This window comes from Variovorax sp. GW821-FHT09B05, assembly GCF_059418265.1.
Window position 1 is genome coordinate 1 of sequence record NZ_JBWKPN010000022.1, and the last position, 56,187, is coordinate 56,187.

The window sequence follows — 56,187 nt, forward strand, 5'->3', positions numbered from 1 at the left end:
CTTTTCTTTGGTTACTTTCTTTTGGCGAAGCAAAAGAAAGTGACTCGCCCGCCGGGGCGAGTCCCGGCCAACAGCCTCAGCAAGAGAAAGCCTCAACCATCGTGCTGAACCCAGGAACGCCGTACCCCCTAGGCGCCACAGCAACCCAAGCAGGCGTCAACTTCGCCCTGGCAGCACCAGTAGCCGAAAAGGTGGAACTCTGCCTCTTCGACCCCACAGGCACCCACGAACAGCAAAGACTCTCGCTCCCCGAGTTCACAGACGGCATCTGGCACGGCCAACTCCCCAGCGCCCGCCCCGACCTCGTCTACGCCTACCGCGTCCACGGCCCCTGGTCCCCAAGCCAAGGCCACCGCTTCAACCCCTCGAAGCTGCTGCTAGACCCCTACGCCCGCGAGATCGTCGGAAGCTACGACGGCAGCGACCTCTTCCACGGCCACACCGCCGCCGACCCGACGCAGCGCGACACACGGGACAACGCCAGCATCGCCCTCAAGGCCCGCGTGGTGCCCGCACCAACCCATCCGAACCCAGGCCACGCCCGCATCCCCCCCACAGACCGAGTGATCTGCGAACTCCACGTCCGCGGCCACACGAAGCTGCACCCCGCCGTCCCCGCCCCCCTGCGCGGCAGCTACGCCGCCCTCGCCGAGCCGGCCGTGCTCGACCACCTGCAGCGCCTGGGCGTCACCACGCTGAGCCTGATGCCGGTGCAGCACCGCGCCGACGAGGAGCGGCTGCTCGCGATGGGCCTCACGAACTACTGGGGCTACAACACCATCGGCTGGTTTGCGCCCGAGGCGCGCTACTGGAGCGGCCGCCCCGGCACCACGCCGGCCGGCGAGTTCCGCGCGCTGGCCGACGCGGTGCATGCGCGCGGCATGGAGCTGGTGATCGACGTGGTCTACAACCACAGCGCCGAGAGCGACGAGCTCGGCCCCACGCTGTCGCTGCGCGGCATCGACAACGCCCTCTACTACCACCTGCGCGCCGACGACCGCGCGCGCTACGAGAACTGGGCCGGCACGGGCAACTGCCTGAACCTCGGCGAACCGCGCGTGCTGCAACTCGTGATGGACAGCCTGCGCTTCTGGGCCGGCGAGATGGGCGTGGACGGCTTCCGCTTCGACCTCGCGCCGGTGCTGGGCCGCGCCACGGCCACGGGCTTCGATCCGCGCGCGCCCTTCTTCGCGGCCATCGCGCAGGACCCGCTGCTGTCGCGCACGCTGCTGATCGCCGAGCCCTGGGACATCGGGCCGGGCGGCTACCGGCTCGGCGAATTCCCGCCGGGATGGCTCGAATGGAACGACCGCTTTCGCGACACGCAGCGCGGCTTCTGGCTGCGCCAGGACCGCGAGGGGCGCGCGGGCCTCGGCGACTTCGCGCACCGCTTCACGGCCTCGAGCGCGCAGTTCGCGCACGAGGGTCGCTCGCCCGCCGCGAGCGTGAACTTCGTGACCGCGCACGACGGCTTCACCCTGCGCGACCTGCTGAGCTACGACACGCGCCACAACGAGGCCAACGGCGAGAACAACCGCGACGGCCATGGCCACAACCTGAGCCGCAACTGCGGCGTGGAAGGCCCGAGCGACGATCCCGCGGTACGGGCCGAACGGCTGCGGCTCTCGCGCGCGCTGCTGGCCGCGCTGATGCTGTCGCAGGGCACGCCGATGCTTCTGGCCGGCGACGAGATTGGCCACACGCAGCAGGGCAACAACAACGCCTACTGCCAGGACAACGAGACCACCTGGCTGCACTGGGTCGGCAGCACCGACCCGGCCGGCGAGCCGGCGCGGCTGAGCGCCTTCGTGGCGCGGCTGGCCGCGCTGCGACGCGCGGCACCGGTGCTGCGCAGCACGCGCTGGTGGCCGGCCGATCCCGCGCCGGGCACGGCCGGCATCCGCTGGCTGCGGCCCGACGGCACGCCGATGCAGCCGCCGGACTGGGAAGGCGGCACGGCCCTTGCAATCCTGTTCGGCAGCCTGGAGGCAGGCACCGCCAAGGAGACACCGACATCGACCACCACCCCAGCTACACCGAAGGCAGCGCCGGTCTGGTTGCTGCTCGTGAACGCGGGCGCGCAGGCGCAGCCGTTCCGCCTGCCGCCCGGCGCCTGGCATGGCGTCCTCGCCAGCGACCCCGCCATCGACCCGGGCCCCGAGCCCTCGGCCGTGACCGTTGCCGAGGTCGCGATACCGCCCTCGAGCCTCTGGATTGCAAGAACGTAGGAGCCTGCGCCGCGCAGCGGTGCTAGTGTGCAAGGGCCCGAGCGGGCACAGGCACACACAGAAACTCTGACGACACACGAACGAACGGAGACACAGGATGGATCACAAGACACCCGCGGCCGCCCCCGGCACGCCGCTGCAATCGCACCAGCTCGTGCGCCGCACCATCGCGCTGGTACTGGCCGGCGGACGCGGCTCCCGGCTCAAGCAGCTGACCGACCGGCGCGCCAAGCCGGCCGTGTATTTCGGCGGCAAGTTCCGCATCATCGATTTCGCGCTCTCCAACTGCCTCAACTCGGGCATCCGCCGCATGGCGGTGGTCACGCAGTACAAGTCGCATTCGCTGATGCGCCACCTGCAGCGCGGCTGGAGCTTCCTGCGCGCCGAGCTCAACGAGATGGTCGACGTGCTGCCCGCGCAGCAGCGCATGGGCGACGAGCACTGGTACCGCGGCACGGCCGACGCGGTCTACCAGAACCTCGACATCATCCAGACCCGCTCCACGCCGCACGACTACGTGGTGGTGCTCGCGGGCGACCACATCTACAAGATGGACTACTCGATCATGGTCAAGGACCATGCCGAGAGCGGCGCCGGCTGCACCGTGGGCTGCATCGAGGTGCCGCGCATGGAGGCCACGGCCTTCGGCGTGATGGCGATCGACGACAACCGCCGCATCACCAACTTCCTCGAGAAGCCGGCCGACCCGCCCGCGATGCCGGGCCACCCCGACGTGGCGCTGGCCAGCATGGGCATCTACGTGTTCGATTCGGCCTACCTCTACAAGCTGCTCGAGGAAGACAGCCGCGACCCGAACTCCAGCCACGACTTCGGCAAGGACATCATCCCGCGCGCGGTGGCCGAGGGCCGGGCGCTCGCGCATCCCTTCGGCATGTCCTGCGTCACGCGGGCCTCGCGCGGGCCGGGCGCCAAGGCCTACTGGCGCGACGTGGGCACGATTGATGCATTCTGGGCAGCGAACCTCGACCTCGCGTCGATCACCCCGGAGCTGGACATCTATGACACCGACTGGCCCATCTGGACCTACCAGCGGCAGCTGCCTCCGGCCAAGTTCGTGCTCGACCGCGATGGCCGCCACGGCATGACGGTCAACACCATCGTCTCGGGCGGCTGCATCGTCTCGGGCTCGCAGGTCAGCAGCTCGGTGCTGTTCTCGGGTGTGCGCATCCACTCGTTCTGCACCGTCCACGAAGCGGTGCTGCTGCCCGACGTGGAGGTCGGGCGCGGCTGCCGGCTCAGCCGCGTGGTGATCGACCGCGCCTGCGTGATCCCCGACGAGATGGTGATCGGCGAGGACGCCGAGGCCGATGCCGCGCGCTTCGAGCGCACGGAAACGGGCGTGGTGCTGGTCACGCGCGAAATGCTCAAGCGGCTGGCGGAGCGCTCCGCGGCGCCCGCCGCCTGATGCCGCCGATGAGAGTCCTCCAGGTCAGCGCCGAACTCTTTCCCCTGCTCAAGACCGGCGGCCTGGCCGACGTCGCCGGCGCGCTGCCGCTCGCGCTGATGGCCGCGGGCCAGGACGCGCGCGTGCTGCTGCCGGGCTTCCCGGCCATCGTGGCGGGCGTGCGCGGGCTCGCGCCGGTCGCCGCTTTTTCGGCGCCCTGGGGCGAGCGCTTCGGGCTGCTGCAGGGGCGCATCGAGATCGACGGCGCGCCGCCGATCCCGGCCTACGTGGTCGATGCGCCCGCGCTGTTCGACCGGCCCGGCAATCCCTATGAAGACGCCAACCGCCAGCCCTACGGCGACAACCACCGGCGCTTCGCGCTGCTGGGCTGGGCCGCGGCGCAGCTCGCGCAGGGGCTCGATCCGACCTGGCAGCCCGAGGTGGTCCATGCGCACGACTGGCACGCGGGGCTCGCGCCGGCCTACATGGCCTTCGCGCGCGGTGCCGACGGGCCGCGCGTGGGCAGCGTCTTCACGGTCCACAACCTCGCCTACCAGGGCCTGTTCGCGCCCTGGCACTTCCCCGAGCTCGGCCTGCCGGCACCGGCCTTCCAGATGAACGGGCTCGAATACCACGGCCAGCTCTCGTTCATGAAGGGCGGGCTCGCCTATGCCGACCGGCTCACCACCGTGAGCCCGACCTACGCGCGCGAGATCCAGACGCCCGACCAGGGCTGCGGCCTCGACGGCCTGCTGCGCCAGCGCGGCGGCGTGCTCGACGGCATCCTCAACGCGGTCGACGACCAGGTCTGGAACCCGGCCGCCGACCCGGCGCTGGTGCAGGGCTACCAGACGCCCGAGGGCCGCCACATGGCGGGCAAGGCGCGCTGCAAGTCCGTGCTGCAGCACCAGCTCGGGCTGGCCGCGCGGCCCGACGCGCCGCTGTTCATCCTCGTGAGCCGGCTCACCGAGCAGAAGGGGCTGCGCCTGGTGCTGCAGGGCCTCGACGCGCTGCTCGCGCAGGGCGGCCAGCTCGCGCTGCTGGGCAGCGGCGAGGCCTGGCTGGAAGACGCCTTCCGCCAGCGCGCGGCCGCCACGCCCGACGCGGTCAGCGTCACCATCGGCTACAACGAGACGCTCGCGCACCAGCTCTTCGGCGCGGGCGACGTGACCCTGGTGCCCTCGCTGTTCGAGCCCTGCGGCCTGACGCAGATGTACGGCCTCAAGTACGGCAGCCTGCCGCTGGTGCGCCGCGTCGGCGGGCTGGCCGACACGGTGGTCGACTGCTCGCTCGAGGACATGGCCAGCGGCGAGGCCACCGGCTTCGTGTTCGACCGTTTCGACTCGGCGGACTACGATCGCGCGGTGCGCCGCGCCTTCGCGCTCTACCAGCGCGCCCCCGACTGGCGGCGCGTGCGCGGCCATGCGATGCGGCGCCCCGCCGACTGGGCCACCGCGGCCGCGCAGTACGTGGCCGTGTACCGGCAGGCGCTGGCCGCGGCCCAGGCACCGACGCCCCTGCCTCACTGAAGAAGGCCCGGGGCATCCGTTCAACCCGCACACAAGACACACCCACCATGACGATCGAAGACTTCGCCTACGACCATCCCGACCGCGATGTCGCGGCCTTCAAGCGCGCCGTGGCCAACAAGCTGATCTACGCGGTCGGCAAGGACCCCGTGGCCGCGAGCCAGGACGACTGGCTCTACGCCACCGCGCTCGCGGTGCGCGACCAGCTGGTGGAGCGCTGGATGGCGACCACGCGCGCCAACTACGCGCAGGACCTCAAGCGCGTGTACTACCTGTCGATGGAGTTCCTGATCGGGCGCACCTTCACCAACGCGCTGCTCGCGGTCGACCTCCACGCCACCGTGCGCGACGCGCTGGCCGATTTCGGCGTCGACATGGAGGCGCTGTCCGAGCGCGAGCCCGACGCAGCGCTGGGCAACGGCGGCCTCGGCCGGCTCGCAGCCTGCTTCCTCGACTCGATGGCCACGCTCGGCGTGCCGGGCATGGGCTACGGCATCCGCTACGAATACGGCATGTTCCGCCAGCGCATCGTCGACGGCCAGCAGGTGGAGACGCCCGACTACTGGCTCACGCGCGGCAACCCCTGGGAATTCAAGCGGCCCGAGGTCAACTACCGCGTGCGCTTCGGCGGCCGCGTGCAGAAGCGCGAAGGCACCAACGCGCCCTACGGCGCGGCCGACTGGGTCGACACCCACGACGTGCGCGCCGTGGCCTACGACACCATCATCCCGGGCTACGGCACGCAAGCCACCAACACGCTGCGGCTGTGGTCGGCGCGCGCCACCGAGGAGATCGACCTCTCGGCCTTCAACCGTGGCAACTACATGGCGGCGGTGGAGAGCAAGAACCACTCGGAGAACGTCTCGCGCGTGCTCTATCCCGACGACTCCACGCCCTCGGGCCGCGAGCTGCGGCTGCACCAGGAGTACTTCTTCTGCAGCGCCAGCGTGCAGGACCTGCTGCGGCGCTACCTGCGCAACCACACCAGCTTCGACCGGCTCTCGGAGAAGGTCAGCATCCACCTCAACGACACCCACCCGGTGCTCGCGGTGCCCGAGCTGATGCGCCTGCTGCTCGACGAGCACGGCCTGCCCTGGGACACGGCCTGGGCCCACACGCAGAAGGTGTTCAGCTACACCAACCACACGCTGATGCACGAGGCGCTCGAGACCTGGCCGGTCGAGATGCTCGGGCGCATCCTGCCGCGCCACCTGCAGATCATCTACGACATCAACGCGCGCTTCCTCGCCACCGTGACGCAGACGCACGGCAACGACGTCGAGCTGATGCGCCGCCTCTCGCTGGTCGACGAGGCCGGCGAGCGCCGCGTGCGCATGGCCTACGTGGCGGTGCTCGCGAGCCACTCGATCAACGGCGTGTCGGGGCTGCACTCGGAGCTGATGAAGCAGTCGATCTTCGCGGACTTCGCGAAGATCTTTCCCGAGCGCTTCAACAACAAGACCAACGGCGTCACGCCGCGGCGCTGGCTCGCGCAGGCCAACCCGCCGCTGGCCGCGCTGCTCGACCAGCGGCTGGGCAAGGGCTGGCGGCGCGACCTCTCGCAGCTCGAGGCGCTGCGGCCGATGGCGGCGCAGCCGCCCTTCGTGCGCGCCTTCCGCCACGCCAAGCGCGAGAACAAGCTGCGGCTGGCCAACTGGATCGAGCAGCACATGAACATCGTGGTCGACACCGACGCGATGTTCGACGTGCAGGTCAAGCGCATCCACGAGTACAAGCGCCAGCTGCTCAACGTGCTGCACGTGATCGCGCGCTACCACCGCATCCTCGACGCCCAGGCCGCGGGCGGCAGCGTCGACATCGTGCCGCGCGTGGTCGTGTTCGCGGGCAAGGCGGCCTCGGCCTACGTGATGGCCAAGCAGGTGATCCGGCTGATCAACGACGTGGCCGCGACCATCAACGCCGACGCGCGCGTGGGCAAGCTGCTGAAGGTGGTGTTCCTGCCGAACTACAGCGTGAGCCTGGCCGAGATCATCATGCCGGCGGCCGACCTGTCGGAGCAGATCTCCACCGCCGGCACCGAAGCCTCGGGCACCGGCAACATGAAGTTCGCGCTCAACGGCGCGCTGACCATCGGCACGCTCGACGGCGCCAACGTCGAGATGCGCGAGAACGTCGGGCCCGAGAACATCTTCATCTTCGGCAACACCACGCCCGAGGTGGCCGAGATCCGCGCGCGCGGCTACCAGCCGCGCGACATCTACGACGGGAACGAGGAGCTGCGGCGCGTGCTCGACGCGATCCGCGACGGCGCCTTCTCCGCGGCCGAACCCGCGCGCTACCAGGGCATCTACGACGCGCTCGTGAACTGGGGCGACCACTACCTGCTCTTGGCCGACTACGCGAGCTACGTCGCGAAGCAGGCCGAGGTCGATGCTCTCTACCGCGACGCCGACGCCTGGACGCGCACCGCGATCCTCAACGTGGCGGGCATGGGTGCCTTCTCGTCGGACCGCACGATCGCCCAGTACGCGCACGACATCTGGCAGACCAAGCCGGTGGTGCTGGGCTGAGCCCGGCGCCAGCCGGCGTCAGCGCGGCGGCGTCGGCGGCGGCGCCTCGGTGACGAAGCCGATCCGGCTCAGGCCCGCCTTGTTGGCGATGCCCATCAGCGCCACCACGCGGCCGTAGGGCACGGTCTGGTCGGCGCGCAGCTGGACCTCGGTGTCCTTGCTGTCGGCGGCGGCCTTCTCGAGGCGGGCCGCGAGTTCCTCGTCGGTCACGGGCTGGTCGTTGAGGAAGGCCTTGCCCGCCGGGTCGACCGACAGGCTCACGAACTTCGGCGTGTCGTTGGGCTGGCCGGCATCGGTCTGCGGCAGGTCGAGCTTGATCGAGCTGGCCATCAGCGGCGCCGTGATGATGAAGATCACCAGCAGCACCAGCATCACGTCGACCAGCGGCGTGACGTTGATGTCGGACAGCGGCCGCTGGCCGCCGGCACCGGTGGCACGGCCGCCGCCGGCGGAGCTGCTGCCGAGCGAGGTGCGTCCGAAGGCCATGGGGGCGAAGCGGTTCAGACCGGCATCGGCCGCGCGGGCGGCGGCGGGGCCGGCACCGCCGCGGGCGCTTCGCCGAAGCTGCCGAGCAGGTCGTGGGCGAAGCCTTCGAGCTCGGCCTCGACGCGGCCGATGACGCGGCCGAAGACGTTGTAGGCCAGCACGGCCGGGATCGCCACCGCGAGGCCGAAGGCGGTCATCACGAGTGCCTCGCCGACGGGTCCGGCCACCTTGTCGATGGTGAAGCCGCCGGCCTGGCCCGCGATGCCCACGAGCGCGCCGTAGATGCCCCAGACCGTGCCGAGCAGGCCGACGAAGGGCGCCGTGGCGCCGACCGTGGCGAGCAGGATCTGCCCGGCCTGCAGCCGGCGCAGCGCGCCGTGCAGCGCCTCGCGCAGCACGCGCGTGAGGCGCTGGTTGCGGTCGCCCGCGGCGCCGAGGGTGGCGACGTCGCGGTCTTGCGTGGCCGCGGCCTGGCGCAGCGCCGCGACCGTGGGCAGCACCAGCGCCGAACGGTCGAAGGCCTGCAGCCGCTGTTCGGCTTCAGCGAGGCTGGTCGACTGCCAGAAGGCCGCGATGCTGCGAAGCACGTCGCGCGTGCCGCCGCGCAGCAGCCAGCCCTTCCAGAGGATCACGACCCAGCTCGAAATCGACATCGCGAGCAGCAGCGCGGCCACCGAGCGGCTGACGCCGTCGCCGTGGGTCAGCAGTTCGAGGACGCTCATCGTCGGGGATGGCGGAGGAAGGCCGGGCTCAGCGCAGGCCGAGCACGTCGAACATGTCGAACAGGCCGGCGCGCTGGTCGGCCAGGAAGCGCACCGCGCGCAGGCTGCCCTGCGCGTAGTTGGCGCGGCTCGAGGACTTGTGGGCGATCTCGATGCGCTCGCCGGTGCCGGCGAACAGCACCGTGTGGTCGCCGACGATGTCGCCGCCGCGCACGGTGGCGAAGCCGATGGTCGATGGGTCGCGCTCGCCGGTCACGCCTTCGCGGCCGTAGACCGCGCATTCCTTGAGGTCGCGGCCCAGCGCATCGGCGATCACCTCGCCCATCTTGAGCGCGGTGCCCGAAGGGGCGTCGATCTTGTGGCGGTGGTGGGCTTCGACGATCTCGATGTCGTAGCCGGTGGACAGCGCCTTGGCCGCCATTTCGAGCAGCTTGAAGGTGACGTTGACGCCCACGCTCATGTTGGGCGCCATGACGATCGCGATGTCCTTGGCGATCTCGGCGATCTCGGCCTTCTGCGCATCGCTGAAGCCGGTGGTGCCGATCACGGCCTGCACGCCGAGTTCGCGGCAGACGGCGAGATGCGCCATCGTGCCCTCGGGGCGAGTGAAGTCGATCAGCACCTGGGCGTCCTGCAGGCCCGCGCGCAGGTCGGCGGCGATGGCCACGCCGCTGGCGAAGCCGAGGAAGGCGCCCGCGTCGCTGCCGATGGCGGGGCTGGCGGCCACGTCGAGCGCGCCGGCCAGGCGGCAGTCGGGGGTGTTGCGAACCGCCTCGATCAGCATGCGGCCCATGCGGCCCGACGCGCCGGCGACGGCAACCCGGCGCGCGGCCGGCGTGGAGGAGGTGGTGGTGTTGGAGTCGGTCACGCGGATTCGGGCTTGCTTGCCGTCGGAGGACGGTAGGGACGATGGGTGGGGAAACCGCGCCGCCCCGCCAAGCCAGGTTCGGCGCGCCGGCCGGGCGCCGCTTTTAGCGCGCGGCCTCGAGCGGCGGGTAGGCGGCCGGCAGCGGGGGCAGCGTGGCGGGCGCCTTGCTCTCGGTGTCGGTGGCTTTCCGGTCGCCCTTGGGGTCGAACTTCTTGAGTTCTTCTTCCGTGGCCTCGAGCGGCGGCACCTTGCCGGTCTTCTTGCGGGTGTCGAGCGTGGCGACGAATTCTTCCTCGCTCGGCATCTCGCCGCCTTCCCAGCGCTCGAGCTGCTCGCCGTTGAAGAAGACGGTGAAGCGGCGTTCCTGCGGCTCCACGCCCTGGCGCCGGATCGTGAAGACGTAGTCCCAGCGGTTCGAATGGAAGATGTCGGTGAGCAGCGAGGTGCCGAGGATCTCGCGCACCTGCTGGCGCGACATGCCCGTCTTGAGCGCCGCGACCTGTTCCTTGGACACGAAGTTGCCCTGGACCACCTCGACCTTGTAGGGGGTGACGGCCGACAGCGCGCCACGCGAGCGCTCGCTGAAACCGCTGCAGGCACCGAGGCCCAGGGTGACGGCAACGGCCGCAGCCAGCAGCCAGGGACGGCGTTGGAAAATGGCAGGCATTGGGGGAAAAGGGGGTAGCGATATGATCGGCCATTGTAGCGGCTGGCCCCTCCGGGGCCTTTGGCTGCCCAGGGCGCAGGAACCATCATGGCCAACATCGACGAACTCAAGAACACCGGCCTCAAGGCCACCCTGCCGCGGCTGAAGATTCTGGAAATCTTCCAGACCGGCGGCCAACGCCACATGACCGCCGAGGACGTGTTCCGGGTGCTGCTCAACGAGCATTCCGACATCGGCCTGGCCACCGTCTACCGGGTGCTCACCCAGTTCGAGCAGGCCGGCATCCTCGAGCGCAGCCATTTCGAGAGCGGCAAGGCCGTCTACGAACTCAACGAAGGCACGCACCACGACCACCTGATCTGCACCGCCTGCGGCAAGGTCGAGGAGTTCTACGACGCCGAGATCGAGCGCCGCCAGCAGCTGGTGGCCAAGGACAAGGGCTGGATCCTGCAGGACCACGCCATGTCGCTCTACGGCCTGTGCGGCGACTGCGTCAAGAAGCGCTGAGCTAGTCCGCGTCGCGCGCGCTTTCCATCGCCTTGTGGTGGCGCGCCACGAAATCGGCATAGGTGTCGATGCCGCGCAGCTGCAGGATCGAATTGCGCACCGCGGCCTCGACCAGCACGGCGATGTTGCGACCCGCCACCACCTGGATGATGACCTTGCGCACCGGAATGCCCAGCACGTCCTGCGTGAGCGGCGTCGAGGGCATGCGCTCGTAGTCGCGCTCGAAGCTGTCGCGCCGCACCAGGTGCACGATGAGCTTGAGCCGCATCTTCCGCCGTACCGCCGTCTCGCCGAAGATCGCGCGGATGTCGAGCAGGCCGATGCCGCGCACCTCGAGCAGGTTCAGCAGCAGGTCGGGGCAGCGGCCCTCGATGGTGTTCTGGTTGATGCGGTAGAGGTCGACCGCATCGTCGGCCACCAGGCCGTTGCCGCGCGAGATCAGCTCGAGGCCGAGTTCGCTCTTCCCGAGGCCCGACTCGCCCGTGATCATCACGCCCATGCCCAGGATGTCCATGAACACGCCGTGCATCGAGGTGCGCTCGGCGAAGTGCTTGGACAGGTAGGCGCGCAGCAGGTCGATCACGAAGGCCGAGGATTCGCGCGTGGCGAACAGCGGCAGCTGCGCGCGCTCGCAGATCGACAGCAGCTCGTCGGGCGCGGCCTGGCCGTCGGCCAGCACCAGCATCGGCGGCTCGAGCGTGACGATGCGGGCGATGCGCCGCGCGGTGTCCTCGGGGCTGCCGCGCGTCAGGTAGGCGACCTCGCGCGCGCCGAGGATCTGCACGCGGTACGGATGGATGTAGTTGAGGTAGCCGACCAGGTCGGCGGCCGACTGGGCGCGGCTGATGACCTCGGGATCGAACTGGCGTTCGGACGCGCCGAGTCCCGCGAGCCATTCCCAGCGCAGCGAGCCGCGGAACTCCTCGAACATGGCATCGGCGCTGATGACGGTCGGCTTCATGCGTTCAGGGCGCGGCGCGCGGCACCGCTTCGGAAGTGAGGGGGACGGGAAGAAGGGCAGCGCAGCTTAGCAGCAGCCACGCCCCGCGAGCCATGGGCTCAGGCGACTTGCGTGGAGTGCCAGCCGGCGATCAGGCCGTGCAGCGCGGCCGCGTCGGTGCTCGACTTGATCTGCTCGCGCAGGCCGGCATCGCTCAGCAGCTCGGCGATCTCGGACAGGATTTCGAGGTGCTTCTGCGTCGCGGCTTCGGGCACCAGCAGGAAGATCAGCAGGCCGACCGGCTGCTCGTCGGGGGCATCGAAGCCGATCGGGTTCGCGAGCTGGAACACCGCGGCCATCGGGGCCTTGAGGCCCTTGATGCGGCCGTGCGGAATGGCGACGCCATGACCGAGGCCGGTGGAGCCGAGGCGCTCGCGCGCGAAGAGGCTGTCGGTGATCAGGGCGCGGCCCAGCCCGTGAAGGCTTTCGAACAGCAAGCCGGCTTCCTCGAAAGCACGCTTCTTGCTGGTGGCGTCAACGCTCACAAGCACTTGAGCGGGCGGCAGGATGGACGCGAGACGATTCATGGTGGGTCAGAGCGGGGGCGATTATGCACCTGCTTGGTAAAAACCCCCACTCCGCTTATCTACTTTCTGGTTACATGTTGCCCGCAGGCCTCGCTTCCCTCGACAGAGGCCCGTCAAACCCTTGATGGGCAGTCGGAAAAGCCCATGAAAAAGCCGCCCGGAGGCGGCTTCGAGAGTCTCCGGCGCGACAGCCGGAAATCCGCGGGGTCTTACATCAGGCGCTTGGGCGCGCTGTGGTGATGGTCCTGCAGGCGGTCCTTGTGGCGCACCACCTGGCGGTCGAGCTTGTCGACCAGTTCATCGACCGCGGCATAGAGATCAGCGTGGCTCGACTCCGCGAACATGTCATTGCCCTTGACGTGGATGTTGCACTCGGCCCGTTGCCGGCGTTCCTTTTCCTTCTGCTTTTCCACCGTGAGGATCACCTTCACATCGACCACCTGGTCGAAATGTCGGGTGATCCGGTCCAGCTTGCTCGTGACGTAGGTGCGCAAGGCAGGGGTGACGTCGAGGTGATGACCGCTGATCGTCAAATTCATGAATGACCTCCTGGAATTGACGGTTGGGGAAATGACCATCGCTGCGGATACAGCGCGGCCGGCGAAAACGGTTGTGGGGCTGGGAGAAGAAAGGGGGAGAGGGGGAAGAGAGAGGGGGTGCAGGAGAGGAGAAGGTCGATTCACTATGCCCAAGCTGTCACGGTATTGCAATACCGGGAGATGCCCGGATGACGCACCGGCGGACCGCGTCGCATGCTCAGCTATTTCTTCCATAGCAGGCCCCAGCGGCCCCGCAAGCTGCGGGCCGCGTTGCGAAGCCTCGCTGCCGCGCCCATCTTTCGCGGCCACCCGCGCATGACCCTGCTGAAGAAAGGGCCGGGCTTGCTCAGCGCCAGGCGGCGCGCATCCGGTTGCGCAGGTCGATCACCGCGGCCGGCGGCGGCACTGCCGGCGCGCGCGGCGGCGGGGGCGGCCAGGTCTGGGCCTCGAAGCGCGCGAGGTCGGCATCGGGAATGAAGCGGCTGCGGTTGGCATAGAGATGCCGGTCGCCGCGCGCGGCCTGCTGCGGGATGTAGAAGCGCTGCGGCACCAGCAGGTGCAGGTGGTCGCGGGCCCGGGTCATGGCCACGTAGAGCAGGCGCCGCTCCTCCTCGAGCTCCTGCGCGCTCTGCGCCACGTCGGCCGGCATGCAGCCGTCGACCACGTTGAGCACGTGGACCGAATTCCACTCCTGACCCTTGGCCGAATGGATGGTCGAGAGGATCAGGTAGTCCTCGTCGAGCAGCGGCGGCCCCGGCCGGTCGCTGGTGGCCTCGGGCGGATCGAGCGTGAGCTCGGTGAGGAAGCGTTCGCGCGAGGCGTAGCCCGAGGCCATGTGCACCAGCTGCTCGACGTCGCCACGGCGCGTGCCCGCGGTGTCGTCGTAGAGCCGCTCGAGGTGCGGCAGGTACCAGTCCATCGCGATGCCCACGTCGGCCGGCCAGGCCAGCGACGGCGCGCACAGCGCGGCATAGGCCTCGGCGAAGGCTGCCCATTCGACGCGCGCGGCGCTCGGCGGCACGAAGTCGCGCAGGGCGATGGCCGGATCGGCCGCCTGGTCCATCGCGTCGAGCAGCTTCGCGCTGGTGGCCGGACCGATGCCCGGGATCAGCTGCGTGACGCGAAAACCCGCCATGCGCCCGCGCGGGTTCTGCGCGAAACGCAGCACCGCGAGCAGGTCCTTCACGTGCGAGGCCTCGAGGAACTTGAGCCCGCCGTACTTCACGAACGGGATGTTGCGGCGCGCCAGCTCGAGTTCGAGCGGCGCGCTGTGGCTCGAGGTGCGGAACAGCACCGCCTGCGACTTGAGCGCGAGCCCGCCCTCGCGGTGCGCGAGCACCTTGTCGGCCACCCAGCAGGCCTGCTGCGATTCGTCGGGCACGCGCACGATCTGCGGCCGCCCGGCCGAGGGCTTGTCGGTCCACAGCGTCTTGGCATGGCGCTCGGCCGCATGCGCGATGCATGCGTTCGACACGTCGAGGATCGGCTGGGTGGAGCGGTAGTTGCGCTCCAGCGTGACCACGCGCGCCGGCCGCGAGAACTGCGTGGGGAAGTCGAGGATGTTGCGCACCGTCGCGCCGCGGAACGAGTAGATCGACTGCGCGTCGTCGCCCACCACCGTCACGCCCCGGCCGTCGGGCTTGAGCGCGAGCAGGATCGCGGCCTGCAGCAGGTTGGTGTCCTGGTACTCGTCGACCAGCACGTGGTCGAAGCGCGCGCCCAGGTGCTGCGCCAGCGTGGGCTCCTCCATCATGCCGGCCCAGTAGAGCAGCAGGTCGTCGTAGTCGAGCACGTTCTGCTGCTGCTTGGCCTCGACGTAGGCGCCGAACAGCTGCTGCAGCTCGACGCCCCATTCGGCGCACCACGGGAAGGACTGCCTGAGCACCGACTCGAGCGGCGCGCGCGTGTTCACGCAGCGCGAATAGATCGACAGGCAGGTGCCCTTGTGCGGAAAGCGGCGCGCGCTCGACGAGAAACCGAGCTCGTGCCGCGCCAGCCCCATCAGGTCCTCGGCATCGCCGCGGTCGTGGATGGTGAAGTTGTCGTCCAGCCCGATCTGCGCGGCGTACTCGCGCAGCAGCCGCGCGCCGATGCCGTGGAAGGTGCCGGCCCAGGGCAGCGCGGGCGCGGTGTGGGCCTGCAGCCCCAGCACGCGCGCGAGCACCTGGCCGGCGCGCTGCGCCATTTCCTGCGCGGCACGGCGCGAGAAGGTCAAAAGCAGCAGCCGTTGCGGATCGACCCCGCGCGCGATCAGGTGTGCCACCCGGTGCGCCAGCGTGCTGGTCTTGCCCGAGCCGGCGCCGGCGATGACGAGCAAGGGCCCTGCATCGGCCGCGTCCGGCGCGCCACCAGCCAGCGCCTCCACCCCGTGCTCGACCGCCGCGCGCTGCTCGTCGTTGAGGCTGGCGAGGGCGGCCGCGAGGCGCTCGGCCTGGGTCGCCGGCGGGCTGGAAAAAACGGGGGACACGGCGCTCGGCATGGGCGCCACTCTACTGGATGTTCGTCCAGTCCAGCCAACTCTGCGCTCATTCGCCGATGACATAATCGCGCCTCGCTGCAACTGGAGACCGCATCGTGGAAACCGCCCCGTCTCGGCAGCTTTCAACTCCCGGCTGAGTCCGGCCGACCGGGTCCGGGATTTGAAAGCGCCCCCCTTTCTCGCCCCCCGCCCGTCCGCCCCATCGCCCCAGCCATTTCACGGGAGTGAGCCATGCTCAATATCTTCACGCTCGCCAACGGCCGCCTCGTCCAGGAAGAGATCGAGGCCCTCGAGGAGCTCTCCCGCTTCCAGCCGATCTGGGTCGACCTCGAATCGCCCACGCTCGAGGAGAAGCGCTGGATCAAGCAGTACTACGGCCTCTCGATCCCCGAAGACGCGATGGACGAGGACATCGAGGAATCGGCACGCTTCTATGAAGAGGACAACGGCGAGCTCCACATCCGCAGCGACTTCCTGATCGACGACGACGAAGCCCCGCGCGCGGTGCGCGTCGCCTTCATCCTCAACCAGCACAACACCGACCTGCGCAGCCGCGGCGTGCTGTTCTCGATCCACGACGAGGACGTGCCCGTGTTCCGCCTGTTGCGCATGCGCGCGCGCCGCGCACCGGGGCTGATCGAGGACGCGAAGGAAGTGATGCTCAAGCTCTTCGACGCCGACGCCGAGTACTCGGCCGACTCGCTCGAGAACATCTACGACGAGCTCGAGGCCGCCAGCAAGAAGGTGCTCTCGGGCAACGTCAGCGACGAACTCGCGGGCGAGGTGCTGGGCGCCATCGCGCGCCAGGAAGACCTGAACGGGCGCATCCGCCGCAACGTGATGGACACGCGCCGCGCGGTCAGCTTCATGATGCGCAGCAAGATGCTCAATGCCGAGCAGTTCGAGGAAGCGCGGCAGATCCTGCGCGACATCGAGTCGCTCGACAACCACACGGCCTTCCTGTTCGACAAGATCAACTTCCTGATGGATGCGACCGTCGGTTTCATCAACATCAACCAGAACAAGACGATCAAGATCTTCTCGGTGGCCAGCGTCGCGCTGCTGCCGCCGACCCTGATCGCGAGCATCTACGGCATGAACTTCAAGTTCATGCCCGAGCTCGACTGGGCCATGGGCTATCCCTACGCCATCGTGCTGATGGCCGCGAGCGCGCTGGTGCCGATGTGGTACTTCCGCCGGCGCGGCTGGCTCAAGTAGAAGGCTGGGCGGCGAGCCAGGCGCCGACCAGCGCCAGGCTGTAGCGGCTCGCGACCTCGGCGACGAAGCGCGCGAAGTCGCCATGGGCTTCGTCGTCGGCACGGTCCGAGATCGTGCGCATCGCGGCGAAGGGCACGCCGTAGTCGTGGCACACCTGCGCCACCGCGGCGCCTTCCATCTCCACCGCCAACGCATCGGGCAGCGCGCGGCGCAGCGCCTCGCTTTCGGCCGCGGTCGCGACGAAGCGGTCGCCGCTGATCAGCAGGCCGCGATGCACGGTCGGCGAACGAAGGCCGAACTCGTCGACGGCGCCCTGCCCCACCAAGGCCACGGGATCGCGCAGGGTCTGCTCGGCCACGGCCGCCAGCGCATCGCCGATCGCCGCATCGGCCTTGAAACGCGCCAGGCCCATCAAGGGCACTTCGTATTTCGGAAAGAGCGGCGAGGCGTCCATGTCGTGCTGCAGCAACTCGGTCGCCACGACCACGTCGCCGACTTCGACGCCCGGCGCGAGCCCGCCCGCCACACCGCTGAAGACGATGGCGCGCACGCCGAAGCGCTCGAGCAGCAGCGTGGCCGTCACCGCCGCCGCGACCTTGCCGATGCGCGACAGCACCGCGACCACGGGCTGGCCCTGCAGGTGGCCGACCCAGAAGTCGCGGCCCGCGACGCGCACGCGCTGCTCGTCGGGCATCAGCGCGAGGAGCGCCTTGAGCTCCTCGTGCATCGCCGCGACGATCGCGATGGGTGCGGTGGCCCCCACCGCCTACTTGATGTCCACGCCGTAGAAGGTGTGGCGGCCGAAGGGGCTGAGCTTGAAGTCGATCACTTCCTTGCGCACCGGCTTGAGCTGCACCGCGTGCGCGATGGTGAACCACGGCGCCTGCTCCTTGAAGATGACTTGCGCCTTCTTGTAGAGCGCGTCGCGGTCGGCCTGCTTGGTCGCGCTCTTGGCCTTGACCACGATGTCCTCGTAGGGCTGGTAGCAGAACTTCGAGATGTTGCTGCCGCTCGCCGACTTGGCCGAGGCGCAGCCCAGCAGCGTGTAGAGGAAGTTGTCGGGGTCGCCGTTGTCGCCGGTCCAGCCCAGCATGCCCATCTGGTGCTCGCCGGCCTGCAGCCGCTTGCGGTACTCGCCCCATTCGAAGCTCTTGATCTCGGCCTTGACGTTGATCCTGGCGAGGTCGGCCTGCATCAGTTCGGCGATGCGCTTGGCGTTCGGGTTGTAGGGCCGCTGCACCGGCATGGCCCACAGGTCGGTCGAGAAGCCGTCGGGGAAGCCGGCCTGCGCCAGCAGCTTCTTCGCGGCTTCGGGATCGTAGGGGTCGTCCTTCACCGCGTCGTTGTAGGACCACATGGTCGGCGGGATCGGGTTCTTCGCGGCCACGCCGGTCGAGAGGTAGACGCCATCGATGATCGCCTTCTTGTTGATCGCCATGTTGATGGCCTTGCGCACGCGCACGTCGTCGAAGGGCTTCTTGGTCGTGTTGTACGAGAGGTAGCCGACGTTCAGGCCCGGCTGCTCGAGCACCTGCACGTTCGGGTCCTTGCGGATCGCATCGAGGTCGGCCGGGTTCGGGTAGGGCATGACGTGGCATTCGCCCTTCTGCAGCTTGGCCCAGCGCACCGAGGCGTCGGGCGTGATCGCGAACACCAGGTCGTCGATCTTGGCCTTGCCGCCCCAGTACTGCGGGAAGGCCTTGAAGCGGATGACCGCGTCCTTCTGGTACTGCACGAGGTAGAACGGGCCGGTGCCGATCGGGTCCTGGTCGACCTTCTCGGGCGTGCCGGCCTTGAGCATCGCGATCGCGTACTCCTTCGACTGGATGCCCGCGTACTGCATCGCGAGGTTGGCAAGGAACGGCGCCTCGGCCTGGTTGAGCGTGATCTTCACCGTGTAGTCGTCGATGCGGTCCACCGACTTCAGCAGCTTGGGCATGCCCATGTCGTTGAAGTAGGAGTGGTTCTGGCTCGTGACCTTGAAGAAGGGATCGCTCTCCTTCCACTGGCGATCGATCATGAAGATGAAGTCGTCGGCGTTGAAGTCGCGCGTGGGCTTGAAGCTCTTGCTCGTGGTGTGCCACTTCACGCCCTTGCGCAGGTGGAAGGTATAGACCGTGCCGTCGGCCGAGATGTCCCACTTCTCGGCCAGGCCCGGCACGACCTTGGTGCCGCCGCGCTCGAACTCGACGATGGTGTTGTAGACCTGCGTGGTCACGTCGAACGAGGTGCCGGTGGTGTTCATGCCCGGATAGAAGTTCTCGGGGCTGCCCTCGGAGCAGTAGACCAGCGTCTTGGCCGACACCGCGCCGCAGGCCAGGGTCAGCGCCGCGATCGCCACGGGTGCCAGCAGCGCCAGCCGTCGTGCGCGGCGCGGGAGGAAGGAACGGTTCGTCATGGGAACTCCTTGAGACACGGGTTGGAGAAAACGGAAAGCGGGTTTCAGGGATTCATCGCGACGGGCGCGACGAACGGCGGTGCCGACGGCAGGTCGGCGCGCACCACCGGCGCGCCTTCGAGAAAGCGCTCGGCGTAGTGGCAGGCGACGCGACGCTGGTCGAGCTCGCGCAGCACGGGCCGCTCGTCGCGGCAGCGCTGCGTGACATGCGGGCAGCGCGTGCTGAAGACGCAGCCCGGCGGCGGCGACAGCGGCGACGGCAGCTCGCCCTTGAGCACGATGCGCTGGCTGCTGAGGCCCGGCGTGGAGGCCAGCAGCGCCTGCGTGTAGGGATGCAGCGGGCGCTCGAAGATGCGCGCCTTCGGGCCCTGCTCCACCGCATGGCCGAGGTACATCACGAGCACGTCGTGCGCGATGTGGCGCACCACGCCGAGGTCGTGCGAGATGAACAGGTAGGCCAGGCCGAGCTCGGCCTGCAGGTCGGCCAGCAGGTTCAGCACCTGGGCCTGGATCGAGACGTCGAGCGCCGACACCGGCTCGTCGGCCACCACCAGCCGCGGCTCGAGCATCAGCGCGCGCGCGATCGCGATGCGCTGGCGCTGGCCGCCCGAGAACATGTGCGGATAGCGGTTGGCATGCTCGGGCCGCAGTCCCACGCGCGCGAGCATCTCGCGCGCCTTGGCGGCACGCTCCGCCTTGCCAAGCGTGGTGTTGATGGCGAGCGGATCCTCGAGCACCGCCGCGACCTTCTTGCGCGGATTGAGCGAGCCGTAGGGGTTCTGGAACACCAATTGCACCGCCTGGCGCAGTTCGCGGCGGCGCTCGGACGGCGGGTTCACGGCATCGTGGCCGACCAGCGTGAGCTGGCCCGCCGTCGGCTTCTCGATCAGCGCGACCATGCGCGCGAGCGTCGACTTGCCGCAGCCCGATTCGCCGACCACCGCGAGCGTGCGGCCACGCTCGAGCCGGAACGAGATGTCGCCCACCGCGCGCAGTTGCGCGCTCGGACGGAACAGGCCGCGCCGCACCTCGTAGATGCGCTGCAGGTTCTTCGCCTCGACCACGATCTCCGCGGCGCTCACGATGCGGCCTCCTCGACGCGCGGCAGGCGCGGCCGGTCGCGCTCGATCGCGGCCATGCGCCCCGGTTCGCCGAGCGGGAAGTGGCAGCGCACCTGCGCACCGGGCAGTGCCTCGACGCCGCGCAGCGCCGGGCGCACCTGGCAGGCGCGCGTCGTCACGTAGCCGCAGCGCGGCGCGAACAGGCAGCCCGCGGGCCGGTCGTGCACGCCGGGCACCACGCCCGCGATGGTGGCGAGCCGGCCATCGGGCGGCGCGCGCTCGGGCAGCGCGGCCAGAAGCGCCTCGGTGTAGGGATGCTGCGGCGTCGCGAACAGCCGGTCCACGCGCTGCTGCTCCATCACCTGGCCCGCATACATCACGGCGATGCGTTGCGCCATCTCGCTGACCACGCCCATGTTGTGCGTGATCAGCACCAGCGCCATGCCGCGCTCCTTCTGCAGGTCGCGCAGCAGGTCGAGGATCTGCGCCTGGATCGTGACGTCGAGCGCGGTGGTCGGCTCGTCGGCGATCAGCAGGCGCGGGTTGCAGGCGATCGCCATCGCGATCATCACGCGCTGGTTCATGCCGCCCGAGAGCTGGTGCGGATAGCTCGAGAGGCGCGACGACGCGGCCGGGATGCCGACCTGCTCGAGCAGCTCGGTGGCGCGCTTCCTGGCCGCGCGCCGGTCGAGCCCGAGATGCAGGCGCAGCGTCTCCATCAACTGGAAGCCGATGGTGAAGCAGGGGTTGAGGCTGGTGGTGGGCTCCTGGAAGATCATCGCGACCTCCTTGCCCACCAGCGCGCGGCGCGCCTTGTCGGAGATGCCGAGCAGGTCGCGGCCCGCGAAGCGCATGTGGTCGGCGCGCACGCGGCCCGGGAAGCCGATCAGCCCCATCAGCGCCATCATGGTCACGCTCTTGCCCGAGCCCGACTCGCCGACGATGCCGAGCACCTCGCCCTCCTCGAGCGAGAGGCTCACGCCGTCGACCGCATGCATCACGCCGCCCTGGGTCGGGAATTCGACGTGCAGATCCTGGATGTCGAGCAAAGGCATCGATGCGTTCCCTTGCTTCAGCGCTTGAGCTTCGGATCGAGCGCGTCGCGCAGACCGTCGCCCAGCAGGTTGAAGGCCAGCACCGCCGCGAGGATCGCGAGGCCGGGGAAGGTCACGACCCACCAGGCGCGCAGCACGAACTCGCGCGCATCGGCCAGCATGGTGCCCCACTCGGGCGAGGGCGGCTGCGCGCCGAGGCCGAGGAAGCCGAGCGCTGCCGCGTCGAGGATGGCGGTGGAGATGCCGAGCGAGGCCTGCACGATCAGCGGCGCCGCGCAGTTGGGCAGCACCTCGCGGAACATCAGGCGCAAGGTGCCGGCGCCGCTGACGCGCGCCGCGGTCACGTAGTCGCGCGAAACCTCGGCGATGACGGCCGCGCGCGTGATGCGCACGTAGTGCGGCAGCACGACGATGGCCACGGCGAGCATCGCGTTGATGAGGCCGGGCCCGAGGATGGCCACGATCACGATCGCGAGCAGCAGGCTCGGCAGCGTGAGGATGATGTCCATCAGCCGCATGATCGCGATCTCGAGCACGCCGCGGAAGAAGCCCGCGACCAGGCCGAGCACCACGCCCACCACCACCGAGATCGCGACCACCGCGACGCCGATCGACAGCGACAGGCGCGCGCCGTACATCAGGCGCGAGAGGATGTCGCGGCCGATGGCATCGGTGCCCAGCAGGTAGGTGAGCGAGCCGCCCTGCTGCCAGGCCGGCGGCTGCAGGAACACGGCGCTGTTGGTCTGGTTGGGCGCATGCGGCGCGATCCACGGCGCGAGCAGCGCGACCAGCAGCAGCACGACGATGGTCACGAGGCCGATCACCGCGCCGCGGTTGGCGGAGAACGCGCTCCAGAATTCGCGCCAGGGGCCGGGCGGCACCGTGGCACCGGAGGTGGCGCTGGGAAGGGTGTGGGTCAAGGCCATGGATTCAGCGCCGGATGCGGGGGTTGATGACGCCGTAGGTCAGGTCGACCAGCAGGTTGATCAGCATCACGATGCCGCCGAGCAGCAGCATGCCGCCCTGCAGCACCGGATAGTCGCGCCGGCCGATGGCCTCGATCAGCCACTTGCCGACACCGGGCCACGAGAAGATGGTCTCGGTGAGGATGGCACCGGTGAACAGCACGCCCACCTGCAGGCCGATCACCGTGACGACCGGGATCAGCGCATTGCGCAGCGCATGCAGGCCCACCACGCGAAAGCGCGACAGGCCCTTGGCGCGCGCGGTGCGGATGTAGTCCTCGCCGAGCACCTCGAGCATGGCCGAGCGCGTCATGCGCGCGATCACCGCCAGCGGCACCGTGCCCAGCACCACGGCCGGCAGCACGAGGTGATGCAGCGCCGACCAGAAGGCATCGATCTCGCCGGCGCGCAGTGCATCGAGCAGCAGGAAGCCGGTGTCGGGCTCGACGTAGTACTGCACCGCGATGCGGCCCGAGACCGGCGTCCAGCCGAGTTGCACCGAGAAGAAGAGGATGAGCAGCAGGCCCCACCAGAAGATCGGCATCGAGTAGCCGGTGAGCGAGGTGGCCATCACGCCGTGGTCGAAGATCGAGTTGCGCCGCACCGCCGCGAGGATGCCCGCCGGCAGGCCCAGCACGAGCGCGAACACGATGGCGCAGACCCCGAGTTCGATGGTGGCGGGAAAGAGCGCGAGGAACTCGTTCATCACCGATTCCTGCGTGATCAGCGACTTGCCGAGGTCGCCGTGCAGCACGCGCGCGATGTAGATGCCGTACTGCACGATCACCGGCTTGTCGAGGCCGTAGGCGGTGAGCAGCTCGGCGTGGCGCGCGGGGTCGATCCCGCGCTCGCCGGCCATGGTTTCAATGGGGTCGCCCGGCACCAGCCGGATGAGGAAGAAGGCAAGCAGCGTCATGCCGAAGAAGGTCGGCACCAGCAAGCTCACGCGCGTGAGTAGGAAGCGAAACATCGACCCGCAATATGCAAGATCGATGCCGCGACCCCACCCGGGCCGAACCCTTACTTTTTGGCGTCGCGCAACTCTCTGCGCAGGATCTTTCCGACCGGTGTCTTCGGCAAGTCAGTGCGAAACTCTACGATTCGCGGCTGCTTGTAACCCGTAAGGTTTGCTCTGCAGTATTCGCGCACCTGCGCCTCGGTGAGCGACTCGTCCTTCTTCACGATCACGAGCTTCACGGCCTCGCCGGTCTTCTCGTCGTTCACGCCCACGGCCGCGCATTCGAGCACGCCCGGAATCTGTGCGACCACGTCCTCGATCTCGTTCGGGTACACGTTGAAGCCCGACACCAGGATCATGTCCTTCTTGCGATCGACCACCTTGAAGTAGCCGCGTTCGTCGACCACGCCGATGTCGCCGCTCTTGAAGTAGCCGTCGCTGGTCATGACCTTCGCGGTCTCGTCGGGGCGCTGCCAGTAGCCGGCCATCACCTGCGGTCCCTTGATCGCGATCTCGCCGGGCTCGCCGAGTGCAACCTCGTTGCCGTTGTCGTCGAGCAGCTTGAGCCAGGTGCTCGGCAGCGGCACGCCGATGGTGCCGGTGTAGGCCTTGCTGTCGGTCGGGTTGCAGGTGGTCGAGGGCGAGGTCTCGGACAGGCCGTAGCCTTCGCAGATCGGGCAGCCGGTCTTCTCGAGCCAAAGCTTCGCGACCGCGGCCTGCACCGCCATGCCGCCGCCCACCGAGACCTTGAGATTCGACCAGTCGACGGTGTTGAAGTCGGGATGGTTGGCCAGGCCGTTGAACAGCGTGTTGACCGCGGGGAAGCTGTGGATCGTGTGTTTCGACAGCTCCTTGAGCACCGCGGGCAGGTCGCGCGGATTCGGGATCAGGATCAGCTTGCCGCCCGTGCGCATGCTCAGCATCATGCCGACCGTGAACGCGAAGATGTGATACAGCGGCAGCGCGCACACGCTGGTGGGCTGCTGGCCCGCGGGCACCTTGCGCATCACCGGCTCGTTCCAGGCCTCGGACTGCAGCACGTTGGCGATCACGTTGCGATGCAGCAGCACCGCTCCCTTCGACACGCCCGTGGTGCCGCCGGTGTACTGCAGCACCGCGACGTCGTCGGCGCCAATGGCCGGCGCCTGCAGCGTGCGACCCGCGCCCTGGTCGAGCGCGTCGTTGAAGCGCACCGCGCCCGGCAGGTTGAAGGCCGGCACCAGCTTCTTGACGTTGCGCACCACGTAGTTGACGAGCGCGCCCTTGAGGAAGCCGAGACGGTCGCCCATCGAGGCCAGCACGATGTGCTTGATCGGCGTGGCCGCGATGCACTGCTGCAGCGTGACGCCGAAGTTCTCCATGATGACGATCGCCTTCGCGCCCGAGTCCTTGAGCTGATGCTCGAGCTCGCGCGGCGTGTACAGCGGATTCACGTTCACGAGGATCAGGCCCGCGCGCAGGATGGCGGCCACCGCGATCGGGTACTGCGGGCAGTTGGGCATCATGGCCGCGACGCGGTCGCCCTTGGCGAGGCCCAGGCCCTGCAGGTAGGCCGCGAAGGCCTTGCTGAGCTTGTCGGTCTCGGCATAGCTCACGTCCTTGCCCATGAAGCTGTAGGCCGTGCGGTCGGCGTACTTCGAGAAGCTCTCTTCCATGAGACCGACCAGCGAGGCGTACTGCGATGGGTCGATGTCGGCAGGCACGCCTTGCGGGTAACTGCTGAGCCAGGGACGATCGGTCATGGATGTGTCTCCTCCGGAGTCGGATTGGGATGAAAACGAAAACGGCGCCTGAGCGGCGCCGTAAGGGTTTGCCCGCAGAGCGCGGGCCGGGACGGAACCTCGGCCTATTCGATGGCCTTGCCCATATCTTCCACTACTTTTTTAGCATCACCAAAGACCATCATGGTCTTGTCCATGTAGAACAGCTCATTGTCCAGGCCCGCGTAGCCCGCGGCCATCGAGCGCTTGTTCACGATCACCGTCTTGGCCTTGTAGGCCTCCAGGATCGGCATGCCGTAGATCGGGCTGCCCTTGGTGTGCGCGGCCGGGTTCACCACGTCGTTGGCGCCCAGGATGATCGCCACGTCGGCCTGGCCGAACTCGCCGTTGATGTCCTCCATCTCGAACACCTGGTCGTACGGCACCTCGGCCTCGGCCAACAGCACGTTCATGTGCCCCGGCATGCGCCCGGCCACCGGATGGATCGCGTACTTCACCGTGATGCCCTTCTCGGTGAGCTTGGCCGCGAGCTCCTTGACCGCATGCTGCGCACGCGCCACCGCCAGGCCGTAGCCCGGCACGATCACCACCGTCTCGGCATTGCCCAGCACGAAGGCCGCGTCGTCGGCGCTGCCGCTCTTCACGGGGCGCTGCTCCTTCGCGCCACCCGTGGCCGCCGCAGCGTCGCCGCCGAAGCCGCCCAGGATCACGTTGAAGAACGAGCGGTTCATCGCCTTGCACATGATGTAGCTCAGGATCGCGCCCGAGCTGCCCACGAGGCTGCCCGCCACGATCAGCATCGCGTTGTTCAGGCTGAAGCCGATGCCCGCGGCCGCCCAGCCCGAGTAGCTGTTGAGCATCGACACCACCACCGGCATGTCCGCGCCGCCGATCGGGATGATGATCAGCACGCCCATCACGAAGGCCAGCGCGAGCATCGCGAAGAAGGCGGTCCAGTTCTCGGTCGCCATGAACACCAGCCCCAGGCCCACGGTCGCCAGGCCCAGCACGAGGTTGAGCATGTGCTGGCCCGCGAACTGCACCGGCGCGCCCTGGAACAGGCGGAACTTGTACTTGCCCGAGAGTTTGCCGAAGGCGATCACCGAGCCGCTGAAGGTGATGGCGCCGATGGCCGCGCCCAGGAACAGCTCCAGGCGGTTGCCCGCGGGGATCGGATCGCCCTTGAGCGCGATGTTGAAGGCATGCGGCTCGGCCACGGCGGCCACCGCGATGAACACGGCCGCCAAGCCGATCATGCTGTGCATGAAGGCCACCAGCTCGGGCATCTTGGTCATCTCGACCTTGTTGGCCATGTAGGCACCGAGGCCCCCGCCCACGACCAGCGCGACCAGCACGTAGGCCAGGCCCTCGAGGTTGCCGCTGGCGAGCTTGTAGATCAGCGCGCCGGTGGTCAGCACGGCGATCGCCATGCCGGTCATGCCGAAGACGTTGCCGCGGATCGAGGTGGTGGGATGGCTCAGGCCCTTGAGCGCCTGGATGAAGCAGATGCTGGCCAGCAGGTACAGCAGGGTGACGAGGTTCATGCTCACTTGGAAGCTCCCTCGGCGGCTGCGGCAGCGGGTGCCTTCTTTTCCTTCTTCTTGAACATCTCCAGCATGCGCCGCGTGACCAGGAAGCCGCCGAAGACGTTGACCGCCGCCAGCGCGACGGCCAGCACGCCCATGGTCTTGCCCAGGCCGGTCTCGGTGAGCGCGGCGGCCAGCATGGCGCCCACGATGACGATCGCCGAGATGGCGTTGGTCACGGCCATCAGCGGCGTGTGCAGCGCGGGCGTGACGGTCCACACCACGTGGTAGCCCACGTAGATGGCCAGCACGAAGATGATGAGGTTGATGACGGTGTGAGAGACGATGTCCATGATTTCTTCTCCTCGCGTGTTCGGCGTGTTCGCTTACTTCTTCGTGACCTGGCCGTCCTGCGTGACGCGGCAGGCGGCGACGATGTCGTCCTCGAGGTCGATCTTCAGCGCGCCCTCCTTGGTCAGCACGAGCTTGAGGAAGTCGAGCACGTTGCGCGCGTACAGCGCCGACGCGTCGGCCGCCACCAGCGCGGCGAGGTTCGTCTCGCCGACGATGGTCACGCCGTGCTTGACCACGGTCTTGTCGGCCTCCGAGAGCGGGCAGTTGCCGCCTACCCCGTCCGGACCTTTACCAGCGGCGATGTCGACGATGACCGAACCCGGCTTCATGGACTTGACCATGTCCTCGGTGATGAGGGTCGGCGCGGCACGGCCCGGGATCAGCGCGGTGCTGATGACGACGTCGGCCAGCGCCACGCGCTTGGCGACCTCGGCCTGCTGGCGCGTGAGCCAGCTCGCGGGCATCGGGCGCGCATAGCCGCCCACGCCCTCGGCGGCGTCCTTCTCTTCCTGGGTCTCGTAGGGCACGTCGATGAACTTGCCGCCCAGCGATTCGATCTGCTCCTTGACGCTCGGGCGAACGTCCGAGGCCTCGATGACCGCGCCCAGGCGCTTGGCCGTGGCGATGGCCTGCAGGCCCGCGACGCCCACGCCGAGGATCACGACGCGCGCGGCCTTCACGGTGCCGGCGGCGGTCATCAGCATCGGGAAGAAGCGCTGGTACTTGTCGGCGGCGATCATCACGGCCTTGTAGCCGGCGATGTTGGCCTGGGAGCTGAGCACGTCCATGCTCTGGGCACGGGTGGTGCGCGGAGCGGCTTCGAGCGCGAAGCCGGTGAGACCGGCGGCGGCCACGCGTTGCAGGCCGGCGGCGTCGAAGGGGTTGAGCATGCCCACGAGCACGCTGCCGGACTTGGCGAGCGCGCACTCGGCGTCGCTCGGAGCGCGCACCTTCAGCACGATGTCGGCACCGAAGGCGCCGGCCTGGTCGGTGATCTCGGCACCGGCCGCCTGGTAGGCCGCGTCGGTCACGCTGGCCGCCACGCCCGCGCCGCTCTGCACACGCACCGTGTGCCCCAACGCCACCAGTTTCTTCGCCGTCTCCGGGGTCACGGCCACTCGGGTTTCGCCTGTCGTTGTCTCGGCAGGCACGCCTATCAGCATAGAGTTCTCCTCAGGGCAAGGTGCAGCGCGAAATGCGGGCGAAGCTTACAGCAAGACATTCGGCCCGATCTGTCGCGCAAGGGGCGAAGTATCCATGCTCCAACGTCCGTGGCTGCTGAAAATCTAGCTATCCATTTGATAGCTTATTGGTGATGGATCAGCGGCGCTCCCTCTGGTGCGCTGTAAGGAAACCGGTCTCAGGCGGTACCAGGGCGGCGCCCCACCATGCAGCGCAAAAACAACGCCGCGACGCCTGCACGCACTTCGTGTCATCTAAAGGACAAAGTTGTGCGTGTTTGTAATCATTCTTCGATGAATCCATTTAAAAGATCGCTTCATGTGCATTAGTTGCAGGGCAGATTACTTACCTTAGACGCAGATAGATACACTTCGCCTCACTTGGAGTCGTACACAGAGGCGGCCCATGGGAGGAAGTAAGGGGGTAATAAAAATGCGCATTGCTGTCCTCGACCACGAGGCCCATCAGAGAAAACTGATTCATCAGACCATGGCGTCGCTCGGGCACGAGTGCCATGAGTACGCAGATGGAAAGTCGCTGTTGCATTCGATGCGACGACAGACCTTCGATCTGCTGCTTCTCGACTGGCATCTGCCCGACATCCGCGGCCTCGACGTCGTGAAGACGATCCGCCACGACCTGAAGAGCCGCCTGCCCGTGCTGTTCATCACCGCGCGGCGCGACGACGCCGACATGGTCGCCGGGCTCAATGCGGGGGCCGACGACTTCATGAGCAAGCCGATCCAGGCCACCGAGCTCGAGGCGCGCGTCAACGCCCTGCTGCGGCGCTCGTATCCCGCGCAGCACGAGACCGAGCTGGTCTTCGGCCCCTACCACTTCTACCCGCCCTCGCGAACGCTCAAGGTGCGCGGCATGCCGGTCGAGCTCAAGAACCGCGAGTACGAACTGGCGCTGTTCCTGTTCCAGAACCTCGGCCGCCTGCTGTCGCGCGAGCACCTGCACGAAGCGGTATGGGGCCTGGGCGTCGAGGCGCTCTCGCGCTCGCTCGACACCCATATCTCTCGCCTGCGCACCAAGCTCGACCTGCGGCCGTCCAACGGTTTCCTGCTGCTGGCGATCTACGGGCTCGGCTACCGGCTCGAAACGGTCGAGGCCGGCCAGCTCGGCTCTCGCGGGCCCGAGCTGCGCAGCAGCCCCTGAGCGCTTCGGTGGTCCGCCGCGGCGGACCACCCAACCACCCGACGCTGCGCTCTTGGGGGGAGGCAAACGCAGCCACCGGGTTCTCGCGGCCATCCATCGCCTTCGGCTTCGCGTCCAATACGGGGATGATTCGCGCGGCGGCGTGCCGGCCATGGCCCGGGCCCCGCGCGACCGCCGAAGGAAGCCGTCCCCATGAACACCATCGTCCGCTGGAAACCCAACGTCACCGTCGCCGCGGTGATCGAACGCGAAGGCCGCTTCCTGCTGGTCGAGGAGCACACCGATCAGGGCCTTCGCCTCAACACCCCGGCCGGCCACCTCGATCCCGGCGAATCGCCCGCCGAGGGCTGCGCACGCGAGGCGCTCGAGGAAACCGCCCATGCCTTCACGCCGACCGCCCTGATCGGCATCTACCTCGCGCGCTCGGCCGACGACCCCGACGTGACCTACATGCGCTTCGCCTTCAGCGGCGAGCTCGGCGAACGCGAAGCGGGCCGGGCGCTCGACACCGGCATCGTGCGCACGCTCTGGATGACGGCCGACGAGATCCGCGCCAGCGTGGCACGGCATCGCAGCCCGCTGCTGCTGCAGTGCGTGGAAGACCACCTGGCCGGCCAGCGGCATCCGCTGGACCTGATCCATGTCGACGATTCGGTGCGGCAGCCGCCGCGCTGAAGAGACTCAGACGATGACGCCGCCGCCCAGGCAGCGTTCGCCGTCGTAGAGCACCGCCGACTGGCCCGGCGTCACCGCCCATTGCGTCTCGCCGAAGCGCAGCGCGAAGGCATCGTTGCGCGGTGTGTCATCGCCCTCCACCATCTCGCAGGCCGCGTCGGCCTGCCGATAGCGCGACTTGGCGCCATAGGCGCCCGGCGCCGGCGACTCGCCCGCCACCCAGCTCGCATCGTCGGCACGCAGCGAGGTCGACAGCAGCCAGGGATGGTCGTGGCCCTGCACCACCCACAGCGTGTTGTTCTCGACGTCCTTGCGCGCCACGAACCACGGCGAGTGGTCGCCCGCGCCGCGCTGCGCGCCCTTTTCCTTCACGCCGCCGATGCCCAGCCCCTGGCGCTGGCCCAGCGTGTAGAAGCTCAGGCCCTGGTGCTCGCCGAGCTTGCGGCCGCGGTCGTCCTTGATCGGGCCCGGTTCCTTCGAGATGTAGCGGTTCAAGAACTCGCGGAACGGCCGCTCGCCGATGAAGCAGATGCCGGTCGAGTCCTTCTTCTTCGCGTTCGGCAGGCCGATCTCCTCGGCGATGCGGCGCACCTCGGTCTTGTGCAGCTCGCCGACCGGGAACAGCGTCTTCGACAGCTGTGCCTGGTTCAGGCGGTGCAGGAAATAGCTCTGGTCCTTCGAGGGGTCGAGCCCCTTGAGCAGCTCGTGCCGGCCCGTGGCCTCGTTCAGCCGCACGCGCGCGTAGTGGCCGGTGGCGATCTTCTCGGCGCCCAGGCGCATCGCATGGTCGAGGAAGGCCTTGAACTTGATCTCGGCATTGCACAGCACGTCGGGGTTGGGCGTGCGGCCGGCCTTGTACTCTCGCAGGAACTCGGCGAACACGCGGTCCTTGTAGTCGGCCGCGAAGTTCACGTGCTCGATCTCGATGCCCAGCACGTCGGCCACGCTGGCGGCATCCACGAAGTCGATGTTCGACGAGCAGTACTCGCTGTCGTCGTCGTCTTCCCAGTTCTTCATGAAGATGCCGACCACCTCGTGCCCCTGCTGCTTGAGCAGGTGCGCGGTCACCGCGGAATCCACACCGCCGCTCAGCCCGACCACGATCCGTTGCTTTGCCATAGGGGCGACATTGTCCCAGCCCCGGCGAGGCGGGGTCGGCGTGGGGGAAATCGGGGACGCCTGTTCAGGCGCGCAGGCTGTCCCGGATGCGGGCCAGCAGCTCGTAGGAGCGCAGCCGCGAGGCGTGGTCGAAGACCTGCGAGGTGATCATCAGCTCGTCGGCGCCGGTGCGCTCGATGAAGGCCTCCAGGCCCGCGCGCACGGTGTCGGGCGAGCCCACGGCCGAGCACGACAGCACCGAGTCGAGCAGCGCGTTCTCGGCCGGGCCGACCTTCTGCCGGTAGCCCTCGACCGGCGGCGGCAGCCGGCCGGGCCGGCCGCTGCGCAGGTTGACGAAGGCCTGCTGCCACGAGGTGGCGCGGAACTCGGCCTCGGCGTCGGTGTCGGCCGCGAACACGTTGAAGCCCAGCATCACGTAGGGCTTGGCGAGTTGCGCCGAGGGCTTGAAGGTCTCGCGGTAGATCTGGATCGCCTGCATCATCTGCTGCGGCGCGAAGTGCGAGGCGAAGGCGTAGGGCAGGCCCAGGTGCGCGGCCAGCTGCGCGCCGAAGGTGCTCGAGCCGAGGATCCACACCGGCACTTCGAGCCCCGCGCCCGGCACGGCGCGCACCGCCTGCTGCGGATTCTTCGACATGAAATCCATCAGCTCGATCACGTCCTGCGGGAACTGGTCGGCGTCCGATTCGAGGTTGCGGCGCAATGCGCGCGCGGTGCGCTGGTCGGAGCCGGGGGCGCGGCCCAGGCCCAGGTCGATGCGGCCCGGGTAGAGCGATTCGAGCGTACCGAACTGTTCGGCGATGACCAGCGGCGAATGGTTGGGCAGCATCACGCCGCCGGCGCCGATGCGGATCGTCGAGGTGCCCGCGCCCACATGCGACAGCAGCACCGCGGTGGCCGCGCTGGCAATGCCCGGCATGCCGTGGTGCTCGGCGAGCCAGTAGCGGCGGTAGCCGAGCTTTTCGCCGTGCTGCGCCAACGACAGCGAGTTGCGAAAGGACTGCGCGGCATCGCTGCCTTCGACGATCGGGGAGAGGTCGAGGATCGAGAAATCGGTCATCCGCCGATCATGGCGCGAAGCGCCCGCAAACGCTGGCTGCGGGGCTATTCGGTTTGGTATAGCGTGCCGACGCTCGCGAAGTCTCGGCCGTTCTGCTCCACGTTGACCTGGAACGGCACGCTCTCGCCGGGCGCGATGGCCGGCAGGTTGTCGACCAGCTTGAAGCCGCTGAGCTGCCCGTCGCGGTCGCGCAGGCTGACCCACAGCCGCACCTTGCCGACGATGTTCGTGCCCGGATTGCTGACCTTGCCCGTAACCTGCACGCTCTTGTAGAGGAAGCGCTGGCTGAAGTTGAGCAGCACGCTGCCGGTCTCGGCCTTGGTGCCTGTCACCTGCACCTCGAGCGGCGTGCGCGGACCGGGCAGCGCCGCGCGGCGCATCGGCTTCCATTCGACGCGGGTCTGGGTGATGCGGTCGACATCGCGCGGCTCCAGCAGGATCGGGAAACGCTCGCCCGGGTAGAGGTAGGCCAGGCCCTGGATGGCGGTGGCACCGTCGGCCTTGCTGCCGCCGAAGCGCGAGATCACGCCGCCGGGCGCGATCACCACCGCCTCCTTGCTGCGGTTCACGAGTTCGGTCAGGAACAGCGGCCGCTGGATGTTGCTGCGGCCGGCCACCAGCGGCAGCAGTTCGAGCTCCTTGAGGTCGAAACGCTCGCTGTCGTCGGCCAGCAGGTCCTCGGTGCTCAGGCGCAGGTCGGCATGGAAGACCTCGGGCGCGCCGGTGGTGCGGATCACGCGGTCGGCGCTGCGCACCGCGCTGCGCGAGCCTCCGGCTTCGATGGTGCTGTAGGCAATGCGGTAGTCCCAGGCCGCGACCTGCGCGGCGCGGCCGAAGCGCGCGACGTCGATGTCGATCGCGCTGCGCGCGCCGGGCGCGATGTCGTTGCCCTGTGCATAGCCGCGGCCGAAGCCGATCACGTTGCCGGCATCGTCGTAGAGCGTGGCGAGCGCCTCGACGCCGCCGATGGCCGCGTCCTTGCGCTCGTTGACCACGCGCCCCACCAGCCGCACGCGATCGCCCTGCTGCACCAGCCGCAGGCGCGAGAACGCGAGCCGCGCACCGTCGGCCGAACGGTACGGCGCCGACAGGCGCTGCACCTGCAGTTCCTGGCGCGTGACGTTCTTGCCGCTCGGCAGATCGAACAGCAGCGGCGCGCTCTCGCCGGGTTCGAGCACCGAGATCGGCAGCGACTCGCTGCGTTCCTCGAGCCGTGTCTCGCCGTCGTAGAAGGCGGCCTTGACGCTGGCGCGCTCGAGCGGCTTGCCGGTCTCGTTGCGCGCCACCACCAGCAGCTTGGGCCGCGCCGAACTGCCGCTGCCCACCAGCACCTGGCGCGGCTCGCCGAGCTTGAGGCCGTCGGTGGGAATGTTGCGGTCGACCACCGCGGCGACCGAGGCGCGGCGGCCGCTGTCGGGCGCGTCCTTGCGCGTGAACATCTGCACCACCATCACGAGCAGCGTGATGCCGAACACGGCCGCGACCGCGAAGCCCGCGGTGCGCATCGCCACCTTCTGCCGCGCCGCCTGCTCGTCGGCGAGGCGGCGCGCGGCCGCATCCTTGACCTGGTCGAGCACGCGGTCGAGGCGGTCGGAGATGTCGTCCTCCACCAGCGTGACGGAGCCGCAGTGCTGGCAGGTGAATTCGTTGAGGCCGGTGCGCTTGAGCACGCTGCTGCCGCATTCGCCGCATTTGAGCGTCTGGAGATCGATGGTCATGGAAAGCGCTGGTCGTTGTTATCGTGTTCGTTGAAGTGGCCCGCGCCATCGATCGCTTCGCGCAGTGCGGTGCGCAGGCCGTCGATGTCGCCCGCGCTCACTTCGCGCAGGCCCTGCAGGCCCGCGAGGCCGCAGGCGGTGGAGGCCACCACCGGCACGCCGGCCGCGAGCGCGCGCAGCGCCGCGCGAGGCGCGTGTTCCACATGCGCGGGCAGCACCACCACGCAGGCACCTTCGAGCCAGTCGCCGCGCGGATCGCGGGCCGTGTCCAGCGCGATGCCCTGCCAGAGCGAGGCATCGGCCGATGGCGTGCCGAGCACGCGCAGGCGCCATCCGCTGCCGCGCAGTGCCGCGGCCAGCTCGCGCGCGCCCTTGCGTGCGAGGGCGCTGGCGGGCAGCACGACCAGTGGCGCGCCGTCGTCCGGAGTCCGGTTCGCGCGCGGAGACATACCGGGCAGCACCCATTCGAGCCGCTCGAGCGTGGCTTGCGGCGCCGCGCTGGCCATCGTGGCCGCCACCGCCGCATGCGGCGTGACCACCACGGCTGCACGTGCCAACGCCCGGGCTTCGGCGCGCACCATCGACGGCGCGGCACGAAAGTCGCGCAGCGTGGTGTCGTCGGGCCAGCGCGCAGCGGCCGCATCGAGACGTGCCTCGATCTCGGCCATCGGCAGCGCGCCGGCCAGCACGGTGAACGCGCGTCCGTCGAGCGCGCCGAGGCGCTGCAGATGCGGCAGCAGCGCCTGGTCGACCGCCAGCTGCGTGTGTTCGGGCCGAAGTCGTGCCGCGAAGGCCTGCGCGAGCCAGCGCTGCGCATCGATCACGCCGGCCTGCCGCCGCCCGCCTTCCTGGCGCGCCCACAGGCGGCGCCACAACGCACCGCGAACGCTGGCCAGCCAGGGCCGATGCACCGGTGCCTCGCCGCCGCGCCAATCCGTCATCGGCCGCCAGAACGCCAGCCGCACGGGCGCGCGCTGCATGCGATCGGTGTCGGCATGATGGGCCTCGAGGTAGCGCGCGAACTCGGGCGTCCATGCGTCGAGCAGCACGGCGGTCCGTCCGTGAGCCGCGGCCGGCAGCGCGGGCCGGTGACGGAAGCAATCGTTGCGGTCGCAGCTCAGGCAGCCGCGCGCCACGGGCGGCGATGGCGCATCGGCGCCCACATCGTGCGGCGCACGCCACATCACGCGCGGCGCGACCCGCGGCGCATGCGCGCGGATACGCAGCACCAGCTCGGTGGCCGTGAGCTCGACCTCGAGCCGCCACGCATGGCGCGCGCGCAGCTTGAGGTCGACGTAGTTCCAGAACACGGTCGCGTCCACTGCATCGTCGGGCGCGGCCGCGGCCTGTTCGATGCGCGCGGTGTGGGCATGGCGCTCGACCAGTTCGAGCCCCGCGCGGGCGCCGACCGTGGCCAGTGCATTCGAGAGCTGGCAGAGCCCGCCCGCCAGCGTCGGCACCACGCAGCCGCCGCGCAGCTCGCGGCCCTGCACGAAGCCGCGCCAGGCGCTGGGACGGCCCAGCTGGCGCCAGAAGCTCAGCACCTCGCCCGCGGGAACCTCGATGGCATCGAAGGCACCGCGCGCCACGCGCAGGTTCTGCACCTTGCCGGCGACCAGCGCGAATTCGTCGTCGCGCCCGTCGGTCCACAGCGGACTGCTGAAGCGCGCCAGCACGGGCGCATCGGCCAATGCCTCGGCCACGGGCCAGCGCCGCGCGGAAGGACGCAAGGTTTCGCGCAACCCATGCGCGGTGGCCAGCAACCGGGAGCGCAGCCAGAAATCGATCGCATCGATGCGGCGCGGCGGCTGCCAGGCCTGCACGCTCACGCCGATGGGCCTCGCTTGCGCCACTGGCCGAGGTCGACCTCGATGCGTTCGTCGATGTTGCCGCTCCAGTGCACGACGAAACCGATGCCCTGGAGCAGCGCGGCGATGCGCTGCCCGACCGCGACGGTGTTGGCCTCGCGCCGCGCGATCTCGGGGATCAGGCCGCCGCTGAAGGCCAGGTGCAGCCGGCCGGTGCGCACCGCGCGCTCGAGGTCCTGTGCGTGATAGAAGCAGCAGCCCACGATGCCCGAGGCGTCGCGGCCCGCGGCGCGCCAGGCGTCGCGCACATCGTCCTGGCCATCGGCCAGCGTATTGCCCGCGCGGTGCAGCGCGATGATCTTCTCTTCGCGCAGCTGCGCGAACGCGGTCTCGAGGCGGTCGTATTCGGTCTGCGCGGGCCACTCGGCCTCGGCCACGTGCTTGGCGGCGCAGGCGCGCGCGGTCTCGGCCTTGACCCAGGCCCGGTCATCGGAAGTCAGCTCGTCGGGATCGAGGTACTCGTCGGTGATCATCCATTCGACGTCGGCGTCGTGATGAAAGCCTGACCACACGAGATCGTGGATCCTTTGTCGCGTGTCTTCGGTGTCGAGAGTGAGGGCCATGCGTAATGGGTCAGCCGCGCTCGGCGGCGAGGGTCGTGCTTGCTTTTGTCGTGGCAGAAGCGCCCGTACATTTTCGCGTGCCCGCACCACAATGGCGCTGTAGGCCGAAAGCATGACGTTGTGCGGTCCATCGAGCCGCGAGCAACATCATCGATCATGCATTGCAGCATGGCAATGCGCCATTCGGCGGACGGTGACTCGTGCGATCGGCCGAACGGGAGAACGGAGCGCACCGCGGCGGTGCAACGTTGCAGTGGCTTGCTGCGGTGCGCCAGCGACCGCGCGGGTTCGCGCGCGACGCATGGAAGCCGAAAGGGCTCGACGCGCCTCCTGCAGGTCTGTGCGATTTGTGCGACAGACCCGGCTTCTTGGCCGCATCGACCGCGAAGCACGCGGCATCGGCCGTTAATGCTTTGGATTAACCACCCTCAAGCGAAAGGCCGGCCCCTGCTTTCGCAAGGGCCGGCCTCCGGGTGGCTAAACCTCTCGACTCACCGCGGGGACGAGCCCCGCGATGCGACCGAGTTCTGGGTGCCGATTACAGCGGCAGCGAGTCGCCGCGAGCAGCAGCGCGGGCTTGTGCGCGCACGGCATTGCGGTCCACGGTGCTGGCGATCAGCGGGGCCACGCCCGAAGAGGCGCCTTCGGCGTACGGGTCAGCGCTGTGCGCGGCGGCAACGGCTTCGGCACGCACGGTGGCCAGGTTGGTCTGCGACACGATCACTTGGGCCGGGCCGGCGTTGGCGCCTTCGGCATAGGGATCGGCGCTGCGGGCGGCGATGACGGCTTGGCCGGCGACTTCGGCGCGGCTGACGGCCGAGGTCAGGGGATGCACACCCTCATAGGTTTCTGCATGGGCTGCACCGGCAGCGGCCAGCAGGGAGAGGGCAACGGCGGAGAGGAGCTTCGAGGCGTTCATTTGAGTATTCCTTCAATTCTTGTGACTTGACTTTGGATGATTCGAACCGGTCTTGGGGGGCGCCGTCCGTTAAGGGGGCGGCCACCTCGCTAGTGCCTGTTCACCCAGATCAGTCGCTGCCTTCTACTTGTCTTGGAGCCGGCGGCTGGTCCGTGAGATGAATTGTGCGCCTCGAACCTAGGTAAAAACCCTAGGCAAATGGAACCGCGGCGTTCACGGGAAGGAAACAATCAATCGCCTCCGTCCGACATGGAGGGCCATTCCGCCTGGGGATAGAGTCGCCCCCATGCAGGCGCCTGACCCCACCCTTTCTCTCTCGCCATGGGGCGAGGCCGACGAGGTCTGGGCCCGGCTCGCGGGTGGCTGGACCTTCGAACGCACGATCGAAGGCCAGGCCTCGATGCACGGCACGGCCGTCTTCCGACCCCTGCCGGGCGCGGCGCACGCCACCCTGCACTACCGCGAGGAAGGCCGGCTGCGCCTGCTCGATGGCCGCGCCTTCGATGCGCATCGCGAATACCTGTACCAAGGCCGTCCCGGCGGCTTCGCGGTGCTGTTCGCCGAACAGCCGCCCCGCCTGTTCCACGAGATCGCGCTGCAACCGGGCGATGACGAGGCCAGCGCCTGGATTGGCACCGCCGCGCACCTGTGCGCCGCCGACCTCTACGACAGCCTCTACCGCTTCCTGGCCGACGGCAGCTTCACGCTGCGCCACACCGTGCGCGGCCCGCGCAAGGACTACGTGAGCCTCACGCGCTTCCGCGCCACCACCTGATCAGCGCCCGAGCCGCGCCGCGAGCGCATCGGCCACGCGCTCCGCGGTCTGCAGCGTGCGGATGGTCAGTGGCGCCAGCAGCCGCAGCCCGCCGCCGCGGCCGGCGCGCGCGCGATGCGCGTCGTCGAGCCGCTGCCACTGCACATAGAAGTTCTCGGCGAAACGCAGCGTGAGCCCGAGGCCGAGCGCGATGCGGTCGGTGGGCACGCCCAGGCGGCGCAGCGGATGCATCACCGTCTCGAGCACTGCGAGCAGGTCCTCGAAGCGCGTGGTCAGCGTGAGCATCAGCGCGAGCACCGCGGCGGTGGCGATGCGCAGCGCGCTCGCCACGCCGAGCAGCGTGGTGCCGAGCAGCGCATGGAAGCCGACGATGAGCGCGCAGGCGATCGCGATGCCGAACAGCGTGCGCACCCGGCCCCACGCGGGCCGCCCGAGCGAGGCGAACAGCGCGAGCGCCAGCTCGCAGGCCGCGCCCAGCACAGCAGGCCGGTTGGTCAGCACGAGCGCGGTGCCGCCGGCCGACAGCAGCGCGAGCTTGAGCCACGCCGGCACCGCGTGCATCCAGGTGCGGCGATCGAGGTAGAGGCTACGCATGCGTCAGGTCCATCGCCGCGCGGCGGCGCACGTCCTGCGCATAGGCCTCGCAGACCTCGCGGCCAGGACCGTCGGCCTGCACCCGGCCCTGCGCCAGCCACAGCACGCGCTCGAAGTCGTGCACGTGTTCGAGCACATGCGTCGACACCAGCACCTGCTGGTCGCTCGCGGCGAGCTGCGCCGACAGCCGGGCCTGGCTCAGCAGGTCGAGGCTCGCGAACGGCTCGTCGAGCAGCAGGGTGGCAGGCCGGCTGATCAACAAGGCCAGCAGGCACACCTGCTGGCGCTGGCCCTGGCTCAGTTCGCCGATGGCGCGCTCGGCCCAGGCCGCGAGGCCGCGCCGCGCGAGGAAGTCGCGCGCCTGCCGGCGTGCCTCGGCACGCGATTCGCCGCGCGCCGTGAGGCTGAAGGCCAGCTCCTCGGCCACGGTCGGAAAGATGATCTGGTCGTCGGGGTTCTGGAACATCAGGCCGACGTGCTGCGAGAGCTGGCGGCGATCGGCCACCGTGTCGCAGCCATGCACGCGCACCCGGCCTTCGCCCGGCGGCTCCAGTCCGCTGATCAGCCGGAACAGGCTGCTCTTGCCCGCGCCGTTGTCGCCGATCACGCCGATGCGCGCGTCGCGCAGCTCGAGCGAGAGGCCGTCGAACACGCGCTGTGCGCCGCGCTCCAGCACGACGGATTCGAGACGGATGCCGTGGTCGGCGGAAGAGGGGTCGGTGTGCGGCGGCAAGGGGCCGTCACTGTACCCGACGGCTCATGCCCCCGAAGGACGCTCGGCCCGCACCAGCGGCAGCCAAAGCAGGAAGCGCGTGCCCGCGGCATCCGACTCCCACGCTACGTGGCCCTGCACCGCGAGCGCGCGACGCTGCATGTTCTGCAGGCCGCGGCCACGGCCGCCGGTCAGGGCCTGCTCGACGTCGAAGCCCTGGCCGTTGTCCTCGATGCGCACCCACACGTGCGCGGCGTCCGTGCCGGTCGCCACGCGGATGGTGGTGGCGCGCGTGTGGCGCAGGATGTTGGAGATGCTTTCCTGCACGATGCGCAGCACGTGCAGCGCGCTCGACGGATCGAGCCACGGCAGCGGCGGGATCTCCTGCACCTCCCAGGTCAGCGACACGCCCATGCCCTCGAGCCGCGGGCCGAGCCGGTAGCGCAAGGTGGCGAGCAGCAGCAGCAGGTCGGCATCGATCGGTTCCATCGAATCGATGGTGAGCTTCAGGTCGTCGAGGCAGCCCTGGAGGATCTGCGACACCTTCTGGTCGCTGAGCCGGCCCTCTTCCACCGAGCGGATCGCGCTGATCAGCGACGAGCCCAGCCCGTCGTGCATGTCCTGCATCAGCCGCTGGCGCTCGTCGCTGATGGTCTTCTGCCGCTCGACCTCGCGCAGCCGGCGGTGGCTCAGGTCGAGTTCGCTCTCGCGCGCCTGCAGCCGCTGCGCGAGGCTGGCGTTGACGCGCTCCACCTCGCCGATCGCGTGCACGTAGCGCCGGTACAGCAGGATGCCGAAGACGCTGAAGGTGACGGCATTCGCATAGGCGCCCAGGTACCAACCCTCGGGGCTCACGATGTTGTTCTGCACCATCCAGTCGGTGGCGCCCAGCAGCACGCACGCACCGATGCCGGCCGCCACCAGCCGCCCTTCGGGCGAACGGCGCCAGGCGCTGATGCCGCCCACCAGCCCGACCACCGTGCCCATGGCCGCCGCCACCAGGTAGATCAGCGGCGTGACCTGCGGCGTGTTCGGCAGCAGCGCGATGCCGGGCAGGGTCAGCACGCTGACGAGCAGCGTGATCGTCGTCACGGCCCAGGTCAGCAGCGTGAGCGGCCGGTCGTGCAGCTGCCGCAGCGCGAAGTGCACCACCGCCACCAGCCAGAACAGCGCATTGACCGTGAGCCAGGCGAACCAGTCGTTGGCGATCGGCAGCGCCACGTAGAAGTGCAGCCCGCGCAGGTACGAGGTGGTCGCGAGGTTGAAGAACAGCAGGTAGCCGGTCTCGTGCCGGCGCCACAGCCACACGAACAGCGCGAACACGCCCACCGCCATGAAGGCCGCGCTCAGCATCGCGGGCAGTTCCTGCTGCAGCCACTGGCGCATCTGGTAGCGGCCCTTGAGCGCATCGGCCGGGCCCAGCCACAGCGAGGCGATGCCGACCTGCGCGGCGCGCGTGTGCTCGAGCCGGATCAGGATCTCGGCCGGCCGCGCGGCCGAGCCGTCGTCGCGCTGCTCGAACACCACCCACAGCGGCGTGCGGGTGCTGTTCCACAGCGGCCCCAGCTCCTGCGCGCGATGCACCAGCCGGCCATCGGCATAGACCGCGATCGTGCCGTCGGTCTTCACGCGCGCGCCGTACAGCGCCAGCGGTCCGCGCAGGCCGGGATGGGGCGGCACCTTCAGCCGCAGCCAGGTGATGCGCGTCTCCTTGCCCGGGTTCGAGATCGTGTTGGCGTCGGCCTGGGCCAACAGCGCGATCGGCAGCGCCAGCGGCAGCTCTACCGGCTGCCAGGCATCGGGCAGCGACTGGCTGCCGAAGATCAGCGGTGGCGCCATGAAGCCGTTCGCGCGCTGCACCTGCCAGTCGGCCCGCGTGATGTGCTGCGTCGCGCCCGGCGGGTACTTGCTGCCGGCGTTGTCGCCGAAGAAGGCGCCCATGGCCACCAGCAGCGCCACCGACAGCACGAACACCAGGCAGGCAATCGGCGACGGCAGGCGCGCCCTCGCCCGGGCCAGGGGCCCCTCGCCTTCACGGCGGATGTCGGTGGAAGCGGTTTTGAAGAACAAGGCGCGCCGGGTGCGGAGGATTCGGCGCGAATTGTCGGGCAGAGCCCTGGCGCCGCGCCATGCCGGCGGGGCAAGAGGCGCGTTTGCCCTACATCCGCGGGTTGCGCGGGCCGTCAGTGCATTTCGACGAAGGTCCGGATCGACCCGAGGATGCCCGCCGCATCGAGGCCCTGCAGCGCGAGCAGTTCGCTGCGGTCCCCATGCCCGATGAAGACGTCGGGCAAGCCCAGGCGCAGCACCCGCACGGGCAGCCCCTCCATCGCGATGCGCTCCGCGCAGGCCGCGCCCGCGCCGCCGATGGCCGAGGCCTCCTCGAGCGTGACGAGCACCTCGTGCGTCGCGGCCAGTTCGAGCAGCAGCGCCTCGTCCAGCGGCTTGACGAAGCGCATGTTGGCGACGGTCGCGTCGAGCGCTTCGGCGGCTTCCATCGCGGCGTGGAGCAAGGGGCCGAAGGCGAGCAGCGCCACCCTGGCAGGCCTGTTCCTCACCGAGCTGCGCACGACCACGCCGCGGCCGATCGCCAGGGGCTGGTCCGTGTGAACGCTGTCCTCCGCGGGCACGACGGCCCTCGGGTAGCGCACCGCCGATGGCCCGTCGTGGCCCAGCCCCAGCGCGAGCATGCGCCGGCACTCGTGCCCGTCGGCCGGCGTCATCAGCAGCAGGTTCGGAATGCAGCGCAGCGCTGCGACATCGAAGGCGCCCAGGTGCGTGGCGCCATCGCCGCCCGCGATCCCCGCGCGGTCGATCGCGAACAGCACCGGCAGGTTCTGGAGGCAGACGTCGTGGACGAGCTGGTCGTAGCCGCGCTGGAGGAAGGTCGAATAGATCGCCACGATCGGCCGCATGCCGGCCGCCGCGAGCCCCGCGGCCAGCGTCACCGCATGCTGCTCCGCGATGGCGGCATCCACGAAGCGCGAGGGAAACCGCCGCTCGAAATCGACCAGGCAGGAGCCCTCGCGCATCGCGGGCGTGATCGCGACGACCGTGGGATCGTTCGCCGCGGCATCGCAGACCCATTCGCCGAAGACCTGGCTGAAGGTCGGGCGGCTCGCCGCCTTGGCGACCACGCCCACGGCCAGATCGAAAGGACCGGGGCCGTGGTAGGTGGTCGGGTCCGCCTCAGCCGGTGCGTAGCCCCGGCCTTTTTGCGTGACGACGTGGATGACTTGCGGCGCGCGCGATTGCTTCGCGGCGCGGAACGCGGCCACGAGCGCCTCGACATCGTGGCCGTCGAAGGGACCGGTGTAGCGCAGGCCGAGCAGCTCGAACAACGAGCGGTGGTCGCCGCGAGCGGAAGCGCCGCGCTCGACCAACCCACGCAGATGCTGGTGCAGCGCGCCCAGCGCGGGCGAGATCGACATCCCGTTGTCGTTGAGCACCACGACGAGCGGCAAGGTCGCGAAGCTGCCCGCATGGTTGAGCGCCTCGAAAGTCATCCCCGCCGACAGCGCGCCGTCGCCGACGATCGCGACGGCATGGCGGCCATCGTCCCGCATGCCCATCGCCATGCCCAGCGCCGCCGAGACGGCCGTGCCTGCATGGCCCGCGCCGAAGGGGTCGTAGGGCGACTCGTCCCTCGACGTGAAACCCGACAGGCCACCCACCTTGCGCAGGGTGCCCATGGCCGGGCCGCGGCCCGTGAGGATCTTGTGCGCATAGCACTGGTGGCCGACGTCCCATACCAGCGCATCGCGTGGCGTGTCGAAGGCGTGGTGCAAGGCGAGCGTGAGCTCGACCACGCCGAGGTTCGAGGCGAGATGGCCGCCGGTTCGCGACACGCTGCGCAGCAGCGCGCGTCGGAGATCGGTGGCCACTTCGGCGAGGTCCGCGGGATCGAGGTCGCGCAACTGCGCGGGCGTGGGAAAGCTGGATGACGGGTCGGAGGGCGGCATGGATGCCTTTGGGTTCTCGAGGGGTTGTCTTCGGCCCCGGGCGGGCGCCATGGGCATGGGTACGGATCTGCCACACCAATAGTTGCTATCGCATGCAGATAGATCCGCCGTGATCGAGGTCATGGCGGCGAATCATGGCCAATTCAGCCTTCTTCAACTCACGCATCGCCTCGATCCACGCCAAGCAGGTTACAGCACAACTGATTGCATTTGCAATGAACTGGAGATACATTGCCGTTGCGCATTGCACGATTCATATCCACATAATGAAATTCAATGAGATGCGCAAGATGTTCGAACAACGAACCGCACAACGAAGGAGCAACGAATGAATGACTTGGCGAGCGCGGACGACATCGATCCGCAAGAGACACGCGAATGGCTCGACGCCATGCGCGCCGTGGTGATCCACGAGGGCCGCGACCGGGCCCATTACCTGCTGGACCAGTTGATCGAGCAGGACCACGCGGCCGCGGGCCGCTATGCCGCGCCGCGCACCACGCCCTACGTCAACACCCTGCGCGTCGCCGACCAGCCGGCCTTTCCGGGCGACGTGGGCATCGAGCTGCGGCTCGATGCCTACCTGCGCTGGAACGCGATGGCGCTGGTGCTGCGCGCGGGCAAGCACTCGGGCGTCGGCGGCCACATCGCGACGTATGCCTCGGCCACCACGCTCTACGAGACCGGCTACCGGCACTTCTTCCGCGCCGCCACGCCCGAGTTCCTCGGCGACATGCTCTACATCCAGGGTCATTCCTCGCCCGGCATCTATGCGCGCGCCTACCTCGAGGGGCGCCTGTCGGAGCAGCAGATGGACCGCTTCCGGCGCGAGATCGGCGGCGGCCTCGCCTCCTATCCGCATCCGCGCACGATGCCGGACTTCTGGCAGTTCCCGACCGTCTCGATGGGCCTGGGTCCGCTGATGGCGGCCTACCAGGGGCGCTACATGCGCTACCTCGAGGACCGCGGACTGATCCCGGCGCAGGGCCGCAAGGTCTGGGCCTTCCTCGGCGACGGCGAGCAGGACCAGCCCGAAACCCTGGCCGCGGTCGCGATGGCGGGCCGCGAGAAGCTCGACAACCTGATCTTCGTGGTGAACTGCAACCTGCAGCGCCTCGACGGCCCGGTGCGCGGCAACGCCAAGATCATCCAGGAGCTCGAGAGCGTCTACCGCGGCGCGGGCTGGAACGTGATCAAGGTCGTCTGGGGCAGCGGCTGGGACGAACTGCTGGCGCAGGACCACGACGGCCGGCTGCACCGGCGCATGATGGAATGCGTCGACGGCGAGTACCAGGCCTTCAAGGCGCACGGCGGCGACTATGTGCGCGAACACTTCTTCGGCAAGGACCCCGAGCTGCTCCAGCGCGTCGCGCACCTGAGCGACGCCCAGATCGGCGCCCTCGCCCGCGGCGGCCACGATCCACTGAAGGTGCACGCGGCCTATGCCGCCGCCGTGCGCCACGCGGGCCAGCCGACCGTGATCCTCGCCAAGACGGTGAAGGGCTACGGCATGGGCGCGGCCGGCGAAGCGGCCAACATCAACCACCAGTTGAAGAAGATGGGCGACCCGGCCGTGCGCGCCTTCCGCGACCGCTTCGCGATCCCGGTGCCCGACGAACGGCTCGAGGAGATCCCGTACATCAAGCCCGCGCCCGGCAGCCCCGAAGCCGCCTGCCTCGAGGCCGGCCTGAAGCGCGCCGGCGGGCTCCTGCCGTCACGCTCGCGCGGACCGGGCCCGTTGGCAACGCCCGCGCTCGCGGCCTTCGCGAGCCACCTGCAAAGCAGCGGCGAGCGCGAGTACGCCACCACCATGGCCTTCGTGCGCATCCTCGCGCAACTGCTCAAGGACCCGGTGCTGGGCCCGCGCGTGGTGCCGATCGTGCCCGACGAGTCGCGCACCTTCGGCATGGACGGCATGTTCCGCCAGGTCGGCATCTATTCGCACGTGGGCCAGCTCTACACGCCGCAGGATGCGGACCAGCTGAGCTTCTACAAGGAGGACCGCCAGGGGCAGATCCTGCAGGAAGGCATCAACGAATCGGGCGCGATGTCGTCCTGGATCGCGGCCGCGACCGCGCACAGCACGCACGGCGTCGCCACCATCCCGTTCTACATCTTCTATTCGATGTTCGGCTTCCAGCGCGTGGGTGACCTGGCCTGGGCCGCCGGCGACATCCGCGCGCGCGGCTTCCTGCTGGGCGCGACCTCGGGCCGCACCACGCTCGAGGGCGAAGGCCTGCAGCACGACGACGGCCACAGCCACGTGCTGTCCTCGGTGATCCCGTCCTGCGTGTCCTACGACCCCGCCTACGCGTACGAGATCGCGGTCATCGTGCAGGACGGGCTGCGCAGGATGTACGGCGAGCCGCAGGAGGACGTCTTCTACTACCTCACGCTGCTCAACGAGAAGACCGCGCATCCGGCGATGCCCGAAGGTGCCGAGACAGGCATCGTGAAAGGCATGTACCGCCTGCAGCGGGGCACTCGTGCCGCCGGCGCGCCGCACGTGCAGCTGATGGGCAGCGGCGCGATCCTCTCCGAGGTGATCGCGGCCGCCACGCTGCTGCAGCGCGACTTCGGCGTGAGCGCCGACATCTGGAGCGTGACCAGCTTTTCGGAGCTGCGCCGCGACGGCCTCGAAGCCGAGCGCTGGAACCGCCTGCATCCGGCGCAGGCGCCGCGCGCTTCGTATGTTGCGCAGTGCCTGGCCGGCCAGGACGGCCCGGCGATCGCCGCCACCGACTACATGAAGATCGTGCCCGACCAGATCCGCCCTTTCATCGGGGAGCGCCGCTTCGTGACCCTGGGCACCGACGGCTTCGGCCGCTCCGACACGCGCGAAGCGCTGCGCGCCTTCTTCGAGGTCGACCGCCATCACGTCGCGCTCGCGGCGCTCAAGGCGCTGGCCGACGACGGCGTGGTCGACGCGGAACTGCCGGCGCGGGCCCTGTCGCTCTACGGCATCGACCCCGAGGCCAGGTACGCGGCACTGCCCTAGCGGTGCGCGCCCGGGTGGCGGCCGCGGCGGAGAGAGAATCGAGGCTCACTCCCGAAAGCGCTCTCCACCCGTATGGCAACGCCCCGTTCCACCGCCGTGCGCGGCACCTCCACCTGGGCCTCCTTCATCAGCGCCTATGTGCTGGTGCTCGACTTCATGGAGGACAGCTTCCGCAAGGAAGGCCTGCCGCCGCTGACCTGGTACGACGTGCTGTGGCTGCTCGACGCCTCGCCGAACGGCCGCATGCGCATGCACGAACTCGCGGAGCGCGCGGTCTACAGCCGCAGCTTCATCTCGCGCATCGTCACCACGCTCGAGGCCGAGGGCCTGGTGGTGCGCGAGGTCGACGAGACCGACGGTCGCGGCCGCGTCGCGGTGTTGACCGAGCAGGGCCGCGCGCTGCGCCGCAAGATGTGGCCGCCCTACCAGAAGCTCATCCACGAGATGTTCAACGAGCACATGACGGCTTCGGAGCTCGAGTCGATGGAGCGCGGCCTGCGCCGCGTGATCGCGGGCGCGCACCAGCGCAACCAGGACCTGCGCAGCGCCGCGGCGCTGCCCGCCGCCGAACCCCGAACCACCCGCAAGCGCTCGCGTTCGCGCTCGACCACCCAGCGCTCGGGCGCGTAGCTCAGGCGGACGAAGGCCAGCCCGACAGGAATCGCGGCGGCACGGCCTCCGTCAGCCAGACCCCGTTCTCCGCGCGATGGAAGGCATGGCCCAGCGCCTGCATTCCGCCCGCATCGACGCGCAGCACATGCGCCTTGCCATGGCGCTGCCCGACCTGCACGGCGGTCGCCTCGTCGGCCGACAGGTGCACATGCTGCCGCGTGCCGGGCCGCAGGCCTTCGGCCCGGATCGATGCGAGGAAGCGCGTGGCCGTGCCGTGGAACAGCACGGCCGGCGCCACTGCCGGCTCGAAGCTGCGGCGGACCTGCGGCGTCGAATGGCCCTGCAGCGCGCGGATGCAGCGGCCGTCGGCCGACAGCGCGTAGCGCTTCTTCGCGCCCACCTCGACCGCATCGACCGCCTGCACGACCTGCGCATGCGTGAGCACGCGGCCCGCGGCCACTGCGCCGGCCACCAGCGCATCGATCTCGGCCCAGCCCTCGGCATCGAGCGCGAGGCCGATCGATTCGGGCGCATGCCGCAGCACGTAGGCGATGAACCGGCTCGCGTCCTCGGGCGTCATGCGTTCTTCCAGTGATCGGCCTGCGCGAGCAGCGCATTCCACAGGCGCTGCGCATGCTCGGACGGCGGACGGTCGGCCGCGCGGAACAGGTGGTACTCGAGCGGCGGATAGCCCTGCAGCGGCACCGCCACCAGGCCCTTGGGAATGCGGCAGCAGGCATTCACCACCGCCAGCCCGAAGCCCAGTTGGGCGAAGCGCAGCATCAGTTCCCAGCCATCGGCCTCGAGCGAGGGCTGCCACGACACCGACTCGGCCTGCAACAGCCGGCCGAGCAGTTCGCGGTGCGGCCGGCCCGCGGGCGGCACGATCAGCTGCGCGCCCTGCAGGTCGCGCAGGCGCACCGAACGGCGCGAGGCCAGCGCATGCGCGCGCGGCAGCACCAGCACCTGGCCGACGACCGTGAGCCGCACCGCATGCAGATCGGCCGGCACGGCGCCCAGCGGCGCGATGCCCAGTTGCGCCTGGCCCGCTCGCACCGCCTGCACCGAGGCGTCGCGGTTGCGCGTGAGCAATTGCAGGTGCGGCGAGGCACCCGGCCCCGAGAACTGCGACAGCGCCTTGCCGAGCAGGTAGAGGTACGCGCCCTCGCCGGCCGCGAGGCTGACCACCGCCTGCTCCTGCCCCTGCGCGAGCCCCTTCACGAAGCGCTGGTTGAGCAGCAGCAGCTCGCGCGCATGGCGCGCCACCTGCTCGCCCGCGTTCGTGAGCTGCAGCGCGCTGCCCACGCGCAGGTAGAGCTTGGCGTCGAGCTGCTCCGAGAGCTTGCGCACCTTTGCATGCAGCGCCGGCTGGCTGATGTGCAGCAGGCGCGCCGACTCGCTGAAGTTCAGCGTGTCGGCGAACACGGCGAAGGATTGCAGCGCGTCGAGGTTGGTGCGGGGGATGTCCACCTATCCATTCTATGGATAGCCCATCGCATATCGGTAGTTCCTGGTGATGGCCTTCGTTCCTACGATCCACCGCACACACAAAAGAAAGGAACACGACATGAAGAACGCATCGCAACATCTCCCGCGCCTGGGCATCGACATCGGCCGCGTGCTGATCGCGGCCGAACGGGCCGACGGCGGCGACACCGCCTTCATCGGCGGCTCGCTGCGGGACGCGCTCGACACGCCGCCCTACGAAGGCATGTTCGAGGCCGTCGCGCCGCTGGTCGATCGCTTCGAGGGCCGCGTCTGGCTGGTGTCGAAGTGCGGACCGAGCGTGCAGGCCAAGAGCCGCGCCTGGCTCGCGCACCACCGCTTCTTCGAACGCACGGGCATGGCGCCCGGCAACCTGCGTTTCTGCCTGCAGCGTCCGCAGAAGGCCGACCACTGCCGCGAACTGGGCATCACGCATTTCATCGACGACCGCAGCGACGTGCTGGGCCATCTCGAAGGCATCGTGCCGAAGCGCTACCTGTTCGGCCCGCAGGCCAAACCCGTGACCGTGGCCGGCCTGGTGCCGCTGCCCGCATGGCGCGATGCGGCGGCGCTGGTGCGTTGATTCAGGCGTCGAGCTCGGGGTAGCGCCGGAAGATGCCTTCCTCGTTGAAGGCGATGCGGCGCGGGCTCTGCAGGTACGCCTGCACGCTCTGGCGACGCCGGACGTTGGCATGCAGCTTCGCCACCGCCGGCGTCTTCGCGAGCGCGTGCGCGGTGGCCTTGGGAAAGGCGTACTGCAGTCCGTCGACCAGCTGGAACAGCGAGAGGTCGGCATAGGTCAGCACGTCGCCCACCAGGTGCAGGTCGCCCGAGGGATTGCGCTGCAACACGCGCTCGAACCAGTTCAGGAACTTCGGGATGCGCTGCTCGCGGAAGCCCTTCGCACGCGCCAGCGCGGCATCGCGCTGGTCCTCGTAGTAGTCGCCGGTCGAAAGCGGATGGTGCGTGTCGTGCGCCTCGGCCACCGCGTCGGCGATGGTGAGCTGCAGCTGGTGCGTCCACAGGCCGTCCGATTCGCCGACGCCGGCCAGGCCCAGGCGCGGCCCCAGGTAGAGCAGGATCGCGGCGGTCTGGCCGACGACGATGTCGCCGTCGACGAGGAAGGGCGGTGCGAACGGCGGCCGCGTCTGCAGGGGATCGGCAAGCCGGCGGCCAAGGGCGCTTTCACCGCCGCCCTGGTCTTCGCGCTCGCGCGCCACGTCGACATAGTCGGCACCGGCGGCCTCGAGCGCGAGCCGCACGAATTCGCCGCGGCCCTGGATGGTGGGCCAGTAGTGGAGTTGGTAAGGCATGCGGCCATGGTGGCAGGCCCGGCGCGGCGCCGCAACCGCCGGCGCCCAACTGTCGAACTTCGATGACAAGCAGGCGCGCGTTTCGCGAACCGGATCAGCGCAGCAGCATGCCCAGCAGCACCGCCACCAGCAGCGCGAGGTAGCCCCAGGCATGCACGCGATCGGGCAGGCGGCCGATCAGCGGCGCGGCGGCGCGCACGCCCAGCAGCGATCCGGCGACCAGCGCGGCGAAGGCCGGCAGGTCGACGTAGCCGAGGTGCCAGCCCTCGAGCGCCGCGCCCGAGCGCCAGGCCAGCGCCATGTAGGTGGCGGTGCCGGCCAGCGCGATGGGCAGCGACAACGGGTTGGCCATGGCGGTGGCGCGCGTCATGTCGATGCCGCGGCGGCGCATTAGCGGCACGGTCATCACGCTGCCGCCCACGCCGAGGAAGGCCGCGATCAGGCCGATGACGAAGCTGCCCGCGGTGGCGATGCCGCGCGAGAGCGGCGCGATGGCCGCCGTCGCCGTGGCACGGCGCACGATGAAGCCCGGCCGCAGCAGGCAGTCGAGGATGGTGACACCCAGGTAGACGATGAAGGCCAGCCGCACGAACCCACCATCGGCCTGCACCGCGGCCGCGGCACCGACGATGGCGCCGAGGCCGATGAAGCCCAGCAGCGGCCGGATCAACGGCCAGTCGATGGTGCCGGCGCGCTGGTGGCGCCGCGTGGCGAGCAGCGCGCTCACGATCATCACGCAGGTCGAGGTCGCCACCGCGATGTGCATGGCCGCGCGGCCGGTGTCGCTGTGCTCGCCATGCGCGAGCAGCAGCACACGGTAGAGCAGCGGCACCACGACGAAACCACCGCCGAAACCGAACAGCACGGTGGTGACGCCCGCGAGGCCACCGAAGACCGCGAGCACGAGATAGATCCACACGAGAGGCACTCCAGGAGAACGAAGACAGGCCTCGACGATAGGCCGGCACCCCGCGGCGCGCCCGCGCAAGCCGGACAATGATGTTCTCGTTCCGGCCAACCCTTTCTTCCCCCATGCGCAACGTCCCCATCGATACCGTCGACGCCATCGCCCGCCCGGTGCTCGCGATCGGCACCGATTACCCGCCGGGCCAGCTGCTGCCCACGCACAGCCATCGGCGCGCGCAGTTCCTCTACGGCGCCACCGGCGTGATGGAGGTCGGCACCGACGACGGCGCCTGGGTGGTGCCGCCGCAGCGCGGCGTATGGATACCGGCCGGCCAGCCGCACCGCGTGCGCATGCTGGGCGTGAGCACGCGCAGCCTCTACATCGAACCGCGCGAGGCGCCGCGCCATGGCCGCCAGTGCGAGGTGCTCGAGATGTCGCCGCTGCTGCGCCAGTTGCTGATGGCGGCCGTCGAGGTGCCCGCCGAGTACGAGCGCCAGGGCCGCGACGGCCTGCTGATGCGCCTCGCGCTGCACGAGCTGGCGCGCGCCGAGGCGCTGCCGCTGCACCTGCCGCTGCCGCGCGAGCCGGCGCTGGCCGCGTTGTGCCTGGACTTCCTGCGCGCGCCCGACATCCACGCCACGCCGGCGCAATGGGCCGCGCGGCTGCATGTGAGCGAACGCACCTTCAGCCGCCGCTTCGGCCGCGAGACCGGCATGGCCTTCGGCCAGTGGCGCCAGCGCGCCTGCGTGCTGCTGGCGCTGTCGCGATTAGCGGCCGGCGAGCCCGTGACGACGGTGGCGCTGGACCTGGGCTACGACAGCCCCGCCGCGTTCTCGACCATGTTCCGACGCACGCTGGGCCGCCCGCCCTCGCACTTCGCCGACGCCGGGCCTTAAAGCTCCATGCGGTAGCCCACGCTGTAGATCGACTTGATCCAGTCTTCCGAACCACCGGCCTCGGCGAGCTTGCGGCGCAGGTTCTTGACGTGGCTGTCGATGGTGCGGTCGGTCACGACGCGCCGGTCGTCGTAGATGCGGCCCAGCAGTTGGTCGCGCGAGAAGGCACGGCCCAGCGCCCCATGCAGCACGGCCAGCAGGCGGAACTCGACCGGCGTGAGATCGAGCTCGCGGCCGCGCACGCTGGCGCGGCCCGTGGCCTCGACCACCAGCAGCGGGGCCTGCGCCGACGCGGCCGCGGGCCTGGCACTCGCGGCCCGATGCCGCCGCAGCACCGCGCCCACGCGCGCCACCACCTCGCGCGGGCTGAAGGGCTTGCACACGTAGTCGTCGGCGCCGATCTCCAGCCCCAGCAGGCGGTCGACCTCCTCGACGCGTGCCGTGACCATGATCACCGGCACCGCGCCGAGGCGCCGCAGGTCGCGGCAGATCTCCACACCGTCGCGCCCGGGCAGCATCAGGTCGAGCAGCACCAGGTCGGGCCGCTGCGCGTGGAAGGCCGGCAGCGCGGCGTTGCCGTCGGCGACCCAGTGGTGCGTGTAGCCAGCCGCCGCGAGGTAGTCGCCGAGCACGGCCGCCAGCCGCGGCTCGTCCTCGACGACGAGCACATGGCCCAGGGTCGGAAGGCCAGTGCTCATTGAAAGACCTTCGTGCTTCGCACTGCGGTGCGAGCTTGCTTGGGGCGGCCCGGCGCGGCGCTCATGCGTCGATCCCCGGCAGGTCGATGACGATGCGCAGCCCGCCGAACGGCGAGGCCTGGGCCTGGATGCGGCCCTCGTGCGCCTCGACGATGTTGCGGCAGATCGCCAGGCCCAGCCCGCTGCCGCCGCTGGCGCGGTTGCGCGAGCCCTCGACGCGGTAGAAGCGCTCGAACAGCTTCTCGAGCTTGTCGCTCGGCACGCCGGGCGCGCTGTCTTCCACCACGATGCGCACGCCGCTCTCGTGACGATCGGCGCGCACCTGCACCACGCCGCCGCGGTCGGTGTAGCGCAGCGAGTTCTCGAGCAGGTTCGCCGCCAGCTGCTGCAACCGCCGCTCGTCGCCGCTGATGGACAGCGGTGCCTGCGCGATCCATACCCGCAGCTCGAGCCCCTCCGCTTCGAGCCGGCCCTGCATGCTGCCGACCGCCGCGCGCAGCACGGTGGCAACGTCGATCGGCGTGCGCCGGTAGGTCATCGCGCCGATGTCGGTCAGCGAGAGGTCGTGCAGGTCGTCGACCAGCTTGCCCAGCCGGCCGACCTCCGCATGCATCGCATCGACCGACTGCGCGGTGGTCGAACGGATGCCGTCCTGGATCGCCTCGAGCTCGGCGCGCAGCACCGCCAGCGGCGTGCGCAGCTCGTGCGAGATGTCGGCCATGAAGGTGCGGCGCGCGCGCTCGGTGTGCTCCAGCGTCTGCGCCATGCGGTTGAAGTCCTTCGCGAGATGGCCGAGCTCGTCGTTCGAGCCGACCTCGATGCGCGAGGCGTAGTCGCCGGCGGCCAGCCGCTGCGTGGCGCCGGCCATGCCGCGCACCCGCCGCAGCAGCGCGCGCGACAGCACGAAGGTCAGCAGCGCCGCCACCGCGATCGAGCCCAGGCCGATCAGCGTCAGGGCCTTGAACTGCCGCTCGAGAAAGCGCGCGTCGTCCTTGGGCAGCACGTCCTCGAAGGGCACCATCGCCACCCAGCCCACGATGCGCCCGTCGACCGTCACCGGCAGCCGGATCGAGTCCGGCCCGACCGAGGGATTGCCGACCACGCGGCGCAGTTGCGCGTCGAGCAGGCCGATGCGCGCGAGGGCGCCGGTCTGGTCGGACGAGGCGAGCTGCGGCGCCGGATCGACGCCGGGCTCGCGCGCGATCGGCAGCACCAGTTCCATCCAGTTGCGGAAGTCCTGCCGCAGGAACTGCCAGTCGCCATGCGCCGCGTAGGCCGCGGCCACGCGCGGCAGCATCTCCTCGACATGCGCGCGGCCCTGCTGGTTGAGGTAGCCGAGGAAGCCGCGCGCGAACACGAAACGCATGGCGCCGGCCTGAACCACCACCACGGCGGCGCAAGCCACCAGCAGGAAGAAGAAGAGCTTGGTCCGGATGCCGATTCTCATGATGGATGCCGATGATGCCGCGCGGGCCGATGGCACGGGCGGCCCTGCGGCGATTGGCTGCGCGACGGACCGCAAAAGCAAGCAAGGCCATGTCGGGGGTACGATCTTCACAGTTGCTCCACATTGCACTCGCAAGATGGCGACCTCGGAACCGGATTCCCCTCCCATGTCTTCCCATCTCGCAGTGCACGCCCGTGCGCGCCAGGCCTCGCGCGCGTCGCGGGCCCTCCTTTCCCTCCTGGGTGCCTGCGCGCTCGCGGCCTGCGGGGTGTCTGCCCCCGACAAGGCCCGGCCGCCCATGGCGCTCGCGCCAGCGGCGCCGGTTGCCCCGGCCGTGCAGCGCGCGCCCGAGGCGCCGCCCCAGGTCGCCGCCGCGCCCGCCACGCCGGCGGCCCCTGCCGCCGCGGCCGCGCCCAATTGCAGCGTCGTGCTCTATGGTGACTCGATCCTGCACGGCGGCTACGGCGGCAACCAGCGGCTGGCCGAACCGCCGGCCGCCGCGCTCAAGCGGCTGCGGCCGCGCTACACCATCGACGACCGCACCGCCAATGGCGAGACGGCCACCACGCGCGCGGCGAGCTTCGCGAGCGAGAAGCGCGAGGCGCGGTTCGTGGTCATCGGCCACGGCATCAACGACGCGGCGCTGTCGCTGCCGGTGGAAGCGCCGCTGCGCAGCATGATCGCCACCGCGATGCGCGAGGGCCGGGTCGTGATCGTCACGGGGCTGTCGCGCCAGCGCATTGCGGTGCCGGGCCGCGACAAGTACGACGCGGCCATCCGCAAGGTGGCGCAGGACACCGGCGCGGGCTTCGCGGACTGGGGCGCGGAAGAGTTCAGGGCCAGCGAGATGGCCGACATCCTGCATCCGGCGGGCGCCTATTCGCAGCGGCTGTCGATGCGCATCGTGCAGACGCTCGACCGGCTGGCGCCGGATTGCCGGGTCTGAGGCGCGGGCGATCCGCCTTCGCCCGATGACCGCCCCATGAAAAAGGCCGGAAGCCCCTTGGAGCTTCCGGCCTTTTTGCCGTGTGTCTGGTCCCGCCGCCAGGAATCGAACCTGGATCTCAGCCTTCGGAGGGCCGAATTCTATCCGTTGAAATACAGCGAGAAATGGGTTTCCGGTGAAACCGAAGCCTCGCATTATCGCCTATCACGCGGCCGCTGTTTCGGCTTCGTGCACGGCCGCGCCATTCGCCCCCGTCTGCCGCGCGAAACCGAGGCCCGCGAGGTACACGCGGAAGGTGCGCCGGCCCGTGGGCACGAGGTCGAAGGCCGCGGGATCGAGCAGCCAGTTCTGGATCAGTCCGCTGATCAGCGCATGCAGCCCCTGCGCCGCCACGCTGCCGGGCACCGGCAGCTTGATGCGGGCGCGCCGCGCGGCCAGCCGCAGGGCCTTCTCGAAATCGACCACGCAGGCGTTGCGCGCATCGAGGTGACGCTGCTGCACCGAGGCCATGTCGTGGGTGTATTCGACCTTGTGGGTCGCCACGTCGAACACGCGGCGCACCTGCGGGTCGGTGGTCATGAGGGTCAGCGCATGCACCATGCCCTCCTCGATCTCGGCCAGCGGGTCGTCATGGCTCAAGGCCGCGGCCTTGGGCGGCGCCTCCAGCGGAAGAATGACCCGCTCCATCATCGCGTTGAAGAGATCGGCCTTGTCCTTGAAATGCCAATAGATCGCGCCCCGCGTCGCCCCGGCCTGCTGCGCGATCTGCTGCAGCGTGGTCTGGGAGACCCCTTGCGCCTGAAACAGCAACTCCGCGGCATCGAGCAGTCGATTCCGCGTCGCCAGTGCTTCTTCCTTCGTACGACGTGCCACCAAGTCTCCTGATTTGTAAAGGCAACGCCCTTTGCATATCGTGGGGCCATTGCGTGGATGTCACTATACATCCATGAATGTATGTAAACTGTCGCCCTTCCCGATGGCCCACCTGGCCGTGCTGGCTTTCCGGCGCGGCCGCAAAAATCGCCGTCTCCCGTCTTCGCTTCAAAGGAATCGCATGCCTCTCCTGCATGTTTCGCGCCCATCGTTTCTTTCGCCGCGCCTCGCGACCGTGGCTGCCGTCGTGTTGCTGGTCATCGCGGGTTGTTCGAAGAGCGACGCGCCAGCCGGCGCCGGTGCTGCCGGTGGTGGTGGCGGCGGCCATCCCGCCCCCGAAGTGGGCGTGATCGTCGCGGCGCCGGGCGATGTCGGCCTGGTGACCGAACTGCCGGGCCGCCTCGAGGCCTCGCGCGTCGCCCAGGTGCGCGCCCGTGCCGCCGGCATCCTGCTGAAGCGCGAGTTCCGCGAAGGCAGCGACGTGAAGGCCGGCCAGCTGCTGTTCCGCATCGACCCGGCACCGCTGGTGGCCGCCACGCAGAACGCGCAGGCCGCGCTGGCCCGCTCCGAAGCCAATGCCGCGCAGGCCAAGGCCCTGGCCGACCGCTACAAGCCGCTGGTCGAGGCCAATGCGGTGAGCAAGCAGGAATACGTCAACGCGGTGGCTTCGCAGAAGACCGCCGAGGCCGACGTGGCCGCCAGCCGCGCCGCGCTGCAGACCGCGAAGATCAACCAGGGCTACGCCGACGTGACCTCGCCGATCTCGGGCCGCATCGGCCGCGCGCTGGTGACCGAAGGCGCGCTGGTCGGCCAGGGCGATGCCACCGAGCTGGCCGTGGTGCAGCAGATCAATCCGCTGTACGTGAACTTCACGCAGTCGGCCTCCGACGTGCTGAAGCTGCGCCGCGCGGTCGCCGCGGGCCAGTACAAGCGCGCCAGCGGCGAAGACGCGGCCAGCATCCG

General features: G+C 69.5%; 51 protein-coding genes and 1 tRNA gene (1 of these 52 only partly in view). 16 read left to right on the plus strand and 36 right to left on the minus strand.

Annotated features, from left to right (window positions below; all coding sequences use genetic code 11):
- The first annotated feature begins 101 nt into the window (after positions 1-101).
- From glgX to AC07RM_RS36465, 4 genes are all read left to right on the plus strand, one after another.
- Complete coding sequence (gene glgX, locus AC07RM_RS36450) at positions 102-2,228, plus strand: glycogen debranching protein GlgX (protein WP_495337593.1); 2,127 nt, start codon at positions 102-104, stop codon at positions 2,226-2,228.
- 97 nt (positions 2,229-2,325) lie between these two features.
- Positions 2,326-3,654, plus strand: a complete 1,329-nt coding sequence (gene glgC, locus AC07RM_RS36455; protein ID WP_431511230.1) for a glucose-1-phosphate adenylyltransferase — start codon at positions 2,326-2,328, stop codon at positions 3,652-3,654.
- An 8-nt stretch (positions 3,655-3,662) separates the two neighbouring features.
- A complete protein-coding gene (gene glgA, locus AC07RM_RS36460; RefSeq protein WP_495337594.1) occupies positions 3,663-5,162 on the plus strand; it encodes a glycogen synthase GlgA in 1,500 nt (499 codons plus the stop codon).
- Between the two features lie 47 nt (positions 5,163-5,209).
- The gene (locus AC07RM_RS36465) at positions 5,210-7,693 is read left to right on the plus strand and encodes a glycogen/starch/alpha-glucan phosphorylase (RefSeq protein ID WP_495337595.1); all 2,484 of its coding nucleotides are present in this window, start codon (positions 5,210-5,212) and stop codon (positions 7,691-7,693) included.
- 18 nt (positions 7,694-7,711) lie between these two features.
- On the opposite strand, the gene AC07RM_RS36470 is transcribed toward AC07RM_RS36465, so the two are convergent.
- The 4 genes from AC07RM_RS36470 to AC07RM_RS36485 all read right to left on the minus strand — a co-directional run bounded on the left by AC07RM_RS36470 (position 7,712) and on the right by AC07RM_RS36485 (position 10,436).
- Positions 7,712-8,179 carry an ExbD/TolR family protein gene (locus AC07RM_RS36470; RefSeq protein ID WP_495337596.1) on the minus strand — a complete coding sequence of 156 codons (468 nt, stop codon included), beginning with the start codon at positions 8,177-8,179 and terminating at the stop codon, positions 7,712-7,714.
- A 14-nt stretch (positions 8,180-8,193) separates the two neighbouring features.
- A complete protein-coding gene (locus AC07RM_RS36475; protein WP_495337597.1) occupies positions 8,194-8,901 on the minus strand; it encodes a MotA/TolQ/ExbB proton channel family protein in 708 nt (235 codons plus the stop codon).
- 28 nt (positions 8,902-8,929) lie between these two features.
- Positions 8,930-9,769, minus strand: coding sequence for a 4-hydroxy-tetrahydrodipicolinate reductase (dapB, locus tag AC07RM_RS36480; protein WP_395349154.1), 840 nt, complete (start codon positions 9,767-9,769; stop codon positions 8,930-8,932).
- Between the two features lie 103 nt (positions 9,770-9,872).
- Complete coding sequence (locus AC07RM_RS36485) at positions 9,873-10,436, minus strand: outer membrane protein assembly factor BamE (RefSeq protein WP_093350499.1); 564 nt, start codon at positions 10,434-10,436, stop codon at positions 9,873-9,875.
- Positions 10,437-10,523: 87 nt separating this feature from the next.
- Here AC07RM_RS36485 and fur point away from each other — a divergent pair, with 87 nt between their 5' ends.
- Complete coding sequence (gene fur / locus AC07RM_RS36490) at positions 10,524-10,943, plus strand: ferric iron uptake transcriptional regulator (protein WP_057593829.1); 420 nt, start codon at positions 10,524-10,526, stop codon at positions 10,941-10,943.
- 1 nt (position 10,944) lies between these two features.
- Here fur and hprK read toward each other — a convergent pair whose 3' ends face one another.
- The 4 genes from hprK to AC07RM_RS36510 form a co-directional block, all read right to left on the minus strand.
- Complete coding sequence (gene hprK / locus AC07RM_RS36495; RefSeq protein ID WP_057593828.1) at positions 10,945-11,904, minus strand: HPr(Ser) kinase/phosphatase; 960 nt, start codon at positions 11,902-11,904, stop codon at positions 10,945-10,947.
- Between the two features lie 98 nt (positions 11,905-12,002).
- Complete coding sequence (locus AC07RM_RS36500; RefSeq protein ID WP_057593827.1) at positions 12,003-12,470, minus strand: PTS sugar transporter subunit IIA; 468 nt, start codon at positions 12,468-12,470, stop codon at positions 12,003-12,005.
- 209 nt (positions 12,471-12,679) lie between these two features.
- Positions 12,680-13,009, minus strand: a complete 330-nt coding sequence (gene hpf / locus AC07RM_RS36505) for a ribosome hibernation-promoting factor, HPF/YfiA family (RefSeq protein WP_093246312.1) — start codon at positions 13,007-13,009, stop codon at positions 12,680-12,682.
- 346 nt (positions 13,010-13,355) lie between these two features.
- Complete coding sequence (locus AC07RM_RS36510) at positions 13,356-15,488, minus strand: ATP-dependent helicase (protein WP_495337598.1); 2,133 nt, start codon at positions 15,486-15,488, stop codon at positions 13,356-13,358.
- Between the two features lie 231 nt (positions 15,489-15,719).
- On the opposite strand from AC07RM_RS36510, the gene corA reads away from it, so the two are divergent.
- Entirely contained in the window at positions 15,720-16,706 is a 987-nt protein-coding gene (gene corA, locus AC07RM_RS36515; protein ID WP_057593823.1) for a magnesium/cobalt transporter CorA, read from the plus strand.
- On the opposite strand, the gene AC07RM_RS36520 is transcribed toward corA, so the two are convergent.
- The 10 genes from AC07RM_RS36520 to AC07RM_RS36565 form a co-directional block, all read right to left on the minus strand.
- On the minus strand, positions 16,699-17,433 hold the full coding sequence (locus AC07RM_RS36520) for a 5'-methylthioadenosine/adenosylhomocysteine nucleosidase (RefSeq protein WP_495337665.1): 735 nt from the start codon (positions 17,431-17,433) through the stop codon (positions 16,699-16,701). The genes corA and AC07RM_RS36520 overlap by 8 nt on opposite strands.
- Positions 17,434-17,472: 39 nt before the next feature.
- Positions 17,473-19,104: an ABC transporter substrate-binding protein gene (locus AC07RM_RS36525; RefSeq protein WP_495337599.1), complete on the minus strand. Its 1,632-nt coding sequence runs from the start codon at positions 19,102-19,104 to the stop codon at positions 17,473-17,475.
- Positions 19,105-19,148: 44 nt separating this feature from the next.
- The gene (locus AC07RM_RS36530; RefSeq protein ID WP_495337600.1) at positions 19,149-20,186 is read right to left on the minus strand and encodes a dipeptide ABC transporter ATP-binding protein; all 1,038 of its coding nucleotides are present in this window, start codon (positions 20,184-20,186) and stop codon (positions 19,149-19,151) included.
- Positions 20,183-21,220: an ABC transporter ATP-binding protein gene (locus tag AC07RM_RS36535; RefSeq protein ID WP_495323655.1), complete on the minus strand. Its 1,038-nt coding sequence runs from the start codon at positions 21,218-21,220 to the stop codon at positions 20,183-20,185. The genes AC07RM_RS36530 and AC07RM_RS36535 overlap by 4 nt, the downstream gene beginning before the upstream one ends.
- Before the next feature lie 17 nt (positions 21,221-21,237).
- Entirely contained in the window at positions 21,238-22,146 is a 909-nt protein-coding gene (locus tag AC07RM_RS36540) for an ABC transporter permease subunit (protein WP_495337601.1), read from the minus strand.
- Positions 22,147-22,150: 4 nt separating this feature from the next.
- Positions 22,151-23,155, minus strand: a complete 1,005-nt coding sequence (locus AC07RM_RS36545; RefSeq protein ID WP_208511313.1) for an ABC transporter permease subunit — start codon at positions 23,153-23,155, stop codon at positions 22,151-22,153.
- Between the two features lie 50 nt (positions 23,156-23,205).
- Positions 23,206-24,885 (minus strand): long-chain-fatty-acid--CoA ligase, encoded by a 1,680-nt coding sequence (locus tag AC07RM_RS36550; protein WP_495337602.1) that lies wholly within the window; start codon positions 24,883-24,885, stop codon positions 23,206-23,208.
- A 104-nt stretch (positions 24,886-24,989) separates the two neighbouring features.
- The gene (locus tag AC07RM_RS36555; protein ID WP_093350476.1) at positions 24,990-26,414 is read right to left on the minus strand and encodes an NAD(P)(+) transhydrogenase (Re/Si-specific) subunit beta; all 1,425 of its coding nucleotides are present in this window, start codon (positions 26,412-26,414) and stop codon (positions 24,990-24,992) included.
- Positions 26,411-26,743 (minus strand): NAD(P) transhydrogenase subunit alpha part 2, encoded by a 333-nt coding sequence (locus AC07RM_RS36560; RefSeq protein WP_296793494.1) that lies wholly within the window; start codon positions 26,741-26,743, stop codon positions 26,411-26,413. The genes AC07RM_RS36555 and AC07RM_RS36560 overlap by 4 nt, the downstream gene beginning before the upstream one ends.
- A 33-nt stretch (positions 26,744-26,776) precedes the next feature.
- The gene (locus AC07RM_RS36565; RefSeq protein ID WP_093350470.1) at positions 26,777-27,907 is read right to left on the minus strand and encodes a Re/Si-specific NAD(P)(+) transhydrogenase subunit alpha; all 1,131 of its coding nucleotides are present in this window, start codon (positions 27,905-27,907) and stop codon (positions 26,777-26,779) included.
- A 451-nt stretch (positions 27,908-28,358) separates the two neighbouring features.
- On the opposite strand from AC07RM_RS36565, the gene AC07RM_RS36570 reads away from it, so the two are divergent.
- Both AC07RM_RS36570 and AC07RM_RS36575 read left to right on the plus strand, forming a co-directional pair.
- Positions 28,359-29,087 (plus strand): response regulator transcription factor, encoded by a 729-nt coding sequence (locus AC07RM_RS36570; protein ID WP_093350467.1) that lies wholly within the window; start codon positions 28,359-28,361, stop codon positions 29,085-29,087.
- Between the two features lie 192 nt (positions 29,088-29,279).
- Positions 29,280-29,762 carry an NUDIX hydrolase gene (locus AC07RM_RS36575; RefSeq protein WP_495337603.1) on the plus strand — a complete coding sequence of 161 codons (483 nt, stop codon included), beginning with the start codon at positions 29,280-29,282 and terminating at the stop codon, positions 29,760-29,762.
- 6 nt (positions 29,763-29,768) lie between these two features.
- On the opposite strand, the gene mnmA is transcribed toward AC07RM_RS36575, so the two are convergent.
- From mnmA to AC07RM_RS36605, 6 genes are all read right to left on the minus strand, one after another.
- Positions 29,769-30,881, minus strand: coding sequence for a tRNA 2-thiouridine(34) synthase MnmA (gene mnmA, locus AC07RM_RS36580; protein WP_495337604.1), 1,113 nt, complete (start codon positions 30,879-30,881; stop codon positions 29,769-29,771).
- A 64-nt stretch (positions 30,882-30,945) separates the two neighbouring features.
- Positions 30,946-31,938, minus strand: a complete 993-nt coding sequence (locus tag AC07RM_RS36585) for an LLM class flavin-dependent oxidoreductase (protein WP_431511219.1) — start codon at positions 31,936-31,938, stop codon at positions 30,946-30,948.
- 44 nt (positions 31,939-31,982) lie between these two features.
- Entirely contained in the window at positions 31,983-33,656 is a 1,674-nt protein-coding gene (locus AC07RM_RS36590; RefSeq protein WP_495337605.1) for an FxLYD domain-containing protein, read from the minus strand.
- Positions 33,653-35,485 carry a VanW family protein gene (locus AC07RM_RS36595; protein WP_495337606.1) on the minus strand — a complete coding sequence of 611 codons (1,833 nt, stop codon included), beginning with the start codon at positions 35,483-35,485 and terminating at the stop codon, positions 33,653-33,655. The genes AC07RM_RS36590 and AC07RM_RS36595 overlap by 4 nt, the downstream gene beginning before the upstream one ends.
- The gene (locus AC07RM_RS36600) at positions 35,482-36,036 is read right to left on the minus strand and encodes a DUF6891 domain-containing protein (RefSeq protein WP_495337607.1); all 555 of its coding nucleotides are present in this window, start codon (positions 36,034-36,036) and stop codon (positions 35,482-35,484) included. The genes AC07RM_RS36595 and AC07RM_RS36600 overlap by 4 nt, the downstream gene beginning before the upstream one ends.
- 589 nt (positions 36,037-36,625) lie before the next feature.
- The gene (locus AC07RM_RS36605) at positions 36,626-37,006 is read right to left on the minus strand and encodes a helicase SNF2 (protein ID WP_495337608.1); all 381 of its coding nucleotides are present in this window, start codon (positions 37,004-37,006) and stop codon (positions 36,626-36,628) included.
- 286 nt (positions 37,007-37,292) lie between these two features.
- Here AC07RM_RS36605 and AC07RM_RS36610 point away from each other — a divergent pair, with 286 nt between their 5' ends.
- Entirely contained in the window at positions 37,293-37,781 is a 489-nt protein-coding gene (locus AC07RM_RS36610) for a DUF6314 family protein (protein WP_495337609.1), read from the plus strand.
- Here the strand turns inward: AC07RM_RS36610 and AC07RM_RS36615 are convergent, their stop codons facing one another.
- The 4 genes from AC07RM_RS36615 to AC07RM_RS36630 all read right to left on the minus strand — a co-directional run bounded on the left by AC07RM_RS36615 (position 37,782) and on the right by AC07RM_RS36630 (position 43,049).
- Entirely contained in the window at positions 37,782-38,375 is a 594-nt protein-coding gene (locus AC07RM_RS36615; protein ID WP_495337610.1) for an energy-coupling factor transporter transmembrane component T family protein, read from the minus strand.
- A complete protein-coding gene (locus AC07RM_RS36620; RefSeq protein WP_208511327.1) occupies positions 38,368-39,108 on the minus strand; it encodes an energy-coupling factor ABC transporter ATP-binding protein in 741 nt (246 codons plus the stop codon). Before AC07RM_RS36620 ends, AC07RM_RS36615 begins: the two co-directional genes overlap by 8 nt.
- A 24-nt stretch (positions 39,109-39,132) precedes the next feature.
- A complete protein-coding gene (locus AC07RM_RS36625) occupies positions 39,133-41,028 on the minus strand; it encodes a sensor histidine kinase (protein WP_495337666.1) in 1,896 nt (631 codons plus the stop codon).
- Positions 41,029-41,270: 242 nt separating this feature from the next.
- Entirely contained in the window at positions 41,271-43,049 is a 1,779-nt protein-coding gene (locus AC07RM_RS36630) for a 1-deoxy-D-xylulose-5-phosphate synthase (protein ID WP_495337611.1), read from the minus strand.
- A gap of 134 nt (positions 43,050-43,183) precedes the next feature.
- Between AC07RM_RS36630 and AC07RM_RS36635 the strand changes: the two genes are divergently transcribed.
- The 3 genes from AC07RM_RS36635 to AC07RM_RS36645 all read left to right on the plus strand — a co-directional run bounded on the left by AC07RM_RS36635 (position 43,184) and on the right by AC07RM_RS36645 (position 46,677).
- On the plus strand, positions 43,184-43,381 hold the full coding sequence (locus tag AC07RM_RS36635) for a hypothetical protein (protein WP_495337612.1): 198 nt from the start codon (positions 43,184-43,186) through the stop codon (positions 43,379-43,381).
- Positions 43,378-46,047 (plus strand): pyruvate dehydrogenase (acetyl-transferring), homodimeric type, encoded by a 2,670-nt coding sequence (gene aceE, locus AC07RM_RS36640; protein ID WP_495337613.1) that lies wholly within the window; start codon positions 43,378-43,380, stop codon positions 46,045-46,047. The genes AC07RM_RS36635 and aceE overlap by 4 nt, the downstream gene beginning before the upstream one ends.
- Before the next feature lie 72 nt (positions 46,048-46,119).
- Complete coding sequence (locus tag AC07RM_RS36645) at positions 46,120-46,677, plus strand: MarR family winged helix-turn-helix transcriptional regulator (protein WP_093350433.1); 558 nt, start codon at positions 46,120-46,122, stop codon at positions 46,675-46,677.
- Between the two features lies 1 nt (position 46,678).
- Here AC07RM_RS36645 and AC07RM_RS36650 read toward each other — a convergent pair whose 3' ends face one another.
- Positions 46,679-47,239, minus strand: coding sequence for an RNA 2'-phosphotransferase (locus AC07RM_RS36650; protein WP_495337614.1), 561 nt, complete (start codon positions 47,237-47,239; stop codon positions 46,679-46,681).
- Positions 47,236-48,129 carry a LysR family transcriptional regulator gene (locus tag AC07RM_RS36655; protein WP_495337615.1) on the minus strand — a complete coding sequence of 298 codons (894 nt, stop codon included), beginning with the start codon at positions 48,127-48,129 and terminating at the stop codon, positions 47,236-47,238. The genes AC07RM_RS36650 and AC07RM_RS36655 overlap by 4 nt, the downstream gene beginning before the upstream one ends.
- A gap of 97 nt (positions 48,130-48,226) precedes the next feature.
- Between AC07RM_RS36655 and AC07RM_RS36660 the strand changes: the two genes are divergently transcribed.
- Positions 48,227-48,727 (plus strand): hypothetical protein, encoded by a 501-nt coding sequence (locus AC07RM_RS36660; RefSeq protein ID WP_495337616.1) that lies wholly within the window; start codon positions 48,227-48,229, stop codon positions 48,725-48,727.
- A gap of 1 nt (position 48,728) precedes the next feature.
- On the opposite strand, the gene AC07RM_RS36665 is transcribed toward AC07RM_RS36660, so the two are convergent.
- Positions 48,729-49,457, minus strand: coding sequence for a glutathione S-transferase (locus AC07RM_RS36665; RefSeq protein ID WP_296781477.1), 729 nt, complete (start codon positions 49,455-49,457; stop codon positions 48,729-48,731).
- A 94-nt stretch (positions 49,458-49,551) separates the two neighbouring features.
- Positions 49,552-50,376, minus strand: a complete 825-nt coding sequence (locus tag AC07RM_RS36670) for a sulfite exporter TauE/SafE family protein (RefSeq protein ID WP_495337617.1) — start codon at positions 50,374-50,376, stop codon at positions 49,552-49,554.
- 113 nt (positions 50,377-50,489) lie between these two features.
- Here AC07RM_RS36670 and AC07RM_RS36675 point away from each other — a divergent pair, with 113 nt between their 5' ends.
- Positions 50,490-51,260: an AraC family transcriptional regulator gene (locus tag AC07RM_RS36675; RefSeq protein WP_495337618.1), complete on the plus strand. Its 771-nt coding sequence runs from the start codon at positions 50,490-50,492 to the stop codon at positions 51,258-51,260.
- Here the strand turns inward: AC07RM_RS36675 and AC07RM_RS36680 are convergent.
- Both AC07RM_RS36680 and baeS read right to left on the minus strand, forming a co-directional pair.
- The gene (locus AC07RM_RS36680; protein ID WP_495337619.1) at positions 51,257-51,958 is read right to left on the minus strand and encodes a response regulator; all 702 of its coding nucleotides are present in this window, start codon (positions 51,956-51,958) and stop codon (positions 51,257-51,259) included. The genes AC07RM_RS36675 and AC07RM_RS36680 overlap by 4 nt on opposite strands.
- A 61-nt stretch (positions 51,959-52,019) precedes the next feature.
- Entirely contained in the window at positions 52,020-53,405 is a 1,386-nt protein-coding gene (gene baeS / locus AC07RM_RS36685; protein ID WP_495337620.1) for a sensor histidine kinase efflux regulator BaeS, read from the minus strand.
- 166 nt (positions 53,406-53,571) lie between these two features.
- On the opposite strand from baeS, the gene AC07RM_RS36690 reads away from it, so the two are divergent.
- On the plus strand, positions 53,572-54,351 hold the full coding sequence (locus AC07RM_RS36690) for an SGNH/GDSL hydrolase family protein (protein ID WP_495337621.1): 780 nt from the start codon (positions 53,572-53,574) through the stop codon (positions 54,349-54,351).
- A gap of 87 nt (positions 54,352-54,438) precedes the next feature.
- Here AC07RM_RS36690 and AC07RM_RS36695 read toward each other — a convergent pair.
- Together AC07RM_RS36695 and AC07RM_RS36700 are read right to left on the minus strand one after the other, a co-directional pair.
- Positions 54,439-54,513, minus strand: a tRNA-Arg gene (locus AC07RM_RS36695).
- 42 nt (positions 54,514-54,555) lie between these two features.
- Complete coding sequence (locus AC07RM_RS36700) at positions 54,556-55,227, minus strand: TetR family transcriptional regulator (protein ID WP_093350403.1); 672 nt, start codon at positions 55,225-55,227, stop codon at positions 54,556-54,558.
- A gap of 178 nt (positions 55,228-55,405) precedes the next feature.
- Here AC07RM_RS36700 and AC07RM_RS36705 point away from each other — a divergent pair, with 178 nt between their 5' ends.
- Positions 55,406-56,187: the 5' portion of an efflux RND transporter periplasmic adaptor subunit gene (locus tag AC07RM_RS36705; protein ID WP_093350400.1), read on the plus strand. Its footprint extends 511 nt past the window's final position; 782 of the gene's 1,293 nt are visible here — the first part of the coding sequence; its start codon is at positions 55,406-55,408; its stop codon lies beyond the right edge, outside the window.

What these genes read in the sequence shown, in the direction of transcription:
- AC07RM_RS36565 (WP_093350470.1), bottom strand. Translation starts at nt 27,907, where the DNA reads ATGCTGATAGGCGTGCCTGCCGAGACAACGACAGGCGAAACCCGAGTG.
- AC07RM_RS36650 (WP_495337614.1), bottom strand. Translation starts at nt 47,239, where the DNA reads ATGACGCCCGAGGACGCGAGCCGGTTCATCGCCTACGTGCTGCGGCAT.
- AC07RM_RS36545 (WP_208511313.1), bottom strand. Translation starts at nt 23,155, where the DNA reads ATGTTTCGCTTCCTACTCACGCGCGTGAGCTTGCTGGTGCCGACCTTC.
- AC07RM_RS36465 (WP_495337595.1), top strand. Translation starts at nt 5,210, where the DNA reads ATGACGATCGAAGACTTCGCCTACGACCATCCCGACCGCGATGTCGCG.
- AC07RM_RS36635 (WP_495337612.1), top strand. Translation starts at nt 43,184, where the DNA reads ATGGCCAATTCAGCCTTCTTCAACTCACGCATCGCCTCGATCCACGCC.
- AC07RM_RS36510 (WP_495337598.1), bottom strand. Translation starts at nt 15,488, where the DNA reads ATGCCGAGCGCCGTGTCCCCCGTTTTTTCCAGCCCGCCGGCGACCCAG.
- aceE (WP_495337613.1), top strand. Translation starts at nt 43,378, where the DNA reads ATGAATGACTTGGCGAGCGCGGACGACATCGATCCGCAAGAGACACGC.
- AC07RM_RS36630 (WP_495337611.1), bottom strand. Translation starts at nt 43,049, where the DNA reads ATGCCGCCCTCCGACCCGTCATCCAGCTTTCCCACGCCCGCGCAGTTG.
- hprK (WP_057593828.1), bottom strand. Translation starts at nt 11,904, where the DNA reads ATGAAGCCGACCGTCATCAGCGCCGATGCCATGTTCGAGGAGTTCCGC.
- AC07RM_RS36470 (WP_495337596.1), bottom strand. Translation starts at nt 8,179, where the DNA reads ATGGCCTTCGGACGCACCTCGCTCGGCAGCAGCTCCGCCGGCGGCGGC.
- AC07RM_RS36475 (WP_495337597.1), bottom strand. Translation starts at nt 8,901, where the DNA reads ATGAGCGTCCTCGAACTGCTGACCCACGGCGACGGCGTCAGCCGCTCG.
- glgC (WP_431511230.1), top strand. Translation starts at nt 2,326, where the DNA reads ATGGATCACAAGACACCCGCGGCCGCCCCCGGCACGCCGCTGCAATCG.
- AC07RM_RS36575 (WP_495337603.1), top strand. Translation starts at nt 29,280, where the DNA reads ATGAACACCATCGTCCGCTGGAAACCCAACGTCACCGTCGCCGCGGTG.
- AC07RM_RS36540 (WP_495337601.1), bottom strand. Translation starts at nt 22,146, where the DNA reads ATGGCCTTGACCCACACCCTTCCCAGCGCCACCTCCGGTGCCACGGTG.
- baeS (WP_495337620.1), bottom strand. Translation starts at nt 53,405, where the DNA reads ATGAGAATCGGCATCCGGACCAAGCTCTTCTTCTTCCTGCTGGTGGCT.
- AC07RM_RS36560 (WP_296793494.1), bottom strand. Translation starts at nt 26,743, where the DNA reads ATGGACATCGTCTCTCACACCGTCATCAACCTCATCATCTTCGTGCTG.
- AC07RM_RS36550 (WP_495337602.1), bottom strand. Translation starts at nt 24,885, where the DNA reads ATGACCGATCGTCCCTGGCTCAGCAGTTACCCGCAAGGCGTGCCTGCC.
- AC07RM_RS36525 (WP_495337599.1), bottom strand. Translation starts at nt 19,104, where the DNA reads ATGACGAACCGTTCCTTCCTCCCGCGCCGCGCACGACGGCTGGCGCTG.
- AC07RM_RS36535 (WP_495323655.1), bottom strand. Translation starts at nt 21,220, where the DNA reads ATGCCTTTGCTCGACATCCAGGATCTGCACGTCGAATTCCCGACCCAG.
- AC07RM_RS36615 (WP_495337610.1), bottom strand. Translation starts at nt 38,375, where the DNA reads ATGCGTAGCCTCTACCTCGATCGCCGCACCTGGATGCACGCGGTGCCG.
- AC07RM_RS36485 (WP_093350499.1), bottom strand. Translation starts at nt 10,436, where the DNA reads ATGCCTGCCATTTTCCAACGCCGTCCCTGGCTGCTGGCTGCGGCCGTT.
- AC07RM_RS36520 (WP_495337665.1), bottom strand. Translation starts at nt 17,433, where the DNA reads ATGCACGAGGAGCTCAAGGCGCTCCTCGCGCTGATGCCCGACGAGCAG.
- AC07RM_RS36610 (WP_495337609.1), top strand. Translation starts at nt 37,293, where the DNA reads ATGCAGGCGCCTGACCCCACCCTTTCTCTCTCGCCATGGGGCGAGGCC.
- corA (WP_057593823.1), top strand. Translation starts at nt 15,720, where the DNA reads ATGCTCAATATCTTCACGCTCGCCAACGGCCGCCTCGTCCAGGAAGAG.
- AC07RM_RS36680 (WP_495337619.1), bottom strand. Translation starts at nt 51,958, where the DNA reads ATGAGCACTGGCCTTCCGACCCTGGGCCATGTGCTCGTCGTCGAGGAC.
- glgA (WP_495337594.1), top strand. Translation starts at nt 3,663, where the DNA reads ATGAGAGTCCTCCAGGTCAGCGCCGAACTCTTTCCCCTGCTCAAGACC.
- AC07RM_RS36500 (WP_057593827.1), bottom strand. Translation starts at nt 12,470, where the DNA reads ATGAATCGTCTCGCGTCCATCCTGCCGCCCGCTCAAGTGCTTGTGAGC.
- AC07RM_RS36590 (WP_495337605.1), bottom strand. Translation starts at nt 33,656, where the DNA reads ATGACCATCGATCTCCAGACGCTCAAATGCGGCGAATGCGGCAGCAGC.
- AC07RM_RS36605 (WP_495337608.1), bottom strand. Translation starts at nt 37,006, where the DNA reads ATGAACGCCTCGAAGCTCCTCTCCGCCGTTGCCCTCTCCCTGCTGGCC.
- AC07RM_RS36675 (WP_495337618.1), top strand. Translation starts at nt 50,490, where the DNA reads ATGCGCAACGTCCCCATCGATACCGTCGACGCCATCGCCCGCCCGGTG.
- hpf (WP_093246312.1), bottom strand. Translation starts at nt 13,009, where the DNA reads ATGAATTTGACGATCAGCGGTCATCACCTCGACGTCACCCCTGCCTTG.
- mnmA (WP_495337604.1), bottom strand. Translation starts at nt 30,881, where the DNA reads ATGGCAAAGCAACGGATCGTGGTCGGGCTGAGCGGCGGTGTGGATTCC.
- AC07RM_RS36665 (WP_296781477.1), bottom strand. Translation starts at nt 49,457, where the DNA reads ATGCCTTACCAACTCCACTACTGGCCCACCATCCAGGGCCGCGGCGAA.
- AC07RM_RS36645 (WP_093350433.1), top strand. Translation starts at nt 46,120, where the DNA reads ATGGCAACGCCCCGTTCCACCGCCGTGCGCGGCACCTCCACCTGGGCC.
- AC07RM_RS36570 (WP_093350467.1), top strand. Translation starts at nt 28,359, where the DNA reads ATGCGCATTGCTGTCCTCGACCACGAGGCCCATCAGAGAAAACTGATT.
- fur (WP_057593829.1), top strand. Translation starts at nt 10,524, where the DNA reads ATGGCCAACATCGACGAACTCAAGAACACCGGCCTCAAGGCCACCCTG.
- AC07RM_RS36585 (WP_431511219.1), bottom strand. Translation starts at nt 31,938, where the DNA reads ATGACCGATTTCTCGATCCTCGACCTCTCCCCGATCGTCGAAGGCAGC.
- AC07RM_RS36660 (WP_495337616.1), top strand. Translation starts at nt 48,227, where the DNA reads ATGAAGAACGCATCGCAACATCTCCCGCGCCTGGGCATCGACATCGGC.
- AC07RM_RS36625 (WP_495337666.1), bottom strand. Translation starts at nt 41,028, where the DNA reads ATGGGCGCCTTCTTCGGCGACAACGCCGGCAGCAAGTACCCGCCGGGC.
- AC07RM_RS36690 (WP_495337621.1), top strand. Translation starts at nt 53,572, where the DNA reads ATGTCTTCCCATCTCGCAGTGCACGCCCGTGCGCGCCAGGCCTCGCGC.